The organism is Collinsella aerofaciens ATCC 25986 (assembly GCF_964239575.1).
Taxonomy (GTDB): Bacteria; Actinomycetota; Coriobacteriia; order Coriobacteriales; family Coriobacteriaceae; genus Collinsella; species Collinsella aerofaciens_BQ.
Genome location: NZ_CAXSQQ010000010.1, coordinates 16639 through 57872, shown reverse-complemented (window position 1 = coordinate 57872; position 41234 = coordinate 16639). Strand labels below are relative to the sequence as shown.

The 41234-nt window shown below is 58.1% G+C and carries 32 protein-coding genes and 5 tRNA genes; 14 read left to right on the top strand and 23 right to left on the bottom strand.

The window, feature by feature from the left end; all coding sequences use genetic code 11:
- Positions 1 to 629: 629 nt before the first annotated feature.
- The 10 genes from ACESUZ_RS06540 to ACESUZ_RS06495 all read right to left on the bottom strand — a co-directional run bounded on the left by ACESUZ_RS06540 (position 630) and on the right by ACESUZ_RS06495 (position 9576).
- Positions 630 to 702: transfer RNA gene (locus tag ACESUZ_RS06540), tRNA-Lys, on the bottom strand.
- 28 nt (positions 703 to 730) lie between these two features.
- Entirely contained in the window at positions 731 to 2011 is a 1281-nt protein-coding gene (locus ACESUZ_RS06535; protein WP_138341072.1) for an aminopeptidase, read from the bottom strand.
- A gap of 89 nt (positions 2012 to 2100) precedes the next feature.
- A complete protein-coding gene (locus tag ACESUZ_RS06530; protein WP_022093792.1) occupies positions 2101 to 2676 on the bottom strand; it encodes an ABC-2 transporter permease in 576 nt (191 codons plus the stop codon).
- A complete protein-coding gene (locus ACESUZ_RS06525; RefSeq protein WP_006236210.1) occupies positions 2677 to 3555 on the bottom strand; it encodes a phosphoribosylaminoimidazolesuccinocarboxamide synthase in 879 nt (292 codons plus the stop codon).
- A 118-nt stretch (positions 3556 to 3673) separates the two neighbouring features.
- Positions 3674 to 5239 (bottom strand): sensor histidine kinase, encoded by a 1566-nt coding sequence (locus ACESUZ_RS06520; RefSeq protein WP_040360026.1) that lies wholly within the window; start codon positions 5237 to 5239, stop codon positions 3674 to 3676.
- Positions 5240 to 5250: 11 nt separating this feature from the next.
- A complete protein-coding gene (locus ACESUZ_RS06515) occupies positions 5251 to 5973 on the bottom strand; it encodes a response regulator (protein ID WP_006236208.1) in 723 nt (240 codons plus the stop codon).
- 153 nt (positions 5974 to 6126) lie between these two features.
- Positions 6127 to 7338: a hypothetical protein gene (locus ACESUZ_RS06510; protein WP_373199128.1), complete on the bottom strand. Its 1212-nt coding sequence runs from the start codon at positions 7336 to 7338 to the stop codon at positions 6127 to 6129.
- Complete coding sequence (locus ACESUZ_RS06505; RefSeq protein WP_161115613.1) at positions 7338 to 7601, bottom strand: TIGR03905 family TSCPD domain-containing protein; 264 nt, start codon at positions 7599 to 7601, stop codon at positions 7338 to 7340. Before ACESUZ_RS06505 ends, ACESUZ_RS06510 begins: the two co-directional genes overlap by 1 nt.
- Before the next feature lie 128 nt (positions 7602 to 7729).
- Entirely contained in the window at positions 7730 to 9076 is a 1347-nt protein-coding gene (purB, locus tag ACESUZ_RS06500; protein WP_055251306.1) for an adenylosuccinate lyase, read from the bottom strand.
- 425 nt (positions 9077 to 9501) lie between these two features.
- Positions 9502 to 9576: transfer RNA gene (locus tag ACESUZ_RS06495), tRNA-Gly, on the bottom strand.
- Between the two features lie 297 nt (positions 9577 to 9873).
- Between ACESUZ_RS06495 and ACESUZ_RS06490 the strand changes: the two genes are divergently transcribed.
- The gene (locus ACESUZ_RS06490; protein WP_373199126.1) at positions 9874 to 13305 is read left to right on the top strand and encodes a SpaA isopeptide-forming pilin-related protein; all 3432 of its coding nucleotides are present in this window, start codon (positions 9874 to 9876) and stop codon (positions 13303 to 13305) included.
- A 66-nt stretch (positions 13306 to 13371) separates the two neighbouring features.
- Here ACESUZ_RS06490 and ACESUZ_RS06485 read toward each other — a convergent pair whose 3' ends face one another.
- Positions 13372 to 13590, bottom strand: a complete 219-nt coding sequence (locus tag ACESUZ_RS06485) for a hypothetical protein (protein WP_022094153.1) — start codon at positions 13588 to 13590, stop codon at positions 13372 to 13374.
- Positions 13591 to 13611: 21 nt separating this feature from the next.
- Positions 13612 to 16803 (bottom strand): hypothetical protein, encoded by a 3192-nt coding sequence (locus ACESUZ_RS06480; protein ID WP_373199124.1) that lies wholly within the window; start codon positions 16801 to 16803, stop codon positions 13612 to 13614.
- Positions 16804 to 17001: 198 nt separating this feature from the next.
- Between ACESUZ_RS06480 and ACESUZ_RS06475 the strand changes: the two genes are divergently transcribed.
- Together ACESUZ_RS06475 and ACESUZ_RS06470 are read left to right on the top strand one after the other, a co-directional pair.
- Entirely contained in the window at positions 17002 to 18024 is a 1023-nt protein-coding gene (locus tag ACESUZ_RS06475; RefSeq protein WP_161155902.1) for a WYL domain-containing protein, read from the top strand.
- On the top strand, positions 18011 to 18928 hold the full coding sequence (locus ACESUZ_RS06470) for a helix-turn-helix transcriptional regulator (protein ID WP_373199122.1): 918 nt from the start codon (positions 18011 to 18013) through the stop codon (positions 18926 to 18928). The genes ACESUZ_RS06475 and ACESUZ_RS06470 overlap by 14 nt, the downstream gene beginning before the upstream one ends.
- On the opposite strand, the gene ACESUZ_RS06465 is transcribed toward ACESUZ_RS06470, so the two are convergent.
- Entirely contained in the window at positions 18925 to 21819 is a 2895-nt protein-coding gene (locus tag ACESUZ_RS06465; protein WP_373199120.1) for a helicase C-terminal domain-containing protein, read from the bottom strand. The two genes, ACESUZ_RS06470 and ACESUZ_RS06465, sit on opposite strands and share 4 nt — an antisense overlap.
- The gene (locus ACESUZ_RS06460; protein WP_035136496.1) at positions 21813 to 22778 is read right to left on the bottom strand and encodes a D-alanine--D-alanine ligase family protein; all 966 of its coding nucleotides are present in this window, start codon (positions 22776 to 22778) and stop codon (positions 21813 to 21815) included. Before ACESUZ_RS06460 ends, ACESUZ_RS06465 begins: the two co-directional genes overlap by 7 nt.
- An 85-nt stretch (positions 22779 to 22863) precedes the next feature.
- Between ACESUZ_RS06460 and rlmN the strand changes: the two genes are divergently transcribed.
- On the top strand, positions 22864 to 23916 hold the full coding sequence (gene rlmN, locus ACESUZ_RS06455; protein ID WP_035136497.1) for a dual-specificity RNA methyltransferase RlmN: 1053 nt from the start codon (positions 22864 to 22866) through the stop codon (positions 23914 to 23916).
- 199 nt (positions 23917 to 24115) lie between these two features.
- Here rlmN and ACESUZ_RS06450 read toward each other — a convergent pair whose 3' ends face one another.
- From ACESUZ_RS06450 to rpmH, 9 genes are all read right to left on the bottom strand, one after another.
- Positions 24116 to 24370: a hypothetical protein gene (locus ACESUZ_RS06450; RefSeq protein ID WP_149926478.1), complete on the bottom strand. Its 255-nt coding sequence runs from the start codon at positions 24368 to 24370 to the stop codon at positions 24116 to 24118.
- Complete coding sequence (locus ACESUZ_RS06445) at positions 24360 to 25265, bottom strand: ParB/RepB/Spo0J family partition protein (RefSeq protein ID WP_373199117.1); 906 nt, start codon at positions 25263 to 25265, stop codon at positions 24360 to 24362. The genes ACESUZ_RS06450 and ACESUZ_RS06445 overlap by 11 nt, the downstream gene beginning before the upstream one ends.
- A complete protein-coding gene (locus ACESUZ_RS06440; RefSeq protein ID WP_022093800.1) occupies positions 25258 to 26058 on the bottom strand; it encodes a ParA family protein in 801 nt (266 codons plus the stop codon). The genes ACESUZ_RS06445 and ACESUZ_RS06440 overlap by 8 nt, the downstream gene beginning before the upstream one ends.
- A gap of 134 nt (positions 26059 to 26192) precedes the next feature.
- Positions 26193 to 26930, bottom strand: coding sequence for a 16S rRNA (guanine(527)-N(7))-methyltransferase RsmG (rsmG, locus tag ACESUZ_RS06435; RefSeq protein ID WP_373199115.1), 738 nt, complete (start codon positions 26928 to 26930; stop codon positions 26193 to 26195).
- A 96-nt stretch (positions 26931 to 27026) separates the two neighbouring features.
- Complete coding sequence (locus ACESUZ_RS06430; RefSeq protein WP_349114809.1) at positions 27027 to 27596, bottom strand: Jag family protein; 570 nt, start codon at positions 27594 to 27596, stop codon at positions 27027 to 27029.
- Positions 27597 to 27640: 44 nt separating this feature from the next.
- On the bottom strand, positions 27641 to 28411 hold the full coding sequence (locus tag ACESUZ_RS06425; protein ID WP_035136499.1) for a YidC/Oxa1 family membrane protein insertase: 771 nt from the start codon (positions 28409 to 28411) through the stop codon (positions 27641 to 27643).
- A 29-nt stretch (positions 28412 to 28440) separates the two neighbouring features.
- Entirely contained in the window at positions 28441 to 28665 is a 225-nt protein-coding gene (gene yidD, locus ACESUZ_RS06420; RefSeq protein ID WP_082222962.1) for a membrane protein insertion efficiency factor YidD, read from the bottom strand.
- Positions 28662 to 29000 carry a ribonuclease P protein component gene (rnpA, locus tag ACESUZ_RS06415; protein WP_006236191.1) on the bottom strand — a complete coding sequence of 113 codons (339 nt, stop codon included), beginning with the start codon at positions 28998 to 29000 and terminating at the stop codon, positions 28662 to 28664. The genes yidD and rnpA overlap by 4 nt, the downstream gene beginning before the upstream one ends.
- Positions 29001 to 29020: 20 nt before the next feature.
- The gene (rpmH, locus tag ACESUZ_RS06410) at positions 29021 to 29155 is read right to left on the bottom strand and encodes a 50S ribosomal protein L34 (protein WP_019127408.1); all 135 of its coding nucleotides are present in this window, start codon (positions 29153 to 29155) and stop codon (positions 29021 to 29023) included.
- 273 nt (positions 29156 to 29428) lie between these two features.
- On the opposite strand from rpmH, the gene ACESUZ_RS06405 reads away from it, so the two are divergent.
- From ACESUZ_RS06405 to ACESUZ_RS06360, 10 genes are all read left to right on the top strand, one after another.
- On the top strand, positions 29429 to 30853 hold the full coding sequence (locus ACESUZ_RS06405; RefSeq protein ID WP_373199112.1) for an ATP-binding protein: 1425 nt from the start codon (positions 29429 to 29431) through the stop codon (positions 30851 to 30853).
- 15 nt (positions 30854 to 30868) lie between these two features.
- Positions 30869 to 32593: a DnaA ATPase domain-containing protein gene (locus ACESUZ_RS06400; protein WP_373199110.1), complete on the top strand. Its 1725-nt coding sequence runs from the start codon at positions 30869 to 30871 to the stop codon at positions 32591 to 32593.
- A 238-nt stretch (positions 32594 to 32831) separates the two neighbouring features.
- Positions 32832 to 33935: a DNA polymerase III subunit beta gene (gene dnaN, locus ACESUZ_RS06395; protein WP_152068594.1), complete on the top strand. Its 1104-nt coding sequence runs from the start codon at positions 32832 to 32834 to the stop codon at positions 33933 to 33935.
- Positions 33936 to 33944: 9 nt separating this feature from the next.
- Positions 33945 to 35051 (top strand): DNA replication/repair protein RecF, encoded by a 1107-nt coding sequence (gene recF, locus ACESUZ_RS06390; RefSeq protein WP_373199109.1) that lies wholly within the window; start codon positions 33945 to 33947, stop codon positions 35049 to 35051.
- A complete protein-coding gene (locus ACESUZ_RS06385) occupies positions 35038 to 35601 on the top strand; it encodes a DciA family protein (protein WP_055287306.1) in 564 nt (187 codons plus the stop codon). The genes recF and ACESUZ_RS06385 overlap by 14 nt, the downstream gene beginning before the upstream one ends.
- Before the next feature lie 105 nt (positions 35602 to 35706).
- Positions 35707 to 37737 (top strand): DNA topoisomerase (ATP-hydrolyzing) subunit B, encoded by a 2031-nt coding sequence (gene gyrB, locus ACESUZ_RS06380; RefSeq protein WP_040360015.1) that lies wholly within the window; start codon positions 35707 to 35709, stop codon positions 37735 to 37737.
- 185 nt (positions 37738 to 37922) lie between these two features.
- Positions 37923 to 40634, top strand: coding sequence for a DNA gyrase subunit A (gene gyrA, locus ACESUZ_RS06375; protein WP_373199130.1), 2712 nt, complete (start codon positions 37923 to 37925; stop codon positions 40632 to 40634).
- A gap of 300 nt (positions 40635 to 40934) precedes the next feature.
- Positions 40935 to 41011 (top strand) — tRNA-Ile (locus ACESUZ_RS06370).
- A 67-nt stretch (positions 41012 to 41078) separates the two neighbouring features.
- A tRNA-Ala gene (locus ACESUZ_RS06365) sits at positions 41079 to 41154 on the top strand.
- A gap of 4 nt (positions 41155 to 41158) precedes the next feature.
- A tRNA-Ile gene (locus tag ACESUZ_RS06360) sits at positions 41159 to 41232 on the top strand.
- Positions 41233 to 41234 lie beyond the last annotated feature (2 nt).

Sequence of the window (41234 nt, the reverse complement as noted above, 5' to 3'; positions counted from 1 at the left end):
AAATGGTTCGATGTCTGCCCGGATGCGACACTCAATGTGTCCATCCTCGCAGTATCCGGTTCTCAAGGTGCACGCCTGCGCGGCTGATCCGGTTCCACCGGGCCGCGCGGCAAGGAGATATATTGCCAGACCGGAGGGGCGCCGGGGGCGGGAATCGCGCACTCCATATTTTGTTCACAAATGAATATGTCCCTCAGTCGCGTCCCTGAGGTTATAACTGAAGCATTGGCTTCTGATATTGGCGATGACCAGCTGGTTTATAGGTGTTAAGGCATCGGTCATCTCTGGAGCGCCACTTTACTCCAAAAGCATCAGCTATTTGTTTCCCGTCGGTAAAAGGCAGGTTTTGTTCGCCAAGCGTTCTTATATATAGAGAAGTTCGGGTTCGAACCCATGCACCGGCAACAAAAAAGCGATCAACCGGAGTTGACCGTCTCAACAATCTTTGGGTGGGCCGTCAGGGGTTCAGCCTGCTTCGCAGGCGGCCGCTGCGGCGCTTTCGCGCCTTGCGCGCTGCGCTGGCAAACGCTCACGCGTTTACTCAGCTCCGCGCCCCGACGGGTTCGAACCCATGAAAGGGCGACAAAAAAGACGGCCAACCGAAGTTGACCGTCTCAACAATCTTTGGGTGGGCCGTCAGGGGTTCGAACCCTGGACCTTGGGATTAAAAGTCCCCTGCTCTGCCAGCTGAGCTAACGGCCCGCGGGTGGCATTGTACCACGGTCTGGGACTATTCCCAACTCCATTGGCCGTTCTGGAAAATCACAACTTCACGTCCATCAGGCGTAATGCCCACAATATCGATGTCGTCCGTGCCGATCATAAAATCGACGTGCGTGCTCGAGACGTTAACGCCATGCTCCAGAAGCTCCTCCTTGGACATGTCATACCCACCCTCGATGCATTCGGGGAAACCGACACCTAGCGCGAGATGGCAGCTAGCGTTCTCGTCATAGAGCGTATCGTAGAACAGAACACCACTTTCGCGGATCGGCGTGTTCTTGGAAATGAGCGCGACCTCTCCCAGGTGAGCAGCGCCCTCGTCAGTATCGATGATACTTGCGAGCGTTGCCTTGCCCACGCGGGCGTCGTAGTCCACCACGCGGCCGCCCTCGAACTTAATCCAAAAATCTTCGACCTTATTGCCGTGATGGATGAGCGGCATGGCCGAGTACACGATACCGTCGGCACGCATGCGATCGGGCGAGGTGAAGACTTCCTCGGTGGGAATGTTGGGGAAGAAGGGGTGCCCATCGGGCGTCTTGCCCTTGCCGCCGGCCCACTCGTGACCTTTCGTCATGCCAATCGTCAGATCGGTTCCATTTGCCGCGGTGTAATGCAGGTAGTCGAAACGATTGTCGTTCAGGAAACGCAGGTTCTTTTCGAATGCGGCGTCATGGAGTTCCCAGTCGCTCTCTGGGTCCTGGCCATCGGCGCGCGCGGTGTGCAGAATCGCATTCCACAGCTTATAGATTGCAACCTCATCGGCGTCTCCCGGGAACACCTCGTGCGCCCAAGCCACGACCGGAGCGCCGGCGATGCACCACGGATTGATGTTGTAATCCAGTCCACGGCGGAAAACTTTGCACTGCGTATTCCTCGCCTTTGATGCCGCGGCCGGCTTGGCTGGATCGATGCCCTTGAGGGCCGCAGGATCCGCACCCTCGATAAAGACAAAGCAGGCACCATCCTGGGCCAAGGAATCCAGCTGCATGCGCTTCCACTCGGGCGTCTGCTCAAAATAGCTTTTCTCGACATGCTCGTACGTGAGCCTCGTCACGGCATCATCGGCCCAAATGACCGTCACGTGGCCGGCGCCGGCAGCATAGGCCTCCGCGACCACCACGCGCGCAAACGGCGCGCACTCGACCGGAGACTGAACGACGACCTCCTGGCCGGGCTTGACGTTTACGCCCTTGCGGACGACCAGGCGCGCGTAGTTTTTAATCTTGGGCTCCAGGGCCTTCATGCCCTCCAGAGCCTCTTCGACCGTCAGGGCAGCTCGAATCATGTGCTACTCCATCTATCTATAGAACAGTAAAAAGGCGCGCCGCAAAAACGACGCGCCTTATATCTTAGCGATAAGTATGTATGCAAACGCTACTTCTTCTTGGAGTCCTTCTTGTCCTCCTCGGCAGCCGCGCGCTCAATAAGAGCGTTGAGCTTGTTCTCGGACATGCCCTCGGCCTGCGCGCGGTACATGTTGCGCAAGGGACGAATACGAGCGAAGTCATAGATAAAGTCGCCCAAAATGATGACGTAGGACAAAACAATGCCGACCATCTGGACAGGGCTGGACACCATGCCAGCGGGAGCGAAGTACAGCGAGGCCCAAATTGCCACGACGAGCACCATGCCAATGGCGAGCACAATCCACCAGATGCGACGGCGCTTGGTGTAGTCCTCGTCCTGCTTGAGGAGGATATTCGACACCGTATAGATGCGGTCCTCCTTGGCGCGCTGCTTAGCCTTGCGGGCGCGCTTCTCCTCTTTAGAGAGGCCCTCGAGGTTCTCGCCCTTCTCGAGCTCTTTGCGGCGTGCCTTAGACGAAGCCGGCACGACGCGAACGGAGCTCGCTGCTTGGCGGGCGGGCTTAGCAGATGCGGCAGACTTGCGCGCAACCCCGGTAACTTCGTGGGATTGCGTGCGCTTGTTCGTGGCGCTACGGGTACTCACTTATGCGTTCTCCTTCATGCTTGTGAACTGGGAGCCCGTGATGATCTGGAAGGCCTCGCGATAGCGCTCGGACGTGCCATCGATGACCTCGGCGGGCAGGTGCGGGGTCTCCCCCGTCATATCCCAGTTGGCCTTGAGCCAATTGCGGACGAATTGCTTGTCGTAGCTAGGCTGGATCTTGCCCTCCTCGTAGCTGGCAGCAGGCCAGAAACGGCTGGAGTCGGGCGTAAGACACTCGTCGATCAGCGTGACCTTGCCATCAATAACACCAAACTCGAACTTGGTGTCGGCAATGATGATGCCACGGGTCGCGGCGTACTCGGCGGCAGCCTTGTAGATCTTGAGGGAAAGGTCACGAATCTGCGTGGCGATGTCCTCGCCCACGATCTCGCAGCAACGCTCGAACGAGATGTTCTCGTCGTGGTCACCGATCTCGGCCTTCGTGGACGGCGTGAACAGCGGCTCAGGAAGCTTGGAAGCCTCGGTCAGGCCCTCAGGCAGCTGGATGCCGCAGACGGTGCCGTTCTCGTCGTAGGTCTTCTTGCCCGAACCGGTCAGATAGCCGCGGACGATGCACTCGATAGGAATCGTCTGGGCCTTCTTAACCAGCATGGCGCGGCCAGCGAGGTAGTCACGATACTCAGCAAACTCCTCGGGGAACTCCGCCGGGTCGATGGAAACGAGATGGTTGGGGACGATGTCGGCAAACTTATCGAACCAGAATGCCGAGATGCGATTGAGTACCTCTCCCTTAAACGGAATCTCGTCGGGAAGAATGAAGTCGAACGCAGAAATGCGGTCGGTGGCGACCATCAGCAGGTTTTCACCGGCATCGTAAATATCACGAACCTTGCCACGGGAATCCGGACGACGCTCCATCGTTGTCACGTGAGTCACTCCTTACCTAAATACGACAGAAATGCGGGTTCTTTCCCGCATGTTTTCGCAAACTCGGAGCGGCAGGGACGCGGCCCCTCCTTCACCGAATAGCGAAAAGCTAGTGCTCCATTGTAGTAGATGCCGCGTCTGCCGTGTGCTCGCGGGGCAGATGAATTGTAAAAGTCGTACCCTTTCCAAGCTCCGACTCCACGGATATGTAGCCATGGTGACGCTCGACGATCTGCTTGGTCACGGCGAGGCCAACGCCCAGGCCGCCAGCTTCGCGGGCGCGGCTGGCATCGGCGCGCCAAAACCGCCCGAAGATGCGCGACAAATCGTCCTTGGCAATACCGATGCCGGTATCAGAAACGGCAATGCTGACGTGCTTGCGGTCACTGAGCACCGACACCACGACCCAACCGCCCTCGGGGGTGTAGCGCATGGCGTTGCTCATGAGGTTGATAACACATTGCGTGATCATGTCGGGATCGGCCTCGACGACATCGTCGTGACCCTGGGTCTCGTCCGCAAAACGCAGGCGCAGATCGCGGTCGACAAACAGGCGCTCCTGGGCATTAACGATGGAACGCACGAAAGGAACCATGTCCACCGGCTCAAGGTTGAGCGGAGCCGTGCTGTTTTCCATGCGCGACAGGTCGAGCATCTGCTGCACCAGACGAGCCAGGCGACGCGTCTCGGAAGCAACGGTTTCCAAATGCTCATCGTCGGTGGGATACACGCCATCCTGCATGGCCTCGACCGTTGCGAGCATGGCCATAAGCGGCGTGCGAAGCTCGTGTGCAACGTCTGAGGTCAGGCGCTTCTCGTGTTTCATATCCTTCTCGAGCGAAGTGGCCATCTCATCGAAGGTCTCACCCAGCTGATCGATCTCGTCATCACCGCGCAGTCCCGTGCGAGCCGACAGGTCGCCGTCACGGATTTGCTTTGCGGTACTGGTGATGCGATGAATCGGCTTGGTGAGCATGCGCGACACGAGCGATCCGATAACGACCGAAATGCAGATTGCAACAACCGCGGCGAGGGCCATGGCGTTAAAGGTCTTCTCCCTAAACGCAGAGTCCGCCTTGGTGAGCAGAGCGTCGGAGCCGATGGCCCACAGCTTTACCTGTCCGACATGCTCGCCGGAAGACGTTACAATCTCGACGTTAGCAACGCTATCGGAGTCGGTTGGAGCAGACGAGACCGGGCTATGCGATGCCCTCTTGCCGCTCGTGTCGTCGGTCGTAGCCTGGTTTTCGCGTACATCGGCGGTGGCGCTTGCCGAGGGCCAGGAATCGTCATAAACGATCACGCCCTTTTTATTGACGACCTGCATACCCAGATCGTCGGAAACCAAACTCGACGTTGCGACCGTGCGCAGTTCTCCCGCGGTCCAAGAGCCGTTTTCCTCATATGAGGTTGCCAACTTCTCGGCAGCGGAATTTGCGATTTCGACGATATTGGAGCGTGTGTAATCCGAAAAGACCGTGCCCCACACAACAGAGACAACGCCCACCAGCACCAATACCGTCATGAGCGATGTCAGAGCAAAAGCAAGTGCCATGCGCGAGGGATAGCTCATCGTTGGCCGTGAATCGGAACGAGGCGTGTTCCAACTAGCCTTGGAACCCGCCTCGCTCTCCTGCTTGTGCTTTTGTCCGATTTCAAAGCGCGCAGGTGTCATATGTGATTTCCCTATTTCTCGTCCGACTTATCGGTCTTGGCCGGAGCCTCGAAGCGATAGCCGACACCATGGACGGTGTAGAGCCACTTGGGCTTCTTGGGATCATCGCCCAGCTTGGCGCGAAGATTCTTCACGTGGCTATCGATGGTGCGCTCATAGCCCTCAAAGTCATACCCGAGCACTTTCTCGACCAGCTCCATGCGGTTATACACACGGCCGGGATGGCGGGCAAGCGTGGTGAGCAGCTTGAACTCGGAAGCCGTCAGATCGACTTCCTTGCCCTCGACCAAGATCTTGTGGCCCGAGATATCGATGACCAGATCGCCGAAGTCGAGCACCTCGACGGCGGGCTCGTCGGCCTGATGGGCACGGCGGAACAGAGCACGAACGCGGGCGACGAGCTCGCGCGGCGAGAACGGCTTAATCAGATAGTCATCGGCGCCGAGCTCAAGACCGATAATACGGTCCTCGATCTCGCCCTTAGCCGTCAGCATGATGATGGGGACATCCGAGGTATCGCGAATGGTGCGGCAAACGCGCTCGCCGGGAATCTTGGGGAGCATAAGGTCGAGCACGACCAGGTCGAACTGATGCTTCTCGAACTCCTCGATCGCGGACTGACCGTCGCCGACGCCCACAACCCAGTAGCCTTCGCGCTCGAGATAGGCAGCGACGGCGTCACGGATTGCCTTCTCATCCTCGACCAGCAGAATCTTTTTTGCATCTGAAGCCATAACACGGCCCCCCTGTCTCAATTAGCTAAGAACAAGCCCATTTTAACGCACCTGAGCCCGCCGGATGCCGCTATGACGCGGCAGCTCGGCGGGCGGTACTCACAATTACAACGCGTTTATTCCCCTGTTGGCGCCTTTTTAACCCCTCTAAGCTTAAAGAGAGAATAGGCGTGCAGTGACCGTCTCTGGTATACCCTGGCTGTTGCGCACCGTGGCGTACGTAAGGAATGAGTCCGACTTTCCCGCCGTAGCTGGATAATCGCCATACTCCAAAGCGCGGTCGGGCGACAGCAGCGAGCCATAGGTCTTGGCAGAGGTGTCGATCAGGAAATGCGACGCCTGTACCTTAACAAGGTATTTATTCTTCTTGCCAGCCGCACATGCAAGCGGCTCGCGGGACAGGAAGAGATACGGCCCTCCCTCATTACCGATATACGTGCCCATGTTGCCCAGGCTGCCCACGCCACTATAGGTCGCCTCGATAGAAAACACGAAGGTATCGCCCATATATACGGCCTCGAAAGGCGAGACTGACGAGGGAAGAACTAGCTGGGCACGTTTGGTGTTGTTGCCGTCGGTCAGATCGATTGCCGTTATGCCGTAGTAGACGCCCTCGTCGTTGCGGACACGCGGCGAGATGGTCAAAATGCCGTCGCTCGCGCGCGGGGCCGATGCAAAGCGGCCCGTCGATTTCCAAATTACCTCGGCCTTGGATTCATCAAGCGAGCGACGATAGCAAAACGAATCACTACTCGTTTTATTGCCGCCTGCCGAAGGCATTTTATACCAGATGACTGATGACCCGAACGCCGTGAACAGGGGCGGATCATAGTCCTTGCCACCTCGATCGAGCTCAACCACGTCGCCAGAGAGCGAAGCGCCCGACAGATTTTGAGCGTAGAGCTTCCACGATGAATTGGCAAAGTTCATCTCAACCCACGCGAATACGCCGTCGCCGGCACGGACATCGTAGAATGCGTATCCCGTGCCCTCGATAGGATCCTCGATTAATGTGGTAAGCGAGCCATCGCCCAGGTTGAGCACGCCGAGTGTGTTGGCGTGCAGTGCCGATGCGGGCGCCATCATCGCCGCGGCGTAATCGCCGTCGCAGTAGTACAGCAGCGTACCCAGAGGCAGCGTCCACGATGACGCCGGCTCAAGATCGATGTCGACAGCCTCATACTCATCCGTAATCGAGATGATTTTGGAATCGTCCTTGATAACCTGCGGCTCGCCGGCGACATCATCGCTGGTACCCGTTTTTTTCGAGCATCCGGCAAGCACCGTGGCAGCGCCCGCGGCAGCCCCACCGAGTACAAAGCCGCGACGCGATATTCCGTTCTTGATGTGATCGGCGATACCCATTAGGCGATCTCGGCGCGAGCGGCCTCGATAGCGCGCGTAAGCTGGTCGGCGCAGGAGGTCTTTTTCATACCGCAGGTATTACCGGCGAGAACCTCGATTACGCGATCGGCGGGAGCGCCCTCGACCAGCTTGGAGATAGCCTTGAGATTGCCGTCGCAGCCGCCGGTAAACTCAACGCCCACCACCTTGTTGCCGTCATCGGAAAGGTCAAGGTGAATATTGCGAGCACACACGCCCTGAGGCTTGTAATCAAACGAAATCATGCGATCCCCTCTCAGAATGTTATTCGAGACGACTATTATCCCCGTCTTTCCCTAAATGCAACGAGGCGCTTTGCCGGCAACACACATTACCAGCAAAGCGCCCTAAAAAGCTAACGTTATGCCCGAACCTACTCGAAGCTCAGCTGCTCCAGACGATCAAAGACCGTGTCGATACGGGTGAGGAAGTCCCACGGATCAAAGATCTCGTCGAGCTTCTCCTGACTGACGGTGCAGCGCGGGTCGGCCTCGAGACGCTCCTTAAAGGTGGGGCCGGAGACACAATCCTGTACCTCGTGCCAGGTTGCCATAGCGTTCTCCTGCACAATGGCGTACGCGTCCTCGCGGGTGATGCCCGTGTCGACGAGGGCGAGCAGTACCTTGGAAGAGAAGATGAGGCCGCGGGTCTTATTGAGGTTGGCCATCATGCGGGCGGGATACAGCTGCAGGCCGTCGATAACGCGGATGAGGCACTGGAACATGTGGTCGAGGGCGATGAAGCTATCGGCCTGGGCGACGCGCTCGGCAGAGGAGTGCGAAATGTCACGCTCGTGCCACAGGGCGACGTTATCGAAGGCAACCTGGGCGTTGGACTTCACGACGCGCGACAGACCGCAGACTTTCTCCATGGTGATGGGGTTGCGCTTGTGCGGCATGGCTGAGCTGCCCTTTTGACCCTTACGGAACGGCTCCTCGGCCTCGAGCGTATCGGTCTTCTGTAGATTGCGAACCTCGGTAGCGATGCGCTCACAGGTGGCCGCTGTAGTGGCAAGCACGCCGGCAAGGTAGGCATGGTGATCGCGGCTGATGACCTGCGTGGACAGGGGATCGTGGACCAGGCCCAGGTGCTCGCAGACGTACTCCTCGACGAACGGCTCGATGGAGCTGTACGTGCCGACAGCGCCCGAGATAGCACCGAAGGCAACATTCTTGCGGGCGTCCTCAAGACGATCCAGATCGCGCTTGAGCTCCCAGGCCCAAGAGCCAAACTTCATGCCGAAGGTCATCGGCTCGGCATGGATGCCATGAGTACGGCCGGCGCAGAGCGTGTTGCGCTCCTCAAAGGCGCGACGCTTGCAGATCTCGCCGAGTTTTTTGACGTCCTCGATGATCAGGTCGCAGGCCTGGGTGAGCTGGTAGCACAGGGCCGTGTCGCCCAGATCGGAGCTGGTCATGCCATAGTGAACCCAGCGGCTGGGCTTGGGGTCGCCCTCGGGAACATCGGCATCGATGTACTCCTTCATGTTGGTCAGGAAGGCAATGACGTCGTGGCGCGTGACTTCCTCGATCTCATCGACCTTCGCCTTCTCAAAGTTGGCATGGTCGCGGATCCACTGGGCCTCGTCTTTGGAAATACCGATCTTGCCGAGCTCCGCCTGGGCCTCGCAGGCCAAGACCTCGATCTCCTGCCAAATGGCGTACTTGTTCTCGAGGGAGAAGATGTGTCCCATCTCCGGGCGGGTATAGCGATCGATCATAGCGGCTCCTTTTTGGTTATTGGCACGTTGGTCGTAACCCAACCATTGTACCGTGCGCAGGTGCAAGTATGGGCAGCAGGCATTAACCTAACATTTTGGAATTGGAGCGGGCAACGGGACGTCCGCGCATTTGCTTCGCAAATCCGCACCGGCTGCGGTCGATCCCCTCGGATTCACGGTGACGATGGGGAAGACTTTGTTGAATTGGCCGTCCCGAGGTCTTCTGTGCTCCATGGAGCGGACAACGGGACGTCCGCGTATTTGCTTCGCAAATCCGCACCGGCTTCAGGCGCCTGTCGGCGCCTTCGCCTGCTCGCTACAAACGCTTCGCGTTCGCTTAACGCTCGCACCCTGGCGGGTTCGAGTCCCGGCGCTTGGTAGTAAAAAGCACGGCAACGTAACGCTGCCGTGCTTGTGCTTTTTACTGGAGCGGGCAACGGGACTCGAACCCGCGAGTGTCAGCTTGGGAAGCTGATGCCTTACCACTTGGCGATGCCCGCTTGTGCGTTGGCTAGTATAACGCGGTTGTCTTGTTCGATACAAGGGTGGTGATGCTTGTTTTAGCTGTGGAGAATCATTTGAAAACCGCGCCAATTGTGGAGATGAGGACCTTTGTCTTTCTTTTCTTACCATCTTTTACCTGCACTTTTATCTGATTGTTGTATTTGAGCTCGATTTGTCAGAAATCGGGCAAGCTTTTGGTCAGGCTCCGGTACTTACCCGCATGAACCTCGGGGGTAGCCTCATCCTACGCGTCGCAGCCTCCCCGTGCGGCGCACGAGGGATAAGGAGCAGCCATGTCCAACGCACCCACGCACTCTGTCCACAGCGCAATCGCAACAGGTCCGCTGCTCCTGCTCCTCTTCCTGCTTTTCGGCTGTCTGGCACCGGGAGCCGCATTTGCCGTCGATGGCTACGACCAGCTCGGCTTCCGCACTATTAGCGATGATTGTGGACCCTTCTTCATCGGCAAGTATGAAGCTCAAGACACCTCGATTGCCTACTGCATGAACCAGGAGCGCCCCGGCCCCACCAAACCGGGCGGCCCATGGCTCAACTTTGATCAAGGCTGGGTGTGGCTCGACGACGAGTTCGCGGCAATCGTTTGTCACGGATATCCTACCGCCACGTCGTTTGGCGGTTACCATCTTTCACCCGATCGCGCCCGCGCCGCCACCCAGCTTGCCGTATGGATGCTCAACGGCACTACCCATGTCGACGGCACCTACTCCTACACGACCGCTCAGGGCAAAACCAAGAGCGGACACTTTACCGCCGACAATGAAGTCGTGGCGGCTGCGCGGTGGCTCCACGACAGCGCAAAATCAGGAAGCATCAAAGCCGCTCCGCACCGCGCGCGACGCTATCTAGGAGCCGTATCGGGCGGCAGCAAACGTCAAGACATGCTCTATGTACTGCCGGCGGTCTCTGTTTCCTTCCAAAAGCAGTCTGCTAACACCGTTATTACCAGCGGAAACAATACCTATCAGTTTACCGGGGCAACATTCGATATTTTTGAGAGCGCCAGCGGCGCGCGTGTCGGCACCATCAAGATGGACAGCAACGGTCGAGCGCAAGCAACACTTCTGCCCAACACGGCATACTACCTAGTTGAAACGAAGGCGCCGGCCGGCTATGTCCCCCGCCACGATCGTATTGCCTTTACCACGGGGAATGACGGCGGGCGGGTCGCCATTGATGAACAGCCCGGCACCATCAATCTGCGTATCGTAAAACTCGATGCCGCGACGAATGCCGGCCCCCAGGTGGGATCTTCACTCGCAGGAGCAGAGTTCACGTGTGTGTCGCAATCAACCCCTGGATGGGCACAAATCCTCACGACCGACGAAAGCGGTCGGGCCACCCTCGCCGATGTCCCCTTAGGAACCTTTACCATCTACGAATCAAAAACCCCCGAGGGCTACCTGCCATCCAACGACAGCTGGACCTATACCGTTGGAGCCGACCAGCTCGGCGATTCAGGCGTGGTCGAGATCGAATCTCGCGTTTCCGATATCCCCATTGCGTTTAACCTTGAGATTTCCAAATTCAAGGATTACGGCAATAGCGACCAATCCGGCCTGGAGCAGCCGGCGGGTGGTGTTGTCTTTGAGGTTGTCAGCAACAGCTCTCAGCAGGTTGTTGGCACACTGACCACAAACGTCTATGGCTTTGCCTCCACCAAAGATCAGCCCGAAGCATGGTTCGGCGCAGGCAAGCGACCCGCCGGTGTCCACGGAGCCGTCCCATACGACCGTGCCGGCTACACGGTTCGCGAGGTTCCGGAAACCGTCCCCGAGGGTTTTAAACGTGCAGGGGAATGGACCGTCGGGGCCAATCAGATTTCCAACGGCGCCGAGCTTCAATATATCGTGGACAACCATGCTCTGTCGACGCATCTCCAGATTGTAAAACGCGATGCCCAAACAGGCGCTTCTGTTCCACTAGCCGGATTCACCTTCCAACTACTCGACAGCAATCACGAATCTGTCTCACAAACTTGCTGGTATCCAACACATAACGTAATGGACACCTTTACGACTGACGCGACCGGGACCGTCACACTGCCCGAATCGCTCGTGCCGGGCACCTATTATGTACGCGAAACCTCGGCCAAAGAGCCCTATCTTGTCGGCGAGGAGATCGAGGTAAACATACCCGCCGACATGAACCTAACGCCCGTTGCAATCGCCTCGTATTATGACCACGCCGCGACCGGAAACATCAGGATCGTTAAAACCGATGCCATAGACGGCAGCAGCCTCGCGGGCGCCGTCTTTGAGATCCGTGCCTCGAGTGATATCGTGCGCCCCGACGGTAGCATTGCCGCGCTCGACGGTGAGACTGTCGCTACCATCACGACGGATGAAACTGGAGAAGCACGCGCGGACAACCTCCCGCTGGGACTTGGCACCGCACGCTACGAGGTTGTCGAGACTCAAGCGCCGGCAGGCTTCTTGCTCGATCGGACAACCCATATTGTCGACCTTACTTATGCCGACCAGAAAACACCCGTTGTAGAAGCACGGCTTAACGTATCCGACGATTACACCAAGGTTGATATCTCCAAGGTCGATGCAAGCGGTGAGCAGGAAGTGGAAGGCGCACAACTCACCTTATATGGTCCCGATAAAACCGAAATAGACTCCTGGACCTCATCCGACAAGCCACACCGCGTCGAACATCTTGCACCCGGCACCTACTCGTTGCGCGAAATGATGTCTCCGCGGACCTATGACCTTGCCGAGGAAATAACGTTTGAAATAAAGGATACGGGAGAAGTCCAATCCGTCGCGATGAAGGATGCGCCCATCGAGATCAAGGGACAGGTCGACAAGCGTCAGGAACTTGTCCAACCTATCGAAAAGGGCCTGTTGGCTAACGGCGATGGTAAAAATCGCGCCGCGACGCAAACTAATACGGATGGACTTTTCTCCTATACCATCGACGCTCGAAACGATTCCGCTACTTGGGTTGATGAGTTTACGATTACCGATGATCTTGAGTGCGCCAAAGACGGCACGGCGAGATTCATCTCAATCGAAACCCCCGTCGCCATCGGCGACCTCAACGGTCTGTGCAACGTGTGGTATCGCACGACGCCGTTGGACTCGACAGACGTCGATGAGCCGGCGAACGCGACACTTGACGATGGACACGAAAATCCTTGGCTTGAGTCCGACGAAGTAAAAGAGAGCCTTGGTGAGGACTGCCGCCTCGTCGATTACGACGGCTGGCGCCTCTGGAAGGCGGATGTCTCGACCACGGAATCCACCACACTCGAGGCGGAAGAGCTCGACCTTGCATCCAATACCGTCGTAACAGGCATTCGAATTGAATACGGTGCGGTAGCCGCCGACTTTACGACTCGAAGCGATGCGGATTCTTGGACCCGCGATGATCTCAAAGATGAGCACGACGACCTTGACGATGCCAAAGCAATCCTTGGCACAGACGCTCGGGGCGCAGTCGTACACATGCAGGCAACGTCGGCTTATACGCCCCAAACCGCACTCACCAACAGCGCGCGCGTCGATCTTTGCCGCAACGGTGGCGGCGATAAACTTGAGTCACATGACGAGGACAGCGTCATTCAACGCTGTACCCTACCGCAGGACCTACCGGCAACAGGATCAGTTCCCATCGCCGCTTGCATCACCGCGCTCCTGACCTCGGGTGCCGCAGCCCTATGGTTCGCTCGCCTTAGGTCGATCCCAAAGAAGCGCTAGCGCGATGAAAAAGCGGGCGAGCCAGTCCCCTGGCTCGCCCGCTTTCAATCATTTAAATCGCCGCATCTACTCTGCAGACGAAGATCCACCATCAACGATTGCCTGCTCGGACTCAGGAATCCCATCGGCACCCGTACTCTGTTCTTGCTCCACCTCTTCGCTGATTGCGGAGGCGGGGGTCGAGCCCTTTGCACCCACGATGTAGGCAGCCCCAAATCCTAACGCAATGGCAATCAAGGTCAAAATCACGTAGACAGGCCAATGGCGCTTAATATACGAAAACACGTTGACTCCTTAGAGCTCCGTCTACGAACGGCGGATAACCTCGGTCACGACCTCGGATACCGTAGCAATGTTCGTCGGGTTGACATTGTGGGGCAGGTCGTCCTCGGTACGAGCGCAAGCCAGACGCGTGCCGTCCACGCCGGCGATGGTAAGGGCTCGGCGGCTCGCCTCGAGCGCAGCATAGGCATCGGTCTTGGCATAGGGCATCTCGAGCGCGCCACAATCGACATGGAACGACTTGCAGACCTTGCTGACCAGGTTCATGATGCGGCGATCGCCCTTGAGCAGTTGTTGTTCGCCCTCGACCGTCACCACCGAAAGCCTACCGGCGCCGACGGATTCAAGATTGATAAAGAATACGCCGCGGAGCTTATCGCGATGCGAAGCCAAGAAGGCCTTCATGCCAGCGCCATCACAATCCGAGGCGCCCGTTGCCACAAACCAGATATCGTGACCGAGCAGCTCATCATCGCCCATAGAGGCGACAGCCGAGAGCATATCTTCGGAAGAAGCGCCATCGGAAGACGTAGCGCCACCCTTCCAGCCATCGTTATCGTCCTCGAAGTTATCCCACGAACCGATACCGCGACCGGACTTCTTGGCATCGTAATCGTCTTCGACGCCCAGCCAGTCACTCATGCTGTCCTGCTCGTTTTTCTTTTTACGGCCGAACAGACCACCCAGGCCGCGCTTACGAGACTTGGGTGCCGCCGGGGCGGGAGCCGAAATGGTCTCGGTCGGCTGTGCGCCCGACGCAACGGGCATAGGAGGCGCAACGGGTGCCGATGTGGGTTCGGGGCCCTGGGCAGTAGCAAAGGGATCATTGACCTGTGCGGAGGGGTCGGGAAGGTCGAACAGCGACGTGCGAGACGCAACGTTTGCCTGCTTCATAGACGGCAGCGACGGATCGGGGACCGAAGCCAGCGGAGACGAGGAAGGTGCAGGCGACGGTGCCGACGACGGATCGGGAACATTCATCTGCGGGCGCGGCGATGCCTGGGAGGAAATCTGGGCCATAAGGGAATCGACCGTTTCGTCCTGGGTGGGAGCGACATTGGCAACCGTGGCACCGGAACCACTCGGGGTCGGCATGGTGAAAATCTGCGTGGAATAAGGCCTCGACTCATCCGTCTCGGGAGTCTCGGAAACCGCAGGCACTTCCTCCTGCTCGACCTCGGTCGAATCATCTTGCTCGGCTGCCGCGTATTGCTCTTCGTCAGAGTTGGCCTCGACGGGCTCGTCCTCGGCGGCATCTTGGATTTCGGCAGCATCAACAGGCTCGTCATCGTCTGCCGCGTCGCCCTGCTCATCGGAAACAGGAAGGGGCTCGGCAATCGCGGTGCCCTGTTTTTCAAACGTTATCGTGGAATCGAACTGCGCGGCATCAAACGACATGGTGCTATCGACGTGCTGCTGAGCCTCGAAAGACGTCGTCGCTTCAACAACATCCGCGGACGCCGGTTGCTGGGACTCAAAGGACGTTGTAGCTTCGGCGGCTTCGACGGGCGCGGACTGCATAGCCTCGTTCTGCTCGAACTCTTGCGCCGCGAGCTCACGTGCCGCCTCGGCTGCCTGCTGCTGAGCGATAGCCTCCTGCTCGGCAGCCTCGCGTGCGGCAGCGCGCTTCTCCTCGAAATCGTCGACAAATTTCTTGCCCTTTGCAAACGCACCCTTAAAGAAGTTGGAAGCGCTGGCGCCAATCGACGAGAACGCGGATGCAATGTCGGCATGCGGCGTTGCCGCGGGAATCTCGGCCGAGAAATCAGTATCGCTCTCGTAAGACACGCGCCTCGGTTGTTCAACGTAATCGTCGTCAGACTCGTCCGCAACGTCTTGCGCCGGTGCGGCGGGAGCCAAAATGTCCAGTCCTGCCGCGGGATCGAACGCGGACACCGCCTCGGGATCGGCAACGGCAGCGGTAACCGCGGCAGACTCATCATCCGCAGCGACAACGGGCGCAGGCGCAGCCACGACGGGGGCAGGCTCGGGCTCAAACGTTGGCTCCTCGCCCTCCTCGTAATCGAGCGTGCAGGACTCGGGAAGCATTCCGAGCGCACGGATGGCATCCGAACCAAAGCGGATGTTGCCGGCGGCGTTGCGATAGAGCTTGGGCTCGGGCTCGGCAGACTCCTCCGCCGGCTCGGCAGCGGGAACCTCGTCATTGAACTCTTCGGCTTGGGCAGCCTGATTCTGATCCTCAGGCACGATAGCGCCGATCAGCGTCTCGTCGGCAGACGCACCCTCAAAGCCCTCGATTTGCTCGTCGAAAGCCTCGCCCTGTTCGGGCTCGGTCTGAGCGTCGGGAGCAATCGGCTGACCGAATTCGTCCTCGGCGTAGGTAGGCTCTTCATACTCGATGGTGTTGCCGTAGTCGTTTTGCTGCTGGGCCGCGGCATATTCCGCCGCTGCGCGCGCCATTTCCTCGGCACGACGCTTCTGCTCCCCAAAATAGGTATCGAACGGAACATCGTCGGGAAACTCGTTTTCGCCCTGGAAGGGAGCAACGTTGTCCATAACGCCGAGCATAGCGGCGACAGAAGACTTGTTGCACACCGCGCCAGACGTATAGGGAAGAATGTGGCGGTTAGAGATGATGTTTACCGCGTTGGCGAGTGCAACGAGGGAAGCGAGGATCGCGACAATCCACAGCAGAACCTTGAGCGCGCCGGGGAGCGGCAGAATACGCAGGATGGCAACGGCAGCGGGGGCAACCGTGGCAACGGGCAACAGCTTGGCGATGAGTGCACGATACGAAGCATAAGGCTCGCGGGCGAGCAGCTCAGCACGGGGAGAGTCGTAGTGTGCGACAACGACCACCGGGCGGTTACGCGGGGACGCGAGCGGGCCCGAGGCCTTGTGGTAGGCGATGACATTTTGGCTCACGCCCGTCTTGCCCAGGCGCGAAACCACGGGGTGGCCCGTGCGCTCGAGCACGTAAAGAACGGCGCCGACAATGGCCAGCAAGGTGCCGACCAAGCCGATACCGCCGCCGATGCCCATCAGCAGGGCGCCGGCAAACGCAAGAATACCGGTAACGGCAAATGCCAACCTACTGGGCGCCGGGGCATTGAACTCCTGAACCTCGGGGTCAAAGCCGTGGTTGCGGAAGATCTGAGCGATATCTTCGGCAGCCAAGCGCTCTTCTTCGCTGCATGCCGGCGTAATGCCGGTGTTCTGCAGCAGGTGGTTAATATAGTTCTGGGTGTTCGCCATGTGCGCTCCACATCCATAATCCGACAAATAGGCCCAATGCATGCACATTAGAACCGTATATAGTCGAAAGTATACCCCGAGCGAGCGCAAACGACCGAATTCGGGCCATCTTAACGCCCCGAGCGGACAAGGATATAGCCTAATCTCCATATCGGACTAAAATCATGGCAGCAAACCACCTTCTCATGCGAGGACTCTATGACGGCAAGCGACACGACCGAGACAATTAAAAAGGGAAATTCGGAGCCCAGTTTCGATAAAACGGCTCAGCGCATCCTCAATCTTTTCTTTGTGCTCAATAGCTCCCCCGAACCGCTGACGACCGAGCAGATCGTCTTGGATTCTGACCTGGGATATGGCTCGGGCAATATCGACTCGGATAAGCGCAAGTTTCGACGCGATCGTGACAAGTTGCTCGAACGCGGCATCTTAATCAAGGAGGTTCGCCCCACCGGCGCGCAGGAGACCGAGGAAAGCTCGTGGACAATCGACCGCGAGCACACGTTTGCGGCAGGCGGCCTCATTACCGCAGACGACGCCGATATCCTGCTCAACGCCATCGACCAGACACTAGCGGCCGGCTCATCCACTTTTGCCGCACCGCTTGCCGATATTCGCTCCAAGATTGCCTATCTCACCGGCAGGACGACGGTAGACGAGGCGCCGATCAGCCGCTCTCCCACCGTCGATGCGGTTTGGAGCGCCTTTGCCGAGCGATGCGCGCTGCGATTTTTATATCAGAACGGACGCGGCGAGCAGAGAGAACGTACCGTCTGCGTCTACGGCATGTTCGAGCGCGAGGGCGTGGCTTACTTCTGCGGCCTCGACAACGTCACCGACGACATCAGGACATTCCGCTGCGACCGTATCGTTCGCGCTTGGCGTCCTTCGAAGGCCTACGTCATCCCCGCGGACTTCAACCTCAGCGACTACCTGTTCTTTGAATTCGATTTTGCCGACCGACCGCCCGTTGCAGCCACGTTCTCATTCGCCCCTCAGACGCAGATCGATATGATCAACGGTCTCACGCGTGGGCGAGGTGAGCTCGTACACACCGATGTGGGATGGACCTGGACCGTTGACGTGCGCGATCTTGAAGCCGGCGCCTCATTTTGCATGGCCCACGCCATGGACGGCATGAGGCCCGTGGCCCCCAAATCGCTCAAACAGGCGTGGAACCACCTCATTGAAAGGACGGTGCACGAGTATGCCCGTGCGTAAACTCACCAGCGAGCAGAGACTCTCGCGCGCCATCGACATCATGGAGGCCCTCTACGCCGCCGGCGAGAGCGGCATGACACGGACCGAGATTTGCAGTCGCTTTGACATCACGGGGGTATCGCTCGACGAGATTCTCGAGATCGTCTCGACGCTCGCGGACCGAGAATCGGGCGCGCGCATCATCTGCGAATGCCGCGGCGAGCGTGTGGTCCTCACCGGTGACGCCGGGCGTGTGCTACCGCTGCGCTTGAGTGCCGCCGAGGGCGCTGTGCTCAACCATGAACTTGAATCGTTGGGGATCGAGCCGCATACGGCAGCTCGGATTCGACATGCCCTTCTACCCGAAGAGCTCGGCTATAACCAGCGCGTCTTTGACACCGTCAACCACGGGTCGCACTGGCAGCAGCTGAGCTGCGCCATTCAGGACGGTGTTCGCTGCCGCATCTCGTATCGCTCGATGGACGATGCACGGCCACGTGAGCGTCTGGTCGACCCCTTGCGCATTACGGCAAACGGCGACCAAACATACCTGATTGCCTGGGACATCGCGGTCGATGAGCAGCGCACCTATCGCATGGATAAAATCGAGGGACTCGCCTTGACGGAAGACTCCGTCGTGCCTCATGCACCGGACGTCACATCCCTCCACGATTCCCTTGCTCGGACGCAGCGTAGCGCAAGGCTCTTGATGCCATTCGATATGGCGGAGCATCTGGACTGGGCCGGCATCACCCTAATCGAGCGCAGCGGGGCAGACATGGCAACGGTAACCGTGCATTATGGCTCCGAGCGTTGGCTACTGAGCCAGGTAATCGCAGCGGGCGGAGCCATCCGCATCTTGGATGACCCCGCCCTGTCAAAGCGTCTGTGCGATATGGCAAAAACCCTCGTCTGTCCGCTTTAGCGCCGCCGCTCGTGGCGTGCACGCCACAGTTGCAGATAGTGCCCAATCTGTGCCGATTCGATGCGCTGGTAGGAGCTCGTGGGCAGCGACGTTAAGAACTTCTTTCCGTAGCCCTTCGTCACCAGGCGCGGGTCGGCCAGAATCAGCACGCCGCAATCGGTCGACGAGCGGATAAGGCGGCCGGCCGCCTGCTTGACCTCGAGCACCGCCTCGGGCAGCGAATAGCGCGCCCAAGCGCGGTCTTCACGCAGGTTGCGCTCGCACGAGAGCGGGTCCGTGGGGCTCGAGAACGGCAGCTTGGGAATGATGACGCAGCGCAGCGTCTCGCCGCTGGCGTCGAATCCCTCCCAGAAGGCCTTAAGCGCAAAAAGCGATGAAGTCGGCTCGCTGATAAACCGGTCGCGCAGGCGACGAGGAGATGAGTTGCGCTGCTGGCAGTTGAGTTCCAGACCCGCACGGGCCATCTTGGGCTCAACGCGGGCGTACAGGTCTTCCATGTCGCGCCGATTGGTGAACAGTGTGAGCACCGATCCGCCCATGGCAAGATGGGCGTCGACCAGCACGCGCTCGAGCGCCGTAAGATAGCTCTCACGATCGCGCGGATCGGGGATATCACCCGCAACGACTACAGCCATGTTCGAATCGAAGTCGTAGCTCGAGTCCAAGTGCAACGATGAGGATGTTGAAGCACCGATGCGATCGAGGCCGACCGCGTGGTTAAAGTGTTCAAAGCTTTTGGACACCGTCATGGTCGCCGAGGCAAAGATAGCCGTGTGAACCTCGGGCAGCCACTCGGTTGCCAAGGCCTCGCCAATGTCGATGCGCTCTGCGGTCATTGACTCTCCGCCGACACGCAACCTGCGATTGACCTGCAGCGAATACACGTAGTGTTCATCGGTGCCGTCAATGATGAGTTTGAGGTTCTCGGCCAGCTCGTGCAAGCGGCGCGAGATATCACCCAGGTCGACAACAACCTCGGGCTTGTCGGCGGCGACGGCTTGCACCAGCGCGTCGACGCTCTTGTCAGCCTGTTCCAACGCGTCGATGGCAGCGTAGGCCGACTGTAAGAAATCATGCCAGTCGTCAGATTCGCGCAGTTCGGGGCCAATCCATAGATTGGCATTGTCATAACCCCCACGGGCACGGCGGCCGAGCTCGCGAACGCCATCGAACACGTCGGCGATTGCCATGCTCGCGCGCGCAACCGTCGACGTCGCCTTGGCAGTAAGGCCCAGATAGAGCGTAGAGCCCTCGGAGGTTGCCAAATCACGGGAAACCTGGCTTAGCGCGCCGGTGCTCGAGCCACCCAGGCGCTCAAACAGAACGCGTGACTCGTCCGCCGACACCACGCGCGCCCACTGGCGGCGCGCCTCGCGCTCGATGGAATGGGCCTCGTCGATTACCCAATGACGAATCGGAGGCAAAATCCTGCCCTCGGCCGCAACGTTGCGGAACAGCAGGGAATGGTTGGTGACCACCACATCGGCATGCGCCGCACGACGGCGAGCGCCGTGGACCAAACATTTATCAGGGAAAAACGGGCAGAGGCGACGAGCACACTCGCGCGAGGCCGTCGTAAAGTCGGGGCGGTTGACGCTGCGCCACCGAATGCCAAGTGAGTCGAGGTCGCCATCGGCTGATTGGCAGACGTACGCCATAATGACCGCGACCGCCGTGAGCGTGTCCGTCGGATCGCGCTTGGTGGTAATCTCGGCCTGGCCGCGGCTCATGCGCTCAAGCTTGCGCAGGCACGGATAGTGGTCATACCCCTTGAGAGCGCAAAATGACAGACCACCGTCCAGTTGCTCGGCAAGTTTTGGCAGCTCATGGTACATGAGCTGGTCGGCGAGATTGTTCGATTTGGTCGCAATACCAACCGTGATGTTGTTACGGCGTGCTGCCTCGGCAAAAGGCACCAGATAGGCCATCGATTTGCCGACGCCCGTGCCCGCCTCAATTACACGATGAGTGCCCGTGACCAGCGCATCGCGGACCTCGAGCGCCATCGCAATCTGCTCATCACGCGGCTCGTAGGTGGGGTACATGCGATTGACCAGGCCACCTGGCGCATAGTCTGCCTCAATCTCCTCACGACTCGGCATCTTGAGGACCGGCAGTTCGTCGGCGTCCACCCGATCGTCGGCGCGATCGGCCTTGAGAACGTCAGCACGAGCGGCGCTGAGAGAGAAGATAGAACCAGGGTTCTGCCCTGCCAAGAATGAGAAGATAGGACGATAGGACCAAGGCACATCCGGATGCATGTCGGCTAGGCGCGCCATGAGGCCCTGGGGCAAGTCGGTGAGCGCCACGAGCAACACGCGCCATACGCCACACAGGGCGTCGACGTCGGCATTGGCACGGTGTGATACCGAGTCACAGCCAAACAGATCGGCCATAAAAGACAGCTTGTGCGAGGCCAGGCGCGGAAGCGCGATTCGCGACAGCGCCAGCGAATCGATCCAAATATCGCTCACGTTGACGCCGCCTTTGACCGACTCGATAAACGAGCGGTCGAACGTGGCGTTATGTGCGATCACCGGGCAACCACCGACAAAATCGGCGAGAGCGGCGACGGCCTCAACGGCCGACGGGGCATCTGCCACATCGGCATTTGTAATGCTCGTGAGCTCGGTAATCTCGGCGGGAATCAGCTGCTTGGGATGCACGAAGGTATCGAAACGGTCGACGATCTCGCGGCCCGAAAGACGGGCCGCCGAGATCTCGATCAGTTCATTGTCCTGCACCGAAAGACCTGTGGTCTCGGTATCGAGGACAATCACATCTTCCTCGATAAGACCAAAGGACTGCGTTTTGGCGCGTTCGGCAAGCGTGGCATAGGAGTCGATGACAAACTGCGGCGTTCCTGACGAAACCGCGTCCTCGATTAGCATGCAATGCCCGCTCGACGAAGGCCCATACGGATCAGGCTGTCACAGACCTGCGGGAACGTCATGTCGTCGGTGTGGCGGATCTCGTCCGGATACAGCGACGTATCGGTCATGCCGGGAATGGTATTGGTCTCGAGGATAACGGGGCCGTCCTCACTCACGATAAAGTCGCTGCGCGAGATACCCAGGCAACCGAGGGCCTTGTGAGCAGCACAGGCAAGCTCCTGGGCACGAGCGTAATTCTCGGGTGAAATCTGCGCCGGAATGCGATGGATGTCCGTAGGGTCGACATACTTCACGTCCAGATCGTAGAACTCACAGTCCTCGGGCTTACGAATCTCGACAATCGGCAGAGCGCGCACGTCATCTTCGCCGTATACGCCGACGGTGATCTCGGTACCCTCGATGCACTTCTCGACCAGTACTTTGTCGCCGTACTCAAACGCCTTGGCGATTGCCGCGGGCAGCTCGGAGGGCTCATGGACCAGGGAAATGCCATAGCTGGAACCGTTGACGGCCGGCTTCACAAAGCAGCGCTCGCCACAAACCTCGACGATATGATCGATATCGACTTCATCGCCCACCTCGAGCGCAAGGCCGGGGGCAATGGGAATGCCCGCCTTGGCGTACAGGAGCTTAGAGACCTCCTTGTCGGCACCGCAGGCGCTGGCAAGCACGCCCGAAGCCGTGTAGGGGATACCCAGGGTCTCCATGGCGCCTTGCATGGCGCCATCCTCGCCGCCGGCACCGTGCATGGCGATAAACGCCACGTCAAAGCCGCCGGTTGCCATGGTTACCATAAAGTCATCAGCGGCCGTATCGAGCAGCTCCACCGAGGTGTAGCCGGCTTCCTTCAGTGCCACCACAACGTTCTTTCCCGAATTAAGCGAGATCTCGCGTTCAGCGGAATGACCGCCCGCCAAGACCGCTACGTGCATGTTCTCTAGGCTTTTACCCGGCATGGGCAGACTCCTCCTCTATAATTTCTGCAGCTGATACCATATTGTAGCGATACCCTCTACGTTTCCCCAAAATCGAAAGGCTTCCATGAATCCCAGGACTAAATCTCAGGACATTCGCGACTTGAGCCAAAACGATATTCGCGAGCTCGTGGCCGAGCTTGGCCAGCCCGCCTTCCGCGCGAAGCAGCTCATCGAATGGGTCTTTGAGAAGAACGTTTGTTCGTTCGACGACATGACCAACCTTCCCAAGGCTTTCCGCGAGCAGCTTAAAGAGGCTTTTGCCTTTGATACGCCGACTGAACTCACCAAGCAGGTTTCCAAAGATGGCTCGCGCAAGTATCTGCTCGAGTACCACGACGGCATTTCCGTCGAAACTGTCGGTATGCCCCGTCGCAACAAGCTTTCCGTCTGCGTTTCCACCCAGGCAGGCTGCGGCATGGGCTGTGCCTTTTGCGCTACCGGCCTCAACGGCCTCAAGCGCTCTCTGACCGCTCAAGAGATCGTCGACCAGGTACTTCATGTATCCAACGACTTTGGCGAGCGCGTCACGAGCGTTGTCTTCATGGGCCAGGGCGAGCCGTTTGCCAACTACGACGAGGTTCTCAAGGCGTTGCGAATCCTCAACGACCCCGATGGCATCGGTATCGGTGCTCGTCACCTCACCGTCTCTACCAGCGGCGTTATTCCCGGTATTCGCAAATTTGCCGACATCCCCGAGCAGTTCACGCTTGCGGTTTCCCTGCATTCCGCCATCCAGTCGACACGCAATAAGCTAATGCCCGGTGTTAAGAAGTACACGCTACTTCGCCTTCACGAGGCGCTTCAACTCTACACCGAGAAGACTGGCCGCCGCCCGACCTATGAGTATGCCATGATCGAAGGCGTCAACGATACGAATCCCGAGATGCAGGCGCTCTGCGACTTCTGCGAGGGAACGTTGTGCCACGTTAACCTGATTCAGCTTAACGACATCGAGGGCAGCCCGCTCAAGCCGTCGCCGATTCATAAGGTTGAGGATCTTCAGCGTCGTCTTGAGTCCCGTGGCATCGAGACCACGATTCGTAACTCCCGTGGTAACGATATTGACGCCGCTTGCGGACAGCTGAAGCAGCGCTTCAAAGTTCAGAAGAACGCATAGGGGAGTCGCACCCCAAAACGTTTCATGTGAAACATCGAACGGCCCCGGTTACAGGAGATGCAACCGGGGCCGTTTTATTTATTGACCTTAATTTTGAATCAGCTGCTACCTGTCCCATTTTTTACGGCCAAAATAAGGGGTCCTTGCCTCGTGAATCAGACAAGGACCCCTCAAAATATGCTAAGTAATTGTTAGGTACCTAATAGCCTACATTTTCCCATTGGTTACTAACCCAACCTTGATTAATCTTGGGATTCTTCGTTACCTGAGCCGTACGCATGGCAACATCTTCTGTCATAACATCCATTTTCTTCTTGGATGTATCGACAATATCTTGCGCACTACGAAGCAAACGACCTCGAAGTTCATCGTCTGTCGCGATCTTATAGCCGGCAAAGGCACCAGCCGCGACAGTCGTCGCCAATGCAATCGCAGTTAAAATCCTATTCCTCATCTTGGCCTCCTTGATCAAACTGAATCATTTCGCCAAGAATACGAGAGAGCTCTTCCTCGTCTTTAAACTCAATCTCAATCTTATTCTTTCCACACGAGCTCTTAACACGCACGTTGGTATTAAAAACCTGACGAAGCACGCGGGCAGCCTTTTTAAAAGACTGAGGCGTTGCAGGCCTCGGCGTCTTAGGTGTCTCTCCGGCAGAAAACAACGGAGCAAGATTTTCTGTCGCTCTTACGGAAAGGCCCTCTGCAACAACCTTCTCTGCAAGTCGAATTCGAGCGTCCTCATAGGGAACTGCAAGAATCGCACGTGCATGACCAGCAGTAAGTTTGCCCTCAAAAATCATCTGCTGAACAATTTCAGGGAGATCGAGAAGGCGCAGCGAGTTTGTAATTGCAGAGCGTGACTTGCTGACTGCCTTCGACAATGCCTCCTGGGTCATACCGCTGGCATCGATAAGCTGGCGATAGCCCTTAGCCTCTTCGACGGGATTCAGATCAGAACGCTGAAGGTTTTCGATCAGAGCAAGAGCCAGCATCTCTTCATCATTAACATCTTTAATGATGACAGGCAGCTCCTCAAGACCAGCAAGCTTTGACGCTTGGTAACGACGCTCACCAGCGATGATCTCATAGCCGTTTCCATGCTTGCGAACCAAAAGCGGCTGCAAGACGCCATGTTCTTGGATTGATTCGCTCAACTCACGAAGTTCAGTTTCGTTAAAGTGAATTCGCGGCTGATTAGGGTTGGGAACGATATCCTCAATAGGTAGTTTTGTTTCAGATGCGGCATTCGAAGCCGATGCAGCCGAACCACCGGTCTCATACTCGGCCTCTGAGACCAAAGCATTGAGTCCACGTCCCAATCCGCCACGTTTCTTTACACTAGGCACGCTTGATCACCTCTTTTGCAAGGTTCATATATGCTTTTGCACCCTTATTTTGAGGTGCATAGGTAATTACCGGTTCCCCAAAAGACGGAGCTTCGGAGATTTTAACCGTACGGGGGATCAACGTCTTAAATGCCTTATCACCAAAGTACGATTGAACCTCCTCAACAACCTGATTCGATAGAGAAGTACGCGAGTCATACATGGTCATAAGCACACCGTAGGTGTCTAAGCCCTTGTTCAGACGAGATTTGACCATCTTCATTGACTCAAGCAGCTTCGTAACGCCCTCGAGTGCGTAATACTCGCACTGGATCGGAATCAAAACGCTGTCTGCTGCGGTCAAAGCGTTGATAGTAAGCAGGCCGAGCGAAGGAGGGCAGTCAATGAAAATAAAATCGAACTCGTCCTGAATCGGCTCAAGCAAATCTTTGAGACGGGTTTCACGAGCAATTGCGCTTACGAGTTCAATTTCCGCGCCTGCAAGCTGAATTGTAGCCGGAATTACGAATACCTTTTTGCAATTTGTATCAAGAACAAGCGATTCTGCCGGCACATCATTCAGCAATGCATCATAGATGCAGTGATCAAGGTCTTCTTTTTCAATTCCGAATCCACTGGTGCTGTTTCCCTGCGGATCAAAATCAACAATCAGTGTCTTACGACCCTGCTCACCCAGTGCTGCTGCAAGGTTTACAGCCGTCGTTGACTTACCGACGCCGCCTTTTTGATTGATGATTGCAATGATACGCGTGTCTTTTGCGCTCTTAGAACGCTTAACGTCGCGAAATCCCACGGTCCCTCCTGGTGTGTATTAAAGCTGTCAAACGGAGGATGTTTCACGTGAAACATTCCGAATCTATAGCAACTGCTATGTTTCACGTGAAACACTGCAAGCTGTTAGTAACCATTATGTTTCACGTGAAACATCTAGGCAAGCGGATTCTTCTTTGCCATGCCATTTGCACGAGGCAATGAAACGGATGCTGAATGACTCTTCTTAAGAACAATGAACTCCCTGTGACCCAAGCCTTCAGGCAAATCAATTGCGTCATTCAGAAGCAAAGTGAAGCCGCAAATCTTAGCTGCTGACATGCCGGAAGCAAGCTCCTCATCCGAAGGATTGCCCTTGGTGATAACAAATAGCCCTCCATCCTTCAGGTACGGAGCCGCATACTCAACAAGAATCGGTAGAGGGGCCAGTGCGCGGGCGGTTACAACGGAGAACTGCTTCTTATGGCTTCGAGCATATTCTTCAAGACGATCATGAACCGCATGAGCATGTTTCAATCCAAGAGCATGGACAAAGGAATTAACCGCATCAACCTTCTTGCCAACAGAGTCAATATAAGTAGCTTTTCGATGCGTGGTTATGGTTAATGGAATACCAGGGAAGCCCGCACCTGTTCCCATATCGAGCAAAGCTCCCTCAGGAGCCTTATTGATATAGGGGAGCAAAACAAGTGAGTCGAGGATATGAAGTACGGCAGCATCTTCTACGTTAAGAATACGGGTGAGATTGGTTGTCTTATTTGTTTCTAGAACCAAATCCAAATGCTGGATACATTTCCTCAGCTCAATATCAGTTACGCTCAAGGAATATTCTTTGCAATAGGAAGTTAGGAGACTCAACATCTCGTCAGCCTGCTGATCGGTAAGTACAAACAACTGAAGCTCCTTTCTGACAAAAATCAGCGTATCGAGAACTTTTGACAAAAAAAGGGGACGTGGAAACCACGTCCCCCTAGCATAAGCTCGAGTAGATTATCGAGCAACAATCACCACATGGCGATCAGGGTCAGAACCCTCAGAATGAGTATCGACTGCATCGTTGCCACGAAGTGTAATGTGAACCAGTCGGCGCTCGTAGGCATTCATGGGCGGAAGCGAAACACTCTTATGAGTGCGGATGGCACGCTCGGCAGCAGACTGAGCCATGGAGGCGACCTTATCCTGACGGCGACTCTTGTATCCCTCGACGTCCACTACAACCGGATACCTAAAGCCAAGCTTGCGGCTCACCAGCAAAGAGAACATAACCTGAAGAGCATCAAGAGTGCGACCATGACGGCCAATGAGAACAGCAAGGTCGGGAGCCGTTACATCCAAAATCAGCTCACCCTCGTCGCCCTCATACTCATCGATAGGAGAGTTGGCGGCATCGAAGTGCGAAAGGATGGAACGCAGGATGGAAATCGCAACATCGGCAATGGTGTCGAGCTCCTCATCGGTCAGCTCTTCACCAGCCTTGTAGCGCTGTGCAATCTCGGGATAATCGCCCGCGACCTGCGGGGCAACCTCCTCAAGCATATCCTCGATGATCTCTTCAGACATAACGTACTCCAAAAGTTAGGTACCTAAATAAGATTGATATCCCACTACTTCTTCTTGTGCGGGCGCGGCTTCTTCTCGCGACGAGTGACCTCAACCTGCAGCGGAGCGTTCTTAAGACGCTCCTCCTCATCGGCCTTCGCCTTGTCGATGACCTTCTGCGTCACAAAAATCTGCTGGATAACCTGCCAAGCAGACGAGACGTCGTAGTACAGCAGAACACCAACGGGAAGGCTCCAGCCCATCCAAAGCATCATGACCGTCATGACAACGGCCATCATACGCATGCTCTGAGCCTGCTGGCCGGTCTGGTTGCGCGACATATAGAGCTGCGGAATCAGGGTCAGGACGGCAAACAGGATCAGGCAAACCAGCGCAGGCAGTGCAACCATAAAGCCATCGGCAAAGGAAGCGCTCGGCGTGGTGGTCAGGTCGGGCAGGATGTTGAAGAACGAGAACGTGCCGTTGTTAAAGTACTGCGGCAGGTTGCGCAGCAATGTAAACAGGGCGAACAGGATAGGCATCTGAATCAGCAGCGGCAGACAGCCAGCCATGGGGTTGAACTTGTTCTCGCTGTAGAACTTCTGCATCTCCTCGGCCTGACGCTGGGGATCGTCGGCATAGCGCTCCTGGATCTCGAGCATCTTGGGCTGCAGCACCTGCATGCGAGCCGTCGACTTGGTCGACTTGAGCATAAGCGGCGTCAGCAGCAGACGGATGATGACCACCAGGATGATGATGGACAGGCCCCAGTCGACCGCAAAGGTCTGGATGAGCTTGAGCAGCTCGAAAAGGATGTTAACGATCCAATCCCACATGTAAGTTTTCCTCCGATAGCGAGTGCCCGCTAGGGCACAGGGTCATAACCGCCGACGTGCAGGGGATTGCAGCGAGCGATGCGCCTCACGGCAAGCCAGCAGCCTCTCAAAACACCGTGCTTCTCAATCGCCTGGATGGCGTATTGCGAGCACGTTGGGTAATAAATGCAGGCGTCAGGCAATAAGGGCGAAATAACCTGTTGATATATGCGAATAGGAGCGATGGCAACACGTCGCAAAACGTGATTGCTCATCGCTCCTCCCCGGCAACGCCGGCGCGCTTCATAAGCGAACGCAACGCCTTGTCCATCTCCTGCGGCGAGGAAACCCTCGTCTTGGGAGTTGCAAACAAGATGATGTCATAACCCGCAACGGGAAATCCGCAGCTGCGGGCGGCCTCGCGCATCACACGCTTAGATCGGTTGCGCACGACGGCACAACCGAGTCGCTTAGCACCAACGAAGGCGACCCTTCCGGAGTCGCCTTCGCCAACCGATTCACATATGGTCATTCGAATCAGAGGGTGATTGAAACGACGCCCCTGACTGAACACATGCTCGAAATCTTGCCGAGACTTAATAGTCTTCATGCGAGATGTGTGTATCGCTGCTAGACAGTGAGACGCTTGCGGCCCTTGGCGCGACGACGGGCGAGCACGGCACGACCACCCTTAGTGGCCATACGGGCACGGAAGCCATGGGTCTTGGCACGCTTACGCTTATTAGGCTGATACGTACGCTTCATCTTAAGTTCCTCCTGCTGCATTTCGAGTGTCCGCGGGGACGCGGACGCAGATATAGACACGTGAGCTTGAAGATTGTAGGGAAATCAATGTTCAAATGTCAAGAAATCAAAGGTAAAAGGTTGCGCAGTTCACACGGTTCCCCCATAAGCCAAGCTCGATTTAGCGGTGCATGGCAACTTTTCATGATATTTCATCGAGTTTTCAACAGGTCATGTTGGCAATGTTGAGAACTTTTCGTCCGTTTTCCAAAGTTTTCAACAGGTTTTGAAAGTTTGTCGAAAGATGAGAAACATTGCACGGTGAGCTACTATTTGTTCGAAACCTTTTGGAAGATTGCGAGCGGCATGTCTGACGACTTTTACACCATGGTCGATTCCGGAGACCCGGCACCCGACAACGAGCACATCACCGGCGTGCGCGAAGAGCGTGACGAAGGTGAACAGACGACAACGCAGGCGCCAAAAGCCATGTACGCCGCGCGCATCGCCGTCTATGACGACATGCTGTCGACACCGCGTGTGATCGTCATCGATCCGCAAGATGTCCGCACGTATTTGGAAGAGACGACCAACACCGTCTACCAGTGCATGAAAGAACAAGGTGGCCATATCTCGCTCATGGTCATCCGCGAGATTGTCGAAAACTTTATCCACGCACACTTTGCAGAGCCCATCATCTCGATTCTGGACGGCGGAGACACCATCCGCTTTGCTGACCAAGGACCCGGCATCGACGACAAGGAACGCGCTTTCGACTTTGGCGTTACCAGCGCAAACAGCAAGATGAAGCGCTATATCCGTGGAACCGGAGCAGGGTTTCCCATGGTGCAGGAGTATTTGGAAAACGCCGGCGGTGCCGTATCCATCGAGGACAACATGGGCAACGGCACCGTGGTTACGGTAAGCCTGAACCCTAAACGCGTGCAGGAAATCGAGCGTGCCGGCGGACGCGGTGCTGCCGTGCGGCCCGAGACGGAGCAGCCCACATATCCCCTGCCGGGAGCTTTTGCGCAGCAGCCCATGGCAACGCAGCAGATGCAGCCCCCCGTGGGGCAGATGCAGCAGCCCGGAATGCTTCCCACACAAGAGCCCCAGGCGGCATCTATGTCGATGACGCCAAACATGCCAGAGGCCATGCCGCTGGCAGATCAGGATGCAGCAGCAATGCAGCAGGCGACGGGGGCACCGGGTGGCCAGCAAATGGGCTATCAGCCGTACCAACGGGGATATCCATATCAGCAGATGTCGCCACTGGGGTATGGCCAGCAGTTCCCGCAGCAGTACCAGCAGGGATATCAGCAGCCGTACCAGCAGATGCCGCAGCAGCAGTACAACCCCTGGGCCCAACAGATGCCTCTGCAGCCTTACCAACAGTGGCCTCAAAGTTTTCAACAGCAAATGCCGCCGATGCAGAGTTCTCAACAACCAGCAGCTCAAATGATGTATCCTAATGCAGCAAATCAGTATGCGCAGCCACAACCGGACGTGTTCGTAAGCGATCGCGGCAACGCCGCGCTGGGCTATCTGGCGCAAAATCAAGCGTGCGGTGCAACCGATCTGGCGAGGGCGTTTGGAAACTCGGCCCCCACTTGGTCACGCACGCTCAATGACTTGGCGCAGGCCGGCTTGGTCATCAAGCATGGCCAGAAATACCATCTGACCGAACTCGGCGCCGCTCGCGTGCGAGCTCAGAGCTAAAGAACGGGAGAGACAGTGGACGAGGAAGCAAGCATCATCCTGGGGGATGCCATCGCCTTTTGCCAGCGCGACGGCCAAGATGCACGCCTCATCAACATGCTGGGGCAATCGCGGGCCATAAGCCTGACCGAAGATACGCTCACGATCGAGGCCCCCTCGCGCTTTGCCATCGCGCAGCTCAAAAAGCATCAGCCGACTATTGAGGCCTATCTGGAAGAAATCGCCTTTGCACCGATCGCGCTCGACATCGTGGCACCGCAAGGCGCCGCAACGGAATCCGGTGCCGCGACGGCGCCCGCCACGGCTCCCGCCGCTTCCCCGGCGGCACCGACCTCCGCAGGCGACGTGCCGACAATCGAGCACCAGCACAGCGATGTTTCCCGTGAAACCATGGCACCGTTGCCGACCGCGGCGGCGACGTCAACGAACGCACCCGTCACGCACATGCCTATCGCTCACGACGCAGCGGCGGGCGCGGATTCGGGCATTGCAATCAAGAACACGCTCTCGGCCGATGATTTTCGTCGCATGATGAACCAGATGAAGGGCGGAGCGCCGACTAAATCCACGCAAGCTGCGACCCCCGCTTCACCCATACCGGCGCCGGCCGTGCCGGCCGAGCAGAATACGGATGGAGCCCCGCTCGCCGCGAACTCAAAATTTACCTTTGAGAACTTTGTCTACGGCCCCGAAAACAGCCATGCCTATCGCTCGGCACTCAAGTTTGCCGCCCTCGCGGACGAGCGCGGCACATGCACATCACTGTTCATCTACGGCAAATCGGGCCTGGGCAAGACGCACCTGCTGCTTGCCATCAAAAACGAGCTCGCCGAGAAGTCGCCCGAGATCAAGGTCAAGTATGCCAACTCCCAGGCATATCTGGACGACCTGATGACCGAGTTCGACCGCCAAAAGAAGAGCAACGCCCCCATCATGCAGGCGTACCACGGCGTGGACGTGCTCATCATCGATGACATCCAAAACATCATCGGCAAGCGCGCGAGCGTGGACTACTTTTTCCAGCTCATGGACGAGTTCATCCGCAACAACAAGAAGGTCGTCATCGCGGCAGACCGTGCCCCCAAGGACCTGAGCATGGACGAGCGTCTGACCAGCCGCTTCAACGCCGGCATGCTCTGCCTGGTCGCAGAGCCCAGCTACGAGATGAAATACAAGATCTTGCAGCGCTATTACGAGAACACCATCGTCGCCGCTCCCGAGGCAGGCGACGACTCGCTGCTGGCGGCCTATGGGGGCGACGGCGGACACCTGACCGACGAGCACTTTAAACACATGGCCGAGGTCTCGGGCACCAACATCCGCGAACTCGAGAGCTTTTGCGAGCGCTGCGCCGGCGAGGCGGGCGACCGCGAGCGCGAGGGCGGGGAGCTCACCTTTGACGATATCGACGCCATCGCCAGCCAGTACTTCGACACATCGGCCAAAAAGATCAACGTCCAGACGGTTCAGTCCGTCATCGAAGAGCAGTACGGCGTGACGCACGAGGAGCTCATCGGCCCGCGTCGCAACGCCAATATCGCCAAAGCACGCCATATCGCTATCTACCTGGCCATCGAGATGTGCGAGATGACGACCACGGCGGTGGGCGCCGAATTTGGCAACCGCAACCACTCGACCGTCAGCACGAGCTACAAAAAGGTCCAGAAGATGATCCAGGAAGACCGTACCGTCACCGAAGACCTCAAATCGCTGCGCGATAAAATTACACTGCGCTCGTAGGGAAATAGAGACACCTGTTGAAAACTTGTCGAAACCATGGGCATAAGGTGTCTAAAACCCAACCCGCGGTGGTGAAAAGTTTTGCGCAGGTTTTGAACGTGGAAAACCACCCCCGTTGCACACAGGTTGCTGTCGATTCTCTTTCTGGGTCTGACCTGCGTCTTTGGGAGTAATCAACAGTTTCGTCAGTGCTATTACTATTATTAAGATATTTATATCTAAAGAAAGGTATTAAAAGATGAAGTTCACCGTCAGCCAGAGCTCGCTTACACAAGCCATCGGCGTCGTTATGAAGGGTGTCGCTTCGGCGTCCACCCTTCCCATCCTGTCGGGCGTGCTCGTCAAGGCGCAAGACGGCATCTTGGAATTCCAGACCTCTAACTACACCATCTCGATCCGTCATCGCATCGCGGCACATGTCGAAGAAGGGGGCGAGATGGTTATCCCTTGTAAGATGCTCTCCAATATCACCAAGACCCTCCCCGATGCCCCGGTCACCTTTGAGCTGTCCGAGCGCCAGGTGCTGATTGGTTGTGAGAAGAGCTCTTTCCGCCTGAACACGCTCGATGCCAATGACTTCCCCGAGTTTCCGGCCTATGCCATCGAGAGTGCCGTGGAGCTGCCGACCGATATCTTGTCCGAGATGGTCGGCCGCGTGTGGCGCGTCACCTCGACCGACAAGGCTCGCCCCATCCTGGGCGGCGTGCACATGAAGGTCGAGAACAACACCGTGCGCCTGGTGGCGACCGATTCCTTCCGCTTGGCCGTGTGCGATACGCAGGTCGAGACCTCGACCCTCGAGGGCTCCTTTGAGCTCAACGTTCCGGCTGACGCCTTTAACGACGCACTGAACATCATGGCCAGCCAGGCGACCATCATGATCGGGGCTACCGACACCCAGGTCGTCTTTGAGGCCGGCAACACCACCTACGTGTCGCGTCGTATCGAGGGCGTGTACCCCAACTACAAGCAGCTCATCCCCGATTCGTGCGTGACGAGCGTCAAGATTGACGTCGCCGCCTTTAACGCCGCCCTCAAGCGCGTGGCCGTTATCGCGAGCGCCAACCCCGCCGTCAAGTTCGAGATCGATGTCGAGAACGGGCAGATGGGCCTGTCCTCCATTTCCAATGACCAGGACCTTGCGCAGGAGACGATCGATGTCGAGGCCGAGGGCGAGTCGGGCACCATCGCCTTCAACTACCACTACATCTTCGGCTGCCTCAATGCCCTGTCCAAGGAGAAGGAGATCACGCTGGAGCTCAAGAGCTACTCGCAGGCGGGCATCTTCAAGTCCTACGACAAGATCAACTACCTGTACCTGGTCATGCCGGTCCGCATCTAGCGCTGCGCCATGACCATGTTCGCCCGCGATCTTTCCGTCGCGCACTACCGCGGCTTCGATAGCTATCGTCTTGCCCTGGACGAGGGCGTGACGATACTTGCGGGACCAAACGCGGCGGGAAAGACCAATCTCATAGAGGCGCTGCAGCTGCTGACGAGCGGCGCCTCGTTTAGGCATCCGACCGCAGCCGAGCTCGTCCATGACGGCGTGGGCTCGTGCAAGGTCGAGCTGAGGCTCGAGGGCGACGGCCGCGTGCTTGATATGGGATTGAGCGCGGAGGACGGTAAGCGCTCGTTTAGCCGCAACGGCAAGAGATGCTCTGCCGCCGGTGTACGCGGGGTTCTGCCGAGCGTGCTGTTTTGCCCTGACCATCTGGACATGGTTAAGCGAGGCGCCAGTGTGCGCCGCGCCGCCCTCGATGACTTTGGCATGCAACTGAGCGCACGCTATGCCGATCTTGCGAGCACCTATGGGCGCTGCGTGACCCAGCGTAACGCCTTGCTCAAGGAGACCTGGTGCTGCCGTGAGATGCTCGGCGCGTGGAACGATTCGATTGCCCGCGCGGGCGCGGCTCTGCTCGTGCACCGGTTGGCCCTGCTCGACCGGCTGGCGGGCCATGTACACACTGCCTACGGGCAAGTGGCGTCCGGCGAGGCTGCCAACGTGACCTACACGTCCACACTGGGGGATTTGCCCCAGGTCGAGGATCGCGAAGAGCTGAAGGGCTGGGCGTACGAGCGCATGCTGGCCGCCCTTGATGAGCACGCCGACGAGGAAATTCGCCGCGGCGTGACGTTGGTGGGACCGCATCGCGACGAGATTGAATTTACCGTGGCGGGTCGCTCCGCCCGTTCATTTGCCAGCCAAGGACAGCAGCGAACGTTGGTACTGTCCTGGAAGGTGGCCGAGGTGGCCGTGGCTCGCGATGTTCTGGGTACTGCTCCGCTGTTGCTTCTGGACGACGTGATGAGCGAGCTCGACGGCGAGCGCCGCGGTGCTTTTCTGCGGCTGATCGGCGATGATATCCAAACGGTCATAACCACGACCAACCTGGGATACTTTACCGATGACCTGCTTGATCGAGCCAAGGTGGTGAGCATGGGTGAGACGTGCTAATTACGAGCGCGAGAGCGAAACGGTCGCCTTCAGTGGGTTTTTAAACGCAGAGCGCCAGCGCATCCTGGCGGCTGCAACACCTGAGCGCCGCGCGCAGATGGAGGCTGCCGAGGAGTCGCGCGCGGTCTATCGCGCGTGGAACGCGGTGTGCTCGGGCACGCGCGAGGGGCGGCATGTGACGGGCCTGCGCTACCTGCCCGAGTCCAATGAGCTGCTGGTATATCTCGATTCGCCCTCGTGGACGCAGGAAATGACGCTGTTGCGCGAGATCATCCGCGCGCGCATGGAGCGCGTCGGTGCGCATGTGGATGGCCTGGTGTTCAAAACCACCGCGCCCGGTCACACGCCGCCCGCTGCCAAAGAGCGTCTGCGTCCTGCCGTGGCCGAGCGCCCGCCGGCTCCGCATGCTGACCTAAGTGAGGCCGAGCGCACCGAGATTGAGCGCCAAGTGGCGCCCATCGAAGACCAAAAACTGCGCGAGGCCCTCGAGAACGCCATGAGAGCCAGTGCCGAGTGGGCCAAGGGCGTGCAAGGCAAAAAAGAGCCTTAAATCGCATCTGGTGGCCTTGTAGAGCCAAATACCCTCGTTCCCGAGGGTATTTTTTTACGATAAACTAGTAAGGCTGTACACATTTTCTTGACTGAAGGAGGACGTGTGGCAAACGAAAACGATTACGATGGCGGCGAGATTAAGATTCTCGAAGGTCTCGAGGCCGTTCGTAAGCGCCCGGGCATGTATATCGGCTCGACGAGCGCCAGCGGTCTGCATCACCTGGTGTGGGAGATCGTTGACAACTCCGTCGACGAGGCCATGGCCGGTTTCTGCACCGAGATCCAGGTGACGGTCCACGCCGACAACTCCATCACGGTCGTCGACAACGGGCGCGGCATCCCCGTCGACGAGCACCCTGTTAAAAAGATCCCGACGCTCGAGGTCGTCATGACGATCTTGCACGCCGGCGGTAAGTTCGATAACTCGGCCTATAAGGTCTCGGGCGGCCTGCACGGCGTGGGCATCTCCGTCGTCAACGCGCTGTCCAAGCGCGTGGTCGTTCAGGTTCGTCGCGATGGCAACACCTACGAGATGGAGTTCTCGCGCGGCAAGACCGTCAAGAAGATGGAGGTCGTGGGCACCTCGGATTCGACGGGCACCACCGTCACCTTCTGGCCCGACGATGAGATCTTCGAGACCTGCATCTACGATTTCGATACGCTGCACAACCGTCTGCAGGAGACGGCGTTCCTCAATAAGAACCTCAAAATCGTGCTGACCGACGAGCGCGAAGCGACTCCCCACGTGGAGGAGTTTTGCTACGAGGGCGGCATCATCGACTTCGTCAAGTTCCTCAACGAGGGCAAGGACGTCCCCGAGGCCTTTAAGGAGCCCATCTACATCGAGGGCAAATCGGACCCGGACGCGCCTGTGGCCAAGATGGGAGAGGTCGAGGTTTCCCTGCAGTGGAATAGCGGCTACGGCGAGAACGTCATGTCGTTTGCCAACGACATCTACACCCCCGAAGGCGGCATGCACCTTGAGGGCTTCCGCACCGCGCTCACCCGCGTGATCAACGATTACGCGCGCAAGCAGAACCTGCTCAAGGAAAAAGACGCCAACCTGACCGGCGACGATGTGCGCGAGGGCCTTTCGGCCGTTATCTCGGTCAAGCTGCCCGATCCGCAGTTTGAGGGCCAGACCAAGGCAAAGCTCGGCAGCTCCTATATGCGAGCGCTCACGCTCAAGATTGTGACCGACGGCCTTGTCGATTACCTCGAGGAGCATCCCAAGCCCGCTCGCGAGATCGTCAAGAAGGCGCAACAGGCCTGCAAGGCGCGCAATGCCGCCCGCAAGGCGCGCGAGGCGACCCGCCGCAAGAGCCTGCTCGAGACGGCGTCCCTGCCCGGTAAGCTCGCTGACTGCTCGGTGCGCGATGCCGAGCTGACCGAGCTCTTCATCGTAGAGGGCGACTCGGCAGGCGGTTCGGCCAAGGACGGCCGCCGCCGAGACATCCAGGCGATTCTGCCCCTGCGCGGCAAGATTTTGAACGTCGAACGCGTTGGTGACCATCGCGCGTTCTCGAGTGACACCATTCAGTCGCTGATTACCGCGATCGGCTGCGGCGTCACGACGAGTGCCGGCGACGGCGGCGACTTCGATATCACCAAGGCGCGCTACCACAAGATCATCATCATGACCGATGCAGACGTCGACGGTGCGCATATCCGCATCCTGCTGCTGACGTTCTTCTACAAGTACATGCGTCCGCTGATCGATGCCGGCTACGTCTATGTTGCCTGCCCGCCCATCTTTGGCATTAAGGTGCGCAACAAGATCCACTACGTGTATCCCAACGGCCGCCAGCCCGAAGACGAGATCCTGCGCGACACCATCCAGAGTCTGGGCCTGAACCCCGACGATAACGACGAGGACGGCAAGGCCAAGGACGGCAAGATTACCAAGAAGCGCAAGGGCTATACCGTCCAGCGCTACAAGGGTCTGGGCGAGATGGACCCCAAGCAGCTTGCCTCGACGACGATGGACCCCAAGACCCGCATCCTGCAGCGTGTGTCGATCGAAGACGCCGTGGTGGCGGACCGCGCCGTGCGCGAGCTGATGGGTTCCGAGGTCGGCTATCGCCGCGAATACATTGAAAAACACGCCCACGACGCACGATTCTTGGATGCCTAATCCCTGCGGCTTTCCCAGCCACCGCACCTTCGCCCTCAATCGTCGGTCGCGTACCCAAGTACGCTTCCCTCCTCTTTCGGGCGAATCTGCGGCACCTGGAAAAGCCGTCTCCGTGGTAGGGAACTAATGGACCACGCAAACCATGAGGAGGTAACGTGGCAGACGATATCAACAATAACGAGGGTATGGACGAGGCCAGCGACGCCGGCATGCCCGACGATCTGAAGCGCCTGCTCGCCCGCGCCGAGCAGGGCGAGGATGGCGATCCGGATGCCTATAACCCCGATGCCGATGATGATGAGGAAGAGGATGACGACGGTGAGCTCGAGGAGAGCTTTGGCGAAGTCGATCGTGGTGCCTCGGCCGGCGAGGATATAAACGGCGGCCAGCTCCAGATTTCAGAGTTCGGCCGCGAGATGAAGCAGTCGTTCATCGAGTACTCGATGTCGGTCATCACGGCGCGCGCCCTGCCGGACGTGCGCGATGGCTTAAAGCCGGTGCACCGTCGCATCCTGTACGCAATGAACGAGAGCGGCATCTACCCCAACCGTCCGCACAAGAAGTCGGCCTGGACGGTCGGCGAAGTTATCGGTAAGTACCACCCGCACGGTGACTCTGCGGTCTACGAGGCCATGGTCCGCTTGGCGCAGTGGTTCTCCATGCGTACGCCGCTCATCGACGGTCACGGCAACTTCGGCAATATCGACGGCGACGGCGCGGCGGCCATGCGTTACACCGAGAGCCGCCTGGCAAAGCCCGCCATGGAACTGTTGCGTGACTTGCAGAAGGATACCGTCGACTGGCAGCCCAACTACGACGAATCGCTCGCCGAGCCCGTGGCACTGCCTGCACGTTTCCCCAACCTGCTGGTCAACGGCAGCCAGGGCATCGCCGTCGGCATGGCCACCAACATCGCCCCGCATAACCTCGCCGAGGCGATCGAGGCCACCTGCTACCTGATCGACAACCCCGACGCCACCGTCGACGAGCTCATGCAGATCATGCCCGGTCCGGACTTCCCCACCGGCGCCATCATCATGGGCAGCGCCGGCATTAAGCAGAGCTACGAGACCGGCCGCGGCTCCATTACCGTGCGCGCCAAGGCACACGTTGAGTCCACCAAGACCGGTCGCAGTCGCCTGGTCTTCACCGAGATTCCCTACATGGTCAACAAGGGCACCCTGCAGGAGAAGATTGCCCAGCTCGTCAACGACAAGCGCATCGAGGGCATCTCGGATATGCGCGATGAGTCCAACCAGAAGGGCATCCGTCTGGTTATCGAGCTCAAGAAGGGCGTCATTCCGCAGGTCGTGCTCAACAACCTGTATAAGTACACCTCGCTGCAGACGACCTTTGGCGCCAACAACCTGGCGCTCGTCAACGGCGTTCCCAAATGCCTGAGCCTGCGTGAGATGCTGCAGCACTACATCGACCACCAGGTCGACGTCGTCACCCGCCGCACCCGCTTCGACCTTAAGAAGGCCCAAGCCCGCGCGCATATCCTCGAGGGTTATCTGATGGCTCTCGACCATATCGACGAGGTCATTAGCATCATCCGCTCCTCGCAGACCGACTCCGAGGCCAGCAGCCGCTTGATCGAGCGCTTTGGCTTTACGCCCGAGCAGACCACGGCCATCCTCGAGATGAAGTTGCGCCGCCTGACCGGCCTGGAGCGCGACAAGATCCAAGAAGAGTTGGACGGCCTGCGCCGCGCCATCGCCTACTACGAGGACCTGCTGGCGCATGAGGAGAAGATCCTGGGCGTCATCAAGGAAGAGATGCGCGAGATCTCCAAGAAGTTTGGCGACAAGCGCCGCACCGAGATCAGCCAGGTTGAGAAGGACCTGGATGTCGAAGATCTGATTGCCGACGAGGACATGGTCGTGACCATCACCCACACCGGCTACGTCAAGCGCATCCCGGTGGCCGCCTATCGCGCCCAAAAGCGTGGCGGCAAGGGCGTGTCGGGCGTCAACCTTAAAGAGGACGACGTTATCGACGAGATGTTTATCGCATCCACACACGAGTACGTGCTGTTCTTCTCGAGCAAGGGCAAGGTCTATCGCCTGAAGGTGCACGAGCTGCCGGTTGGCACGCGCCAGGCGCGCGGCACCGCGATCGTCAACCTGCTGCCTTTCGAGGAGGGCGAGAAGATCGCGAGCGTCATCAGCTGCCGCGAGTTCCCCGCCGACGAGTACCTGATGTTTGCCACCAAGAGTGGCATGGTCAAGAAGACCGTGATGAGCGCCTACGACCGTAGCCGCCGCGACGGCCTGATCGCCATCAACCTGAGGGACGACGACGCGCTGCTCGCTGTGCGTCGCGTGCGCGAGGGTGACAAGATCATCATGGCAACCACCGCGGGCAAGGCGATTATGTTCCCCGAGGACCAGGTGCGCGCCACCGGCCGCGATACCAGCGGCGTCCGCGGCATTGGCATGAAGGAAGGCGTGAGCGTTCTTGGTATGGAGATTACCAACGGTAACGGCGACCTGTTTGTCATTACCGAGCGCGGCTACGGCAAACGCACGCCGGTCTCGGATTACCCGGAGCAGAACCGCGGCGGTCAGGGTGTCTACACCATCCAGATGACCGAGCGCAAGGGTAACCTCGCAGCCATGAAGACGGTGGGCCCGCAGCATGAGCTGTTCATCGTGACGGAGGGCGCGACGGTCATTCGCGTCAAGACCGACGAGATCAGCCAAACCGGTCGCGCCACCCAGGGCGTCAAGATGATGACCGTCGACGATAACGACCGCATCTGCGCCGTAGCCCGCATGACGGCCGCCAAGGAGAAGCCCGAAGGCGAAGATGCCGAGGCCACAGCCGACGCCGAAGAGGCCCCGGTCGACCTAGGCGACGGCAACGACATGCCAGAAGATCTCCTCGACGAGTAAGAGGAACTAGCTGGTAGAAAATATCAGACCCCATATATCGGCGGTCGGCGCACCTGCGCGCCGACCGCTTTTTTGACAATTTTGGACCCACGTTCGCCCCGGCCGCGCGGCGGCATATGAAGTCGATCGCGAGTTCCGCACGAGCCGGAGAGCACTTAATGTGCTCTCCGTGCGAGTCAGGACTGTCCGAGCAGGCGACTTCATATGCCGCCGCGCGGCCGGGGCGAACCCCTCCCAAAGATTTTCAAAAAAGTTGTTGACGCGCGCGTAACGACTCGTCTAATATATCCCTTGCGCGATGGACCTGTAGCTCAGTTGGTTAGAGCGTCCGGCTGATAACCGGGAGGTCACAAGTTCGAATCTTGTCAGGTCCACCACTTTCTTTCGCAATAAACACCCCAGCGAGAGCCGAGTCGCCGCCGGGGTGTTTATTACTGTCTCCGTGGGGGTTTAGCTCAGCTGGGAGAGCGCGGGCTTTGCAAGCCTGAGGTCAGGGGTTCGATCCCCCTAACCTCCACCATGATGGACCTGTAGCTCAGTTGGTTAGAGCGTCCGGCTGATAACCGGGAGGTCACAAGTTCGAATCTTGTCAGGTCCACC

What these genes read in the sequence shown, in the direction of transcription:
- ACESUZ_RS06535 (WP_138341072.1), bottom strand. Translation starts at nt 2,011, where the DNA reads ATGATTCGAGCTGCCCTGACGGTCGAAGAGGCTCTGGAGGGCATGAAG.
- ACESUZ_RS06525 (WP_006236210.1), bottom strand. Translation starts at nt 3,555, where the DNA reads ATGGAGCGTCGTCCGGATTCCCGTGGCAAGGTTCGTGATATTTACGAT.
- ACESUZ_RS06520 (WP_040360026.1), bottom strand. Translation starts at nt 5,239, where the DNA reads ATGACACCTGCGCGCTTTGAAATCGGACAAAAGCACAAGCAGGAGAGC.
- ACESUZ_RS06515 (WP_006236208.1), bottom strand. Translation starts at nt 5,973, where the DNA reads ATGGCTTCAGATGCAAAAAAGATTCTGCTGGTCGAGGATGAGAAGGCA.
- ACESUZ_RS06510 (WP_373199128.1), bottom strand. Translation starts at nt 7,338, where the DNA reads ATGGGTATCGCCGATCACATCAAGAACGGAATATCGCGTCGCGGCTTT.
- ACESUZ_RS06505 (WP_161115613.1), bottom strand. Translation starts at nt 7,601, where the DNA reads ATGATTTCGTTTGATTACAAGCCTCAGGGCGTGTGTGCTCGCAATATT.
- purB (WP_055251306.1), bottom strand. Translation starts at nt 9,076, where the DNA reads ATGATCGATCGCTATACCCGCCCGGAGATGGGACACATCTTCTCCCTC.
- ACESUZ_RS06490 (WP_373199126.1), top strand. Translation starts at nt 9,874, where the DNA reads ATGTCCAACGCACCCACGCACTCTGTCCACAGCGCAATCGCAACAGGT.
- ACESUZ_RS06480 (WP_373199124.1), bottom strand. Translation starts at nt 16,803, where the DNA reads ATGGCGAACACCCAGAACTATATTAACCACCTGCTGCAGAACACCGGC.
- ACESUZ_RS06475 (WP_161155902.1), top strand. Translation starts at nt 17,002, where the DNA reads ATGACGGCAAGCGACACGACCGAGACAATTAAAAAGGGAAATTCGGAG.
- ACESUZ_RS06470 (WP_373199122.1), top strand. Translation starts at nt 18,011, where the DNA reads ATGCCCGTGCGTAAACTCACCAGCGAGCAGAGACTCTCGCGCGCCATC.
- ACESUZ_RS06465 (WP_373199120.1), bottom strand. Translation starts at nt 21,819, where the DNA reads ATGCTAATCGAGGACGCGGTTTCGTCAGGAACGCCGCAGTTTGTCATC.
- ACESUZ_RS06460 (WP_035136496.1), bottom strand. Translation starts at nt 22,778, where the DNA reads ATGCCGGGTAAAAGCCTAGAGAACATGCACGTAGCGGTCTTGGCGGGC.
- rlmN (WP_035136497.1), top strand. Translation starts at nt 22,864, where the DNA reads ATGAATCCCAGGACTAAATCTCAGGACATTCGCGACTTGAGCCAAAAC.
- ACESUZ_RS06450 (WP_149926478.1), bottom strand. Translation starts at nt 24,370, where the DNA reads ATGAGGAATAGGATTTTAACTGCGATTGCATTGGCGACGACTGTCGCG.
- ACESUZ_RS06430 (WP_349114809.1), bottom strand. Translation starts at nt 27,596, where the DNA reads ATGTCTGAAGAGATCATCGAGGATATGCTTGAGGAGGTTGCCCCGCAG.
- ACESUZ_RS06425 (WP_035136499.1), bottom strand. Translation starts at nt 28,411, where the DNA reads ATGTGGGATTGGATCGTTAACATCCTTTTCGAGCTGCTCAAGCTCATC.
- yidD (WP_082222962.1), bottom strand. Translation starts at nt 28,665, where the DNA reads ATGAGCAATCACGTTTTGCGACGTGTTGCCATCGCTCCTATTCGCATA.
- rnpA (WP_006236191.1), bottom strand. Translation starts at nt 29,000, where the DNA reads ATGAAGACTATTAAGTCTCGGCAAGATTTCGAGCATGTGTTCAGTCAG.
- rpmH (WP_019127408.1), bottom strand. Translation starts at nt 29,155, where the DNA reads ATGAAGCGTACGTATCAGCCTAATAAGCGTAAGCGTGCCAAGACCCAT.
- dnaN (WP_152068594.1), top strand. Translation starts at nt 32,832, where the DNA reads ATGAAGTTCACCGTCAGCCAGAGCTCGCTTACACAAGCCATCGGCGTC.
- recF (WP_373199109.1), top strand. Translation starts at nt 33,945, where the DNA reads ATGACCATGTTCGCCCGCGATCTTTCCGTCGCGCACTACCGCGGCTTC.
- gyrA (WP_373199130.1), top strand. Translation starts at nt 37,923, where the DNA reads ATGGACGAGGCCAGCGACGCCGGCATGCCCGACGATCTGAAGCGCCTG.